Below are 56,466 nucleotides of genomic sequence, written 5' to 3'. Positions count from 1 at the left end.
TGATAATCAGGAAACCGCCGGGAGCAGGGCTATTCAGCGCCTGGGCCGCTCGCGCAGTCTCGCGTGAAATAAATGGTGCCGTAGAGGTATTCACCAGATTATCTAACGACTCAGCGCTTACCGGACGCAGCAGCACGTTCACCCCATCCAGTTTGCCTGCGTTCGCTCGCTTTACCAGCGCGGCCCAGTCTTTGCTGTTACCGAGGTTAACCAGCGCATTCTTTAAGCGTACACATTCATCTTTGGCTGCACACAGATCGGCCGTTTTCAGGACAATCTCACCAAAATCGTCCAGTAACACCATGCCGGACTTTTGGATTGCCGAGCGTAGCGATGCGCTGACGCGAGAGTCATCGTCAGGTTTGGGATGCAGCTGGCGGTTCACGGCCTGCGTGAGCGCAGTGGCCTTATTCACCAGATCGGATTCGGGCAGCGGTAATGCGCGTGCGTCATTCCAGATAATTTGCGAGCAATCGAAAGGCATAAACGGCGTGGTGGGCTGCGCATTCCAGCTCCCTTGGGTATGAATATTACACATACCCGTACCGCTCAGGTGCAGCGTGTCACCCACGCGAACGCCCGCGTTTTCGAGCTGTTTAACGCTGGTGGCTTCGATAGTTTGCGCGCCCTTCATCCAGGAAAGCGTGACCTTTATCGGCATATCCAGCGGGATCCAAAACAGCAGCATCAGCAGTACCAGCAACGAGCCGCCCGCGATGACGGCGTTGCGCAGCCAATGTTGCAACGGGAAATTTTTGACTTCATCGTGCAGAGATAAAAAACGCCCCTGGCGGACAACGTGGCGATCGAGATAAATATCGATATCCGTTTGCTGGCCAAGGTCTTGGGCGATGTAAGGTTGCCAGTGAGGTGGGTAGATCAGATCAATAATACCCAGCGAGATATTATTAATTTGCTCCTGGTCGTTTTCGCCAAACAACCCCCAGCGACGCGGCGTACCGCGCAGACAATGAATTTCCCGCAGGGCGGTTTTGGACGGCGGGGCGAATAATCCCCACAGACCCGCAGCTAACAGCAACACCGCGCCCCCGACTGCCCACGGAACAAACGTATTCGGGATAACCAAACAGAAAAAGAACAGCAGGAATGATGCGGTTATCAGCAACGCCTCGCGCAATCCCGAAGGGCGGCTGAGCGCATATTCTTCATGGGTTTCCTGGCGAATATTCAGCAGTTCAATCTGCTCACTTTCTTCACCACGAATGGATGCCTGGGTAGAAGCGGTGTGCTGCAACGCATAGCCACGCGCTTCCTGCATATATTCCTGCAGCGTATGGCCGTTCAACGAGATAACCAGCGGTATTGTATCGGTATGGATTATCTCAACGCTGTTTTCGTCATTGATGTATTGTTCCCAGAAAGGGGGAAGGTGCACCTCAACGGAATCAAGATAGTAGCGCCATTTGTTAGGATCGTCGGTGGTGATGCCGTAACGTGTAATCGAACGAGTAAGCACGATGACGCTATTACTTTGGGCATTCAACGTTAATGAGACTGGCGCAGAACTGGCTCCAGTTGGACCAGGTACTTGCTGAATTTGACTAAGGCTTTCGAGATAGTTTTCGACGGCACTGCGTTCTTCAGGCGCGAGTTTACGTTTCGAGGCGTCTGAGAAGACGCTGCTCAAGGGTAAATTTTTCTGCCTGGATTTTGATTTGAGTAGCCATCCTGCAAGCAATGAGCAGGCCAGCAAAGCAGCTAAAAAAATCAGAATGGTGCTCATGCTTTCCCCATCTTACTTAGTCTGTCAGGCGTGGTCAGTCGCACCCTGTTCAATATTCGTGATTCTGTGGTTGGCTATCGGCAAGTGTGGAGTCGAACTTGAGCATCTTTAAGTACAGCCCAGTAAAAGCGAATCATAGCAAAATCACTAAAAATGGAATATCAGCAAATTCCTGGAGTTATTTCAACCTATTGACTTTTAATTTGAAATAGGGATTAACTTTTAGTACGTTACATAAATGTAAATAAACGGCAATTCACATTGCCGAAACCGTGCGGTATATCGCACAATAACCCCAGATTTCACAGCAAAGATCCTCACAATGAGCAAATCATTACAGAAACCCACGATTTTGAAAGTGGAAACCGTCGCCCAATCCCGGCTGTTTAAAGTCGAAAGCGTGGACCTTGAGTTCAGCAATGGCGTACGCCGCGTTTATGAACGTATGCGTCCATCCACGCGTGAAGCGGTAATGATTGTGCCGATTGTTGACGACCACATGATCCTCATCCGCGAGTACGCAGTCGGGACCGAATCTTACGAACTGGGTTTTTCCAAGGGATTAATCGATCCTGGCGAAAGCGTTTTTGAGGCGGCGAATCGGGAGCTGAAAGAAGAGGTGGGGTTTGGCGCAAAAGATCTGACGTTTTTAAAGAAACTCAGCATGGCACCATCTTATTTCTCCAGCAAGATGAACATCGTGGTGGCAGAAGATTTATATCCTGAATCGTTGGAGGGTGATGAACCTGAGCCATTACCGCAGGTGCGCTGGCCGCTGGCGCATTTGATGGACCTGCTGGAAGATCCTGATTTTCACGAAGCGCGTAATGTCAGTGCGTTGTTCCTCGTACGCGAATGGCTGAAAGGGCAGGGGCGGCTTTAATTTCTCTGCAGCTAATACACGAACAACAAAAAAGGCGCCTAAGCGCCTTTTTTGATCAGAACAGTTCGTGCGTCTCACCATTATCGATAATGGTCGTCCCCACTTCATGCACCGCCTGTTGCGTCGGCTGAGTACCTTCAATGAAGTACTCTGCGCGGCTATTGCCACCGCTTGCCAGTTGTCCTGTGCTGCGATCGATATTGACCGTCACGATACCCGGTGGCGGCGTCAACGGCTGTTCAGGCACGCCTTCCAGCACGGACTTCATGTAGGCATCCCATGCTGGCTGCGCACTCTTCGCACCGCCTTCGTAGCCGGAGATTTGGTCTTTGATCGCGCCGGAAGCTGTCGTATGACCAAGGTTGCGGCGATGATCATCAAAGCCGATCCATACTGACGTCACCACACCTGGTCCGTAACCGGAGAACCACGCATCTTTAGAGCTGTTGGTGGTTCCGGTTTTCCCGCCGATATCATGACGCTGTAAATCGCGACCTGCGCGCCAACCGGTTCCCATCCAGCCTGGTTCACCAAATATATTGGTGTTCAGCGCGCTTTTAATCAGGAAGGCCAGCGGTGTGTTGATCACGTGCGGAGCGTATTCCTGTGTGCCGCTTTGCGCGACCAGTGCCTGGTTAGCCTGCTCAAGCTGCGGCATAGGCACGGCGGCATTCTGCTGTTCCTGCGAGACGGCGACATCTTCTACGTTACTGTTTTCCAGCACGTTAGATTTCTGGGTATCGCCGTAAATCACTGGAATATCGCATTCCGGGCAGGCAATTTTTGGCTTCGCTTCGAAGATAACGCCGCCCATATCGCTTTCGATCTTACTGATGAAATATGGATCGACCAGGAAGCCGCCGTTAGACATCACTGCGTAACCGCGCGCCACCTGCAACGGTGTGAACGAAGCCGAACCCAGCGCCAGTGACTCGGTATGCACAATGTTCTGTGCCGGGAAACCGAAACGTTGCAGATACTCTGCCGCGTAATCCACGCCCATGGCGCGCATGGCGCGTACCATCACCACGTTTTTCGACTGACCCAGCCCCTGACGTAAGCGGATAGGACCGGCGTACTGCGGCGGGGAGTTCTTCGGCTGCCAGTCGGAACCAGCACCGGCATCCCAGCGGGAGATTGGTACGTCGTTGAGCATGCTCGCCAACGTCAGACCTTTATCCATCGCGGCGGTATACAGGAATGGCTTGATGTTAGAACCCACCTGGCGTAACGCCTGCGTTGCACGGTTAAACTTGCTCTGGTTGAAGTCAAAACCACCAACCAGTGCCAGCACCGCGCCGTTTTGCGGATTGATGGAGACCAGTGCGGAGTTGACGTCTGGCACTTGCGCCAGCCACCAGGCATCGCCCACCTGACGTACCCAGATTTGCTGGCCGGCCTGTACCACGTCGGTCACTTTACGCGGCGTTGGGCCTTGTTGAGTATCCGAGCGGTAAGGACGCGCCCAGCGCATACCATCCATGCGTAATGACACTGACGTACCATCCGCCAGCGCGGCAATGGCTTCCTGAGGATTGGCACTGGTAACAACCGCCGGTAACAGCGGTCCATAAGTCGGCAGCGCTTTCAGCGTATCGGTGATTTTTTTGCTGTCCCAACTGCTTTCGCCCACTTTCCACAGCACGTTCGACGGGCCGCGGTAGCCGTGGCGCATGTCGTAATCCATCACGTTGTTGCGTACTGCCTGCTGAGCTGCCTGCTGTACTTTGCGTGTAATGGTGGTGGTGATGCGATACCCGTCTTCATAGGCTTTTTCACCATAACGGTTATACATCTCCTGGCGCACCATTTCAGACAGATACGGTGCAGAGAAAGCGATTTCCGGCGCGTGGTAGTTGGCGTCAATGGCCTCGCCGCGCGCCTGATCGTACTGGGCCTGCGTGATGTAGTTTTCGCTCAACATACGCGACAGTACAACGTTACGTCGCGCGGTTGCCCGGTCCATCGAATAGAGAGGGTTGAAGGTTGACGGCGCTTTTGGCAGACCGGCAATCACCGCAATTTCACTTAAGCTGAGTTGATCCACCGTTTTACCGAAATAGACCTGCGCGGCAGCACCCACGCCATAGGCGCGATACCCCAGGTAAATCTTGTTCAGATACAGCTCGAGGATCTCATCTTTACTCAGCAGTTGTTCAATGCGGATCGCCAGGAACACTTCTTTGATCTTACGCATCAGCGTACGTTCCGGGCTCAGGAAGAAGTTTCTCGCCAACTGCTGGGTAATGGTACTCGCCCCTTGCGACGCGTGACCAGAGAACAATGCTACGCTGGCCGCACGGAAAATCCCCACCGGGTCTACCCCGTGGTGCTCATAAAAGCGGCTGTCTTCTGTGGCGATAAAGGCTTTAACCATTACCGGCGGCATCTGATCCAGCGTGACCGGGATTCGACGTTTCTCGCCATACTGCGCGATTAGCTCGCCGTCAGCGCTGTAAACCTGCATCGGGATCTGTAAACGCACATCTTTGAGCGTCGCGACGTCAGGTAATTGCGGCTCGATATAGCGATAAAGGCCATAAATCGAGCCTGCTCCCAGCAGGATGCAACATACTGCAAGGATTAATAAATACTTTACGAACTTCACTGGAGATTTCCCATTTAGTGGCATTTGGGCAGTTTATAAACAAACGCGCGGTAGTATAAAGGCAAGCCAGACGCATTGATATACCCGTTAAAGCGACGGGTGATAAGGAGATCATCAGCAATGGCTTTCAATATCTGGAAAATTGGTCTGCATATTCAGCAACATGAAGTGCTGGCTGTCGCTATCGTTCGCGAAGCATCAGGTTGGTATCTGCAACGCTGGTGGCGTATACCGCTGACGCCTCAGGTTATCGTCGATGGCCACATTCGCGAGCCTGAACAACTGGTCGCCGCGCTACTGTCGTGGAGCCGGGAGCTCCCTCGCCGACACCATATTCATCTCTCTTTTCCCGCCAACAGGACGTTACAAAAAAAGTTTCCTCGTCCGACAATGACGTTACGCGAGCCAGAGCAAACCGCATGGTTGTCCGGTTCGATGGCGCGTGAACTGGATATGGCGCCGGATGCACTGCATTTTGATTATAGCGAAGACACGTTGAGCCCGGCGTTTAACGTCACTGCTGCGCAAAGCAAAGAGATTTCAGCGCTTCTGACGCTTATCCAAACCCTTAAGGTGCAGGTTACGGCGATTACCCCAGACGCCAGCGCGTTACAGCGATTTATTCCCTTCCTGCCGGAGCATCACCAGTGTCTGGTATGGCGTGATGATGCCCAGTGGTTATGGGCGACCCGTTCAGCATGGGGACGTAAATCAACGGGCGATATTAGCTGTATCGAGGAGCTTGCCACGACATTATCTCTGCCCACGACAGCCATTGCGAAATGCTCCCCCGGCGGCTTCGATCCTTTAAGCGCCGTGTCTGTACGCCAGCCGCCCATTCCAACGCAAAGCCATCACTTCGCCATTGCGCTGGGACTCGCTATGGGGGGCGTGTACTGATGATAGCGACCATTAATCTTCTGCCCTGGCGTCAGGCTCGGCGTTACGCTTGCCTGCGCTTCTGGGGCATCTTATTTAGCGCTTCACTCTTGCTTAGTATTGGCGTGTTGTTGCGCTATTACAGCGCTTTGAGTGTAGAAAATCGGGCTGAATTGTTGCTGGCAGACGCCGAAAAGACGCGGGCCGAGGCCCTCATGGCGCTGAAGCCGCGTATGCAACAGCGCCAGCAACGATGGCAGCAGGTTCAGGCGCGGAACAAACAGCGTGAGCAGACCCGAAGCTGGCAGCGGGCTTTGCAAGGGCTGGCGGAATTACTGCCGGAGCAGGCGTGGTTAACAAAAATGACCTGGCAGGAGGACACGCTGGAACTGACGGGAAACACACTGAACTTTGCCGCATTGAAGGCATTGGAAGCGCAATTACGCCAGTTGCCGTTGTTTATGTTGAACAGCCCTGGAGAAACGCAGCAGGATGCGCAGGGACGCTGGCAATTCCACTTTCGACTGACACGGAGCGGTGCGCATGATAACGCTCTGTGATGTCTGGTTAGCGCAGTCGCCACGCTTTCGAATCATATGCTGGTGCGGCTGGATGTTGGGGTTACTCATACTGGTGACGCTATGTCTTTACCCCGTAGCGCGGGAGCGGACTATGCAACGCGAGTCGCTGGTCCAGCAACGTGCGGCTATTCAGATGCAATGGCGAGATGTATATCTGCTGGCGTCATCACCAGCAGAGTCTGAAGAGAAACTGACCCTGTTCTCCCCGCTGCTGTTTCAGAATTCACTTACCCGTCTTATCCACTGGCAACCCTCAGCTCAGGGGGGAGAGATGGCGCTGATATCGGCCTGGGATGCTATCCCGCTGACGTTTGTCCAGTTGGCGGCTCAGGGGATGAACGTCAGCCGATTTTCGCTTACCGCAGAAGGCACGGAGTTGCTGCTAACGCTAAAGCTGGAGCGCCTGAATGATGGTTGAGCGCTGGCTGTTGATATGCGTAAGCGTACTGATGCTTACCGGTATGCGTAATCCCTTCCTGCCGCCGGAGGACCGTTGTCAAATTGCTGAGCTGTCGACATGGCGTTTTCAGGGCATGGTGAGTCAGGGCACACGACCCATCGGCATCGTTCAGGATAGCCAGAAAAAATGGCGGCGGGTTAAGCGAAATGACGTCCTGAAAAACGGTTGGACGATTATGCAGATAACGGCCCAGAACATAACCCTCGACACAGAAAAAAACTGCGAACCGCCGCGGTGGCAGTGGCAGCGACAAGGAGCGGTAAATGAAGCGATGGATAGCGTTGATAGTAATGGCACTGGCGGTCGGGATAACGAGCGCGCTGGCGACGAAACCGCAAAACGTGACGCTGGTGGTCGATGATGTGCCGGTTACGCAGGTATTGCAGGCGCTGGCTGAACAGGAACAAAAAAACCTGGTGGTTTCGCCGGATGTCAGCGGTGTGCTGTCGCTGCATTTGACGGATGTCCCCTGGAAGCAGGCATTGCAGACGGTGGTAAAAAGTGCCGGGCTGGTATTACGTCAGGAAGGCAACGTCCTGCATGTGCATTCTGTTCAATGGCAGAGTGAAAATGCGGCTCGTCAGGAAAACGAGCAGGCGCGGATTCAGGCTAGTCTTCCGCTGGAACATCGCAGCATCATTTTGCACTATGCTGATGCCACCGAGCTGGTAAAAGCCGGAGAAAAGCTGCTCAGTGCCAAAGGAAGCATGACGGTGGATAAACGAACCAACCGCTTACTGCTGCGTGACAATCGTGTTGTTCTCGACACCCTGGAAACGTGGGTGGCGCAAATGGATTTGCCGGTTGCCCAGGTTGAACTGGCGGCGCATATCGTCACCATTAATGAAAAAAGTTTGCGTGAGCTGGGGGTGAAGTGGTCACTGGCTGACGCACAACAACCGGGGGCGGTTGGGAATGTCACAACGCTTGCCAGCGATCTCTCTGTAGCCACCGCCACATCCCGTGTGGGATTTAACATTGGCCGTATTAACGGTCGTTTACTGGAACTGGAGTTGTCTGCGCTGGAGCAAAAACAGCAACTGGATATCATTGCCAGTCCACGATTACTGGCATCTCACCTGCAACCTGCCAGTATTAAGCAGGGTAGTGAAATCCCCTATCAGGTCTCCAGCGGTGAAAGCGGCGCGACATCCGTCGAGTTTAAGGAAGCTGTGTTGGGGATGGAGGTAACGCCAACGGTGTTGCAGAAAGGGAGAATCAGGCTGAAACTGCATATCAGCCAGAATGTTCCGGGACAGGTTCTACAGCAGGCAGATGGCGAAGTGTTGGCTATCGACAAGCAAGAGATTGAAACGCAGGTCGAGGTAAGAAGCGGCGAGACGATTGCGCTTGGCGGGATTTTTTCACATAAGAATAAATCCGCAGCCGACAGCGTGCCGCTATTAGGCGACATTCCCTGGCTTGGCTCTCTTTTTCGCCATGATGGTAAAGAAGATGAACGGCGCGAATTAGTGGTCTTTATAACGCCCAGACTGGTTTCAACGGAATAACTTATGCATGAAAAGCCATTGTTTTTGCACTGAACACGTTTCAGGGATTTGACGTGAGGGTGTATTTAGCATACAAGGAGTACCGATTTGAGCGTCGGTACTTTTCTTCACTTATGCGGCAGTGAATACGCTTTGCCTTTCCGGTGGTGTGCCATAGGCTTATTGGGTGTCATTTGGCTGCGCGATACGTCGCCAGGTCTGATGTTTGCAGGGTAGCATGCCTGCCACGACCAGAAATGCGTTAGGTTTGGTGATTTATTCAGTTGCCAAACCCGCTTGAGTATTGAGATAATTTTCAGTCTGACTCTCGCAATATCTTATGAGGTTTCAGTTCATGTCCTGCTGCGCTGGGTGTCTGCGAAGCGGGTTTACCATTAACGAATAGTCTTAGTAGTACCGAAAAAATGGCAGAGAAACGCAATATCTTTCTGGTTGGGCCTATGGGTGCCGGAAAAAGCACTATTGGGCGCCAGTTAGCTCAACAACTCAATATGGAATTTTACGATTCTGATCAAGAGATTGAGAAACGAACCGGAGCTGATGTGGGCTGGGTCTTCGATGTAGAAGGTGAAGACGGCTTCCGTGATCGCGAAGAAAAAGTCATCAACGAGTTGACGGAAAAACAGGGTATTGTGCTGGCAACTGGCGGTGGCTCTGTAAAATCACGTGAAACACGTAACCGTCTTTCCGCGCGTGGCGTCGTGGTCTATCTTGAAACGACAATTGAAAAACAACTTGCGCGTACTCAACGTGACAAGAAACGCCCGTTGCTGCAGGTAGAATCACCGCCTCGTGAAGTTCTGGAAGCGTTGGCTGACGAACGCAATCCTCTGTACGAAGAGATTGCTGACGTGACCATTCGCACCGACGATCAGAGCGCAAAAGTCGTAGCAAACCAGATTATTCATATGTTGGAAAGCAACTAATTCTGGCTGAATACACACTCGTCTGCGGGTACAAGTAACTAAGGTGGATGTCGCGTAATGGAGAGGATCACAGTCACTCTCGGGGAACGTAGTTACCCTATCACCATCGCGGCTGGTTTGTTCAATGAGCCAGCTTCATTCTTACCGCTGAAATCGGGCGATCAGGTTATGTTGGTGACCAACGAAACCCTGGCCCCCCTTTATCTCGATAAGGTTCGCGGCGTACTTGAACAGGCGGGTGTTAACGTTGATAGCGTTATCCTTCCCGATGGCGAGCAGCATAAAAGCCTGACGGTTCTGGATACGGTTTTCACCGCGTTACTGCAAAAACCGCACGGTCGTGATACCACGTTAGTTGCCCTTGGCGGCGGCGTGATTGGCGATCTGACCGGTTTTGCGGCAGCCAGCTATCAACGTGGTGTTCGTTTTATTCAAGTCCCGACAACTCTGTTGTCGCAGGTCGACTCCTCCGTTGGCGGCAAAACCGCCGTAAACCATCCCCTCGGTAAAAACATGATTGGCGCGTTTTACCAACCGGCCTCCGTGGTGGTGGATCTCGATTGTCTGAAAACGCTTCCTGCGCGTGAGCTGGCATCGGGGCTGGCGGAAGTGATCAAATACGGCATCATTCTTGACGGTGAATTTTTCAGCTGGCTGGAAGACAATCTGGATGCGTTGTTGCGTCTGGACGGTCCGGCGATGGCGTACTGTATTCGTCGTTGTTGTGAGCTGAAAGCAGAAGTTGTCGCAGCAGACGAGCGCGAAATGGGCTTACGTGCTTTACTGAATCTGGGGCACACGTTTGGCCATGCGATCGAAGCTGAAATGGGTTATGGCAATTGGTTACATGGTGAAGCAGTTGCAGCAGGTATGGTAATGGCTGCCCGTACGTCTGAACGTTTGGGTCAGTTCACCTCCGCTGATACGCAGCGCATCATTACGCTGTTACAGCGAGCAGGCTTACCGGTGAACGGGCCGCGTGAAATGTCCACTGAGGCTTATCTGCCGCACATGCTGCGAGATAAAAAAGTGTTAGCGGGAGAGATTCGTTTGGTGCTTCCGCGAGCGATAGGGAAGAGTGAAGTGCGCGGCGGAGTGTCGCACGAGGTGGTTCTTAACGCTATTGCTGATTGCCAGCAGGCGTAACAACAAGAAAGGTCAGGCTTACGTTGCGAAACGTAGGTCTTTTAGCTTCAGGTTATGTGCAAAGTCGTAAGCATTAACCTTTGAGTGGGGTGTTAAATGGATGAATTCAAACCAGAAGACGAGCTGAAACCCGATCCCAGCGATCGTCGTACTGGTCGTTCTCGTCAATCGTCTGAACGCGATAATGAGCCGCAAATCAATTTTGATGATGTTGATCTGGATGCTGACGATCGCCGTCCTGCGCGCGCACGCAAAGAGCGTGATGAAGAGCAGAACATTGAAGAAGAGTATGAATCTGATGACGATACCGTGGATGAAGAGCGTGTAGAACGTCGTCCGCGCAAGCGTAAGAAAGTCGCCAGCAAGCCTGCCTCCCGCCAGTATATGATGATGGGCGTGGGTGTTCTGGTACTGCTGCTGCTGATTATCGGCATTGGTTCTGCGCTGAAAGCCCCCTCATCTTCTTCCAATGAGCAGGCCGCATCTGGTGAGAAGAGCATCGATCTCTCTGGCAGCAATGCAACGGATCAGGCGAGTGCAACGACACCTGCAACGGGCGCAGAGCAGACTGCTGGCAATACCCAGCAGGATGTTTCCCTGCCACCGATTTCCTCTACCCCGACTCAAGGTCAGGCACCTGCGGCAACTGAAGGGCAGCAGCGTGTTGAAGTGCAGGGCGATTTGAACAACGCTCTGACACAACCGCAAGGCCAGGAGCAAGTTAACAACGCTGTGGTTAACTCTACGCTGCCGACCGAACCTGCGACCGTTGCGCCGATGCGTAATGGTAATGCTGCGCGCCAGACTGCGAAAACGGAAACGACTGAACGTCCTGCAGCTACGCATCAGGAACGTAAACAGGCCGTAATTGAGCCGAAGAGCAAACCGCAAACTACGGTGAAAGCGACGCCGACAGAGCCGAAACCTGTTGCCCAGGCAAAACCAACCGCAACTGCGCCGACTACCACAACCAAAGCGCCTGTGGTAACCGCTACGCCGAAAGCGGCCGCTGAGCCGAAAGCAACCACGACGGCGCCAGCACAGACCGCAACGCCTGCGCCAACGGCGACAGCAACAACGACAACACCTGTTGCTGGCGGAGCAAAAAGTGCAGGTAACGTTGGAGCGTTAAAATCTGCGCCGTCCAGCCATTACACGCTGCAGCTCAGCAGTTCTTCTAACTACGACAATCTGAACGGTTGGGCGAAGAAAGAAAACCTGAAGAACTATGTGGTGTACCAGACGACGCGTAACGGTCAACCGTGGTATGTTCTGGTGACAGGCGTGTATGCGTCTAAAGAAGATGCGAAACGTGCAGTGTCTACGTTACCCGCTGATATTCAGGCGAAAAACCCGTGGGCAAAACCGCTGCACCAGGTTCAGGCCGATTTGAAGTAAGATAGGATATGTTCTGCAATGGTTTGCTGTTTCGCCCAATTGCGGGACAAAGACTAAAGCGCAGGATGCTGTCGGAGCTTTCTCCACAGCCGGAGAAGGTGTAATTAGTTAGTCAGCATGAAAAAAAATCGCGCTTTTTTGAAATGGGCAGGGGGGAAATACCCCCTGCTTGATGATATCAAACGGCATTTACCTCAGGGTGAGTGCCTGATTGAACCTTTCGTGGGTGCCGGGTCGGTGTTTCTCAACACCGACTTTTCTCGTTATATTCTTGCCGATATCAACAGCGACCTTATCAGTCTCTATAACATCGTGAAGACGCGTACCGATGAGTATGTGCAGGCTTCTCGTGAGCTGTTTATGCCTGAAACCAATCAGGCTGAGGTGTACTATCGGTTCAGAGAAGAATTTAATGCCAGCCAGGATCCGTTCCGCAGAGCAGTGCTGTTCTTGTATCTGAACCGCTTTGGTTACAACGGATTATGCCGTTATAACCTGCGCGGCGAGTTTAACGTCCCGTTTGGGCGTTATAAAAAACCTTACTTCCCGGAAGCCGAGTTGTACCATTTTGCTGAGAAAGCGCAGAATGCGGAGTTCCATTGCCTCTCCTATGAAGAGTGCATGGACCGTGCGGATAGCAACTCTGTGGTCTATTGCGACCCGCCTTATGCACCACTTTCGGCGACGGCAAATTTCACTGCGTATCACACCAACAGCTTTAGCCCGAAAGAACAGGCGCATTTGGCCGAGATGGCAGAAAAGCTGGTCAGTAAGCAGATCCCAGTGTTAATTTCGAACCACGATACGCCCGATACCCGTGAATGGTACCGAGCGGCGAAACATTTTCAGGTCAAAGTGCGGCGCAGCATAAGCAGCAATGGCGGCACGCGTAAAAAGGTGAACGAACTGCTGGCACTGTATAAACCAGGAGTCGTAACGCCTGCGAAGAAATAAATCTCAAGGAGAAGCGGATGAAACCGTATTTGATCGCCCCCTCAATTCTGTCGGCTGATTTTGCCCGCCTGGGTGAGGACACCGCGAGAGCGCTGACTGCCGGTGCCGACGTTGTGCACTTCGACGTCATGGACAATCACTACGTACCGAACTTGACCATCGGACCGATGGTACTGAAATCGCTGCGTAAATATGGCATCACTGCCCCGATTGATGTTCACCTGATGGTGAAACCGGTCGATCGTATTGTCCCGGACTTCGCCGCCGCCGGTGCCAGCATCATTACTTTTCACCCGGAAGCCTCCGAGCATGTCGATCGCACTTTACAGCTGATCAAAGAGCATGGCTGTAAAGCGGGCCTGGTGTTCAACCCGGCAACGCCGCTGAGCTATCTGGACTACGTCATGGATAAGCTCGATGTGATCCTGCTGATGTCCGTTAACCCAGGCTTTGGCGGGCAGTCCTTCATCCCACAAACGCTGGATAAGCTGCGCGAAGTGCGTCGTCGCATTGATGAATCTGGCTACGATATCCGCCTCGAAGTGGACGGCGGTGTCAAAGTGAACAACATTGGCGAAATTGCCGCGGCAGGCGCAGATATGTTTGTCGCAGGCTCCGCGATTTTCGACCAACCAGACTACAAAATAGTCATTGATGAAATGCGCAATGAACTGGCGAAGGTAAGTCATGGATAAGTTTCAGGATATTCGGGGCGCTGCATTTGACCTCGACGGTACGCTGGTCGACAGCGCGCCGGGATTAGCCGCAGCGGTGGATATGGCGCTGTATGCGCTGGAATTGCCGGTTGCCGGAGAAGAACGCGTTATCACCTGGATTGGCAACGGTGCAGACGTACTGATGGAGCGCGCGCTGGCGTGGTCTCGTCAGGAGCGCGCGACATTACGTAAAACGATGGGTAAACCGCCCGTTGATGATGATATTCCCGCTGAGGAACAGGTACGTATTTTGCGTAAGCTGTTCGACAGATACTACGGTGATGTCGCAGAAGAGGGGACATTCCTGTTCCCTGATGTTGCCGACACGCTGGGTGCGCTGCATGCGAAAGGATTGCCGCTGGGTCTGGTGACCAACAAACCGACTCCGTTTGTCGCGCCATTACTCGAAGCATTAGATATCGCCAAATACTTTAGCGTGGTCATCGGTGGTGACGACGTGCAGAATAAAAAACCGCATCCGGATCCACTGCTGCTGGTGGCAAGCGAGCTTGGCATCAAGCCTGAGCAAATGCTCTTCGTAGGGGATTCACGCAATGATATTCAGGCGGCAAAAGCTGCTGGCTGTCCGTCCGTTGGCCTGACCTATGGCTACAACTACGGTGAGTCGATCGCGCTGAGCCAGCCCGACGTTATTTACGACCGTATTAATGAACTACTGCCCGCTCTCGGGCTTCCGCATAGCGAAAATCAGGAATCAAAAAATGACTAAGCCCATCGTTTTTAGTGGCGCACAGCCCTCAGGTGAATTGACCATTGGCAACTATATGGGTGCGCTGCGTCAGTGGGTGAGCATGCAGGATGACTACCATTGCATCTACTGCATCGTTGACCAACATGCCATCACCGTTCGTCAGGATGCGCAGCAGCTGCGTAAAGCAACGCTCGATACGCTGGCGCTGTACCTGGCATGCGGTATCGATCCTGAAAAAAGTACAATTTTCGTGCAGTCTCACGTACCGGAGCATGCACAGTTAGGTTGGGCACTGAACTGCTACACCTACTTCGGCGAGCTGAGCCGTATGACCCAGTTCAAAGATAAATCCGCACGCTATGCGGAGAACATCAACGCCGGCCTGTTTGATTATCCGGTACTGATGGCGGCAGACATTCTGCTGTATCAGACCAACCAGGTACCGGTTGGCGAAGATCAGAAACAGCATCTGGAACTGAGCCGCGATATCGCCCAGCGCTTCAACGCCCTGTATGGCGAGATCTTCAAAGTGCCTGAGCCGTTCATTCCTAAATCCGGTGCGCGCGTGATGTCGCTGCTGGAGCCGACGAAGAAAATGTCCAAGTCGGATGACAACCGCAACAACGTGATCGGTCTGCTGGAAGATCCGAAATCTGTGGTTAAGAAAATCAAACGCGCGATGACCGACTCTGAAGAGCCGCCTGTTGTACGCTACGACGTGCAGAACAAAGCGGGCGTTTCCAACCTGCTGGATATCCTCTCTGCGGTTACCGGCCAGAGCATTCCGGAGCTGGAACAGCACTTCGCAGGCAAAATGTATGGTCATCTGAAAGGTGAAGTCGCAGAGGCCGTTTCCGGTATGCTGACCGAGCTTCAGGAGCGTTATCACCGTTTCCGTAACGATGAAGCTTTCCTGCAGAAAGTGATGAAAGACGGTGCGGAAAAAGCCAGCGCACGTGCGTCTGTTACGCTGAAAGCCGTTTACGAAGCGATTGGTTTTGTCGCCAAGCCGTAATGCGCTCTGTGTTGTTGAAGAAACCGGGTTATGCCCGGTTTTTTTTCGCCTGTTGGTTTGTGAACCTCAAAAAATGTGAAGCGCCTCGCCGTTTGCATATTTCCTCATTGCGTTATATCTTCACTTTAATGAAGATATAAATATTCAATTTACTGAAAATATAAAATGCGTCGGACATTTATCAAGAAAGAGGGGGTTGTGCTGACAACCCTGGCCCGTTACCTGCTCGGTGAGAAGTGCGGTAACAGATTGAAAACTATCGATGAACTGGCTGCCGAGTGTCACTCATCGGTAGGGTTAACCCAGGCTGCGTTGAAAACGCTGGAATCCTCTGGGGCAATCCGTATTGAGCGTCGTGGGCGTAACGGTAGCTATCTGGTGGATATGGATAACCGTACGCTGCTAAAGCATGTGGATATTAATAACGTGGTCTGTGCGATGCCGCTGCCCTACACCCGTTTATATGAAGGACTGGCGAGTGGGCTGAAAGCGCAGTTCGATGGGATCCCGTTTTATTATGCACACATGCGTGGGGCTGATATTCGCGTGGAATGCCTGCTAAACGGCGTCTACGACATGGCGGTGGTTTCTCGTCTGGCGGCGGAAAGTTACCTTGCTCAGGACGGGCTGCGCATCACGTTGGCGCTGGGACCGCATACCTACGTTGGCGAGCATCAGCTAATTTGTCGCAAGGGCGAATCTGCAGTTGTAAAACGTGTCGGGCTCGATAACCGTTCGGCGGATCAGAAAATCATGACCGAGGCCTGTTTTGGCAACCGTAACGTTGAATTGATCGATATGCCTTATCACGAAAGCTTGCAGCGCATCGCGAAAGGGGATGTGGATGCGGTTATCTGGAACGTGGTTGCAGAGGCCGAGCTGGCGGTACTGGGGTTAGAAGCCACGCCGCTCACCAACGACCCGCGATTTCTGCAGGCCACGGAGGCCGTGGTACTTACCCGCGCAGAGGATCATGCGATGCAGCAGCTACTGCGCGCCGTTGTTAACAAAGAGGCGCTGCTTGCCCACCAACAACGTGTGGCGAACGGTGAACAGGAACCCAGTTATTAAGTGAAGGCAAACGACATGGAAAACAGGCTTAACCTGCTGTGTGAAGCAGGCGTTATCGACAAGGATATTTGTAGCGGCATGCTGCAAGTGGTCAGGCGGTTGGATGAAGAGTGGCGTTTGCCGATTCACAGCGAGCAAGGAACCATGGCGATGACCCATATGGCGAGTGCGTTAATGCGCAGCCGCCAGGGCGAAGTGATTGAAGCGCTGGATGGCGAGTTGCTGGAGGAGTTGGCGCAATCTCATCTCTGGCCAACTATTTTGCTGGTACATCAGGCGCTGATGAAAGAGTTTACGGTGGCGCTGCACGCGAATGAAGAAGGCTATATGCTGGCGAACTTGTATGGATTGTGGATGGCGGCGAACGAAGGCGTCTGAAATCAATGGGGAATGAGCTTATTGCATCTTAAATATTCAAAAAAATGAATATTTAACTGAAGGATTAGAAACGAGGCCGAGAAATGTTTATAGACGCATTGAAACGCCAGAACCCCGCGCTAATCTCCGCCGCTATCGCGTTATGGCAGCAGGGAAAGATCGCCCCTGACAGTTGGGTCATTGATGTTGACCAGGTCATTGAGAATGGCAAACGTCTGCTGGATGTCGCGGGGCAACATGGTATCTCGCTGTATCTGATGACCAAACAGGTTGGACGTAACCCGTGGCTGGCGGAGAAACTGTTGCAGCTTGGCTATGAAGGCATCGTGGTTGTCGATTACAAGGAGAGTCGCGTCATGCGCCGTGCCGGGTTGCCAGTTGCGCATCAGGGACATCTGGTGCAGATCCCGTCGCGGCTGGTCAATGAGGCTGTAGCGCAAGGTACTGAAGTCATCACATTGTTCTCACTGGAGAAAGCGCGCGAAGTTTCCGCTGCTGCGGTGAAGGCCGGCTGTGAACAGAACGTGATGCTGAAGGTGTACGACAAAGATGATTTTCTCTACCCGGGGCAGGAAAGCGGATTTCCGCTGATGTATCTGACGGATGTGGTCAATGAAATCCGCAGACTGCCGGGTCTGCGCCTGAGCGGCCTCACCCATTTCCCCTGCCTGTTATGGGATGAAAACTCCGCGCAGACGATGCCGACGCCTAATCTGCACACGCTGGTAAATGCCCGACGTCAGTTGGTTGAGGCCGGGATTGCCATTGAGCAGCTTAATGCGCCGTCAGCCAGTAGCTGTTCGTCACTCCCCCTGCTGGCGGAATATGGCGTCACCCATGCGGAGCCGGGTCATGCGTTGACCGGCACCATTCCTTCCAATCAAAAAGGCGACCAGCCGGAACGCATTGCGATGCTGTGGTTGAGCGAGATATCGCACAATTTTCGCGGAGACAGTTATTGCTACGGCGGGGGCTATTATCGTCGCGGCCATGCGCAAAATGCGCTGGTCTTTACGCCAGAAAATGACGCGCCTATAGCCGCGAAACTAAAACCCGTGGACGACAGCAGCATTGACTACTACCTGCCTGTGGCAGGTGAGTTTCCGGTGAGCAGCGCGGTGATCTTCTGTTTTCGCACCCAGATCTTCGTGACGCGTAGCGACGTGGTACTGGTGTCGGGCATTCAGCGCGGCGTAGCTGAAATCGTCGCGCGATACGACAGTCTCGGCAATATTCTGGAGGACTAATGGCCCGATTCGTGGTGTTAGTAATCGACAGTTTTGGCGTTGGCGCAATGAAAGACGTCACGCGGGTCAGGCCGCAGGATGCCGGAGCGAATACCTGTGGTCATATCCTGGGCGAACTCCCGCAGTTACGGCTGCCAACGCTTGAGAAGTTGGGGCTGATTAACGCTCTGGGCTTTGCGCCGGGCGTGATGAAACCTTCGGAATCGGCAGTCTGGGGCGTTGCGGAGCTGCAGCATGAAGGGGGAGATACCTTTATGGGCCATCAGGAGATTTTAGGCACACGGCCTCAGGCACCGCTGCGGATGCCATTTAGCGACGTTATTGATCGCGTTGAGCAAGCGCTGAAAGTCGCGGGCTGGCAGGTGGAACGTCGCGGCGGCGACCTGGCGTTTCTTTGGATCAACGATGCGGTTGCAGTGGGCGATAACCTAGAGGCGGATTTAGGTCAGGTCTACAACGTCACTGCCAATCTGTCCGCCATTGCGTTTGATGAGGTGCTAAAGATTGGCCGCGTAGTGCGCGAACAGGTTCAGGTCGGGCGCGTCATCACCTTTGGCGGTCAGCTTGCGAACAGCCAGCGCATTCTGGATGCCGCCGAAACGATGGAAGGGCGCTTTGTCGGCATTAATGCCCCACGCTCCGGCGCGTATGAAAGCGGTTTTCAGGTCAGGCATATGGGCTATGGCGTAGATGAGCAGGTACAGGTACCGCAAAAACTGCATGACGCCGGAATCCCTACCGTGCTGGTCGGTAAAGTGGCGGACATCGTTGGCAATCCGCACGGGCGCAGCTGGCAAAACCTGGTGGATAGCCAGCAGATTATGGATATCACGCTTAACGAATTTAACGCGGAATCGACGGTATTTATCTGTACCAACATTCAGGAAACCGATCTCGCCGGACACGCTGAAGACGTCGCACGTTATGCCGAACGGCTGCAGCTTGTTGATCTTAATCTTTCACGCCTTCTGACCGCTATGGAGCCAAATGACTGTCTGGTGGTCATGGCCGATCACGGCAACGATCCGACCATAGGGCACAGCCACCATACCCGGGAAGTTGTGCCGGTATTGGTGTATCAACAGGGGCTGGAGCCTGCGCAATTAGGCATCCGGGCGACGTTATCCGATGTTGGCGCTACGGTGTGTGAATTTTTCGGCGCGGCGGCGCCACAAAACGGCTGTTCTTTTCTCTCGGCATTGCGCCTTACAGGAGACACCTTATGAACTTTGATCCGACGGGCTACACCTGGGTCCACGAACATCTGCATATCGATCTCTCCGGATTTAAGAATAACCTCGACTGCCGGTTAGATCAGTACGATCTCATTTGTCAGGAAATGAAGGATCTCCGGGCGTTAGGCGTCAGCAACATTATTGAGATGACCAACCGCTATATGGGACGTAATCCGCAATTCATGCTCGACCTGATGCGCGATACCGGAATTAACGTCGTGGCCTGCACAGGCTATTACCAGGATGCGTTCTTCCCTGAACATGTTGCGGCCCGAAGCGTGGAACAGCTCGCGCAGGAGATGGTCGATGAGATAGTCATCGGTATTGATGGTACTGAATTGAAGGCCGGAATTATCGCGGAAATCGGCTCTAGTGAAGGCGTGATTACGACGCTTGAAGAGAAGGTGTTTATCGCCGCGGCGCGGGCACACATCGAAACCGGACGCCCCATCTCAACCCATACCTCTTTTAGCACGATGGGAGTGGAACAACTGGTGTTGCTACAGGCGCACGGCGTCGACCTTTCCCGCGTAACCGTGGGTCACTGCGACCTGAAAGATAATCTCGACAATATCTTACGCATGATCGAGCTCGGCGCGTATGTGCAATTCGATACCATCGGAAAAAACAACTATTACCCGGACGAGAAACGCATCGCCATGCTGTACGCGATACGCGATCGCGGACTGCTTAGCCACGTCATGCTCTCTATGGACATTACCCGCCGCTCGCATTTAAAAGCCAATGGCGGCAATGGCTACGACTATCTGTTAACCACCTTTATCCCACAGCTGCGCCAGTCAGGATTCAGTCAGGCCGATGTGGACATGATGTTACGTGATAACCCCTCAAAATTTTTCCAATAAGGACAGAATCATGAAAAAGATTGGCGTTGCTGGCTTACAGCGTGAACAGATTAAAAAAACCATCGAAACCGCAGCACCGGGCTGCTTTGAAGTCTCCATTCATAACGATATGGAAGCGGCGATGAAGGTGAAATCCGGACAACTGGATTACTACATCGGCGCTTGTAACACCGGTGCGGGTGCAGCACTGTCGATTGCCATCGCGGTGATTGGCTACAACAAAAGCTGCACTATCGCCAAGCCGGGTATTAAGGCGAAAGACGAACATATCGCAAAAATGGTTGCGGAAGGGAAAGTGGCGTTTGGTCTCTCCGTCGAACATGTTGAACATGCGATTCCGATGCTGGTTAACCACCTGAAATAAAAGGCATGACTATGGATCTGTATATTCAGATTGTGGTGGTGGCCTGCCTGACCGGCATGACGTCACTTCTGGCACACCGCTCGGCGGCCGTCTTTCATGACGGCATCCGCCCGATCCTGCCGCAGCTGATCGAGGGGTACATGAACCGCCGGGAGGCGGGAAGTATCGCGTTTGGTCTGAGTATCGGCTTTGTCGCGTCAGTGGGGATCTCCTTTACCCTGAAAACCGGCTTGCTCAACGCCTGGCTGCTGTTCCTGCCGACGGATATTCTCGGCGTGCTGGCAATGAACAGCCTGCTCGCGTTCGGTCTGGGCGCTATCTGGGGCATATTGATTCTGACCTGCCTGCTTCCGGTGAACCATTTGCTCACGGCGCTGCCGGTTGATGTACTGGGCAGCCTCGGTGAGCTGAGTTCTCCGGTGGTTTCCGCATTCGCACTCTTCCCGCTGGTGGCGATTTTCTACCAGTTTGGCTGGAAGCACAGCATTATCGCGGCGGTGGTAGTACTGATGACCCGCGTGGTGGTGGTGCGTTACTTCCCGCATCTGAACCCGGAATCAATTGAGATTTTTGTGGGGATGATGATGCTGCTGGCGATAGCCATTACGCATGATATTCGCCATCGCGGTGATGAGGAGATGGATGCCAGCGGGCTATCGGTCTTTGAAGAACGAACCTCACGGATTATTAAAAACCTGCCGTATATTGCCATTGTAGGCGCGTTGATTGCCGCCGTTGCCAGTATGAAAATTTTTGCTGGTAGCGAGGTCTCAATTTTTACGCTGGAAAAAGCCTATTCAGCGGGGATTACGCCTGAGCAATCGCAGACGCTGGTTAACCAGGCGGCGCTGGCGGAATTTATGCGTGGGTTGGGTTTTGTGCCGTTGATTGCCACCACCGCGCTGGCAACCGGTGTATACGCGGTAGCGGGCTTCACCTTTGTTTATTCCGTTGGTTATCTGGCTCCGAACCCGTGGATAGCGGCAATCCTTGGCGCTATCGTGATTTCCGCGGAAGTGCTGCTGCTGCGCTCAATTGGCAAATGGCTGGGGCGTTATCCGTCAGTGCGTAACGCATCGGACAATATTCGTAATGCGATGAATATGCTGATGGAAATGGCGCTGCTGATAGGCTCGATTTTTGCCGCCATCAAGATGGCGGGCTACACCGGCTTCTCGATTGCGGTAGCGATTTACTTCCTTAACGAATCGATAGGGCGTCCGGTGCAGAAGATGGCGGCCCCGGTGGTTGCAGTGATGATTACGGGTATTGTGCTGAATATTCTCTACTGGTTTGGTCTGTTTGTTCCGGCCTGAGGAGGTGTAAAACATGAAGACGTTCCCTCTGCAAAGTCTTACGCTCGCGCAAGCACAACAAAAGCAGTTTGCGCTGGTGGATACGCTCTGCCGTCACTTTCCTGGCGCTGACTTTCTGGCCGGTGGCGATTTGGGGCTGGCCCCGGGGCTGAATCAGCCCCGGGTCACGCAGCGTGTGGAAAAGGTGCTGGCCGAGGCGTTTCATGCTGAAGCCGCCGTGCTGGTTCAGGGTGCTGGCACCGGGGCTATTCGCGCCGGGCTGGCCGCACTGCTCAAACCCGGGCAGCGGCTGCTGGTACACGACGCACCTGTGTATCCTACAACACAGGTGATCATTGAGCAGATGGGCATCACCCTGGTCAGAGCTGATTTCAACAGCGCCTCGGCAATCATGCGGGCTATTACGCAGTATCGCCCTGATGCCGCGTTGGTACAGCATACGCGGCAGCAACCGCAGGACCATTACGTTTTAGCGGATGTGTTGGCTGAATTAACACAATGCGGCGTACCGACATTAACCGATGATAACTACGCGGTGATGAAAGTAGAGGGTATCGGCTGCGAGTGTGGGGCGACGCTGTCCACCTTTTCCTGCTTTAAGCTCTTCGGCCCGGAAGGCGTAGGGGCGGTTGTCGGCAAGGCAGAGGTCATCGCTAAAATTCGTAGCACCCTCTATTCCGGCGGCAGCCAGATCCAGGGTGCGCAGGCGCTCGAGGTACTTCGCGGTCTGGTTTTCGCTCCGGTGATGCATGCGGTGCAGGCTGGCGTTTCTGAGCGTCTGCTGAATCTGCTCGATAGTGGAGCGATACCTGAGGTGAAAAAAGCGGTTATTGCTAATGCCCAGTCGAAGGTGCTGATCGTGGAGTTTCACCAGCCGATTGCCGCCAGTGTGCTGGAAGAGGCGCATAAACGCGGTGCGCTACCGTATCCGGTAGGAGCGGAGTCGAAATATGAAATCCCGCCGCTGTTTTATCGCCTCTCCGGGACCTTCCGTGAAGCGAATCCAGAGCTGAGCGACTATGCGATTCGTATTAATCCCAATCGCAGTGGCGAGGACACGGTGCTGCGGATTTTGCGGGAAAGCGTGAGTGCATGTGAGTGAGCGTAAATCTAAAATGAAAAAACCGGGAAATTCCCGGTTTTTTTGTATCTGCGCAATCGCGTATATTATTGATTTGCAGCCGGGCCGCAGCCACCAATAATTTTAGAAATTGAAATCGCCGGATGGAATAAATAATCGTAGCTACAGTTGTTTTTTGTGTTTTCAATATGACCAGTACATGCGGTCAGCGTAGCCAGTACACCTGCCACGATGGTGATTTTTGCAAATTTAAACATGATAAAATCCTTGTAAGATATCTATTTTTTAAATGGATGAAATCCATTTCTCGGCGGTTAAGATATCAACTAAGGAAGATTTTAAATAGTCCGAATAAGGACGTGATAATGTTAGGGTAAATTATATTTTTAATGAATTAAAATGCTATGAAATGTATCTATTATTAATAAATTGATGAATGATATTTTATTTAGATTAAATATTAACTTTTGTGAATCATAAATAAATGCCCTGAATATCAGGGCATTTATTAACATTCAATTAATGATTCGAGAACCAGTTCAGCTTATCGCGTAGTCCAACCACGCGACCGACGATAATCAGCGCCGGACTTTCAACCTGCTGTGCCAGCTCGCCGAGCTGTGTCAGAACCCCGTTGACGACGCGTTGCTTCACGGAAGTCCCGTTTTCTACCAGCGCGACGGTCATATCAGGCTGCATGCCAAATTCAATCAGTTTTTCCTGGATGGTGGCTGCCTGATTCAGTCCCATGTAGAACACCAGCGTCTGTTTCTCGGCCGCCAGGTTTTCCCAGTCCAGCTCACCGCCGGTTTTCAGGTGTCCGGTAACCAGACGCACGCTCTGAGCGTAATCACGATGGGTCAGTGGAATGCCGGAATAGGCAGAACAACCGGATGCTGCGGTAATACCAGGCACTACAGAGAATGGAATACCGGCATGGCACAGCGTTTCCAGCTCTTCGCCACCACGGCCAAAGATGAACGGGTCGCCACCTTTCAGTCGTACCACGCGCTTGCCCTGTTGTGCTTCACGCAGCAGGATCTGATTGATCTCTTCCTGCGGTACGCAGTGATAGCCCGCACGTTTGCCGACGAACACCCGGTCTGCATCGCGGCGTACAAGGTTCATGATGTCGTCGGAAACCAGGCGGTCATAGACCACGACATCCGCTTGCTGGATCTGCTGTAGCCCTTTCAGCGTCAGCAGGCCGGCATCGCCAGGACCGGCGCCAACCAGCACCACTTCACCACGGTGATCCAGCGGTTCGCTGAGCATTTGCTCGGTGGTTTCCTCGACGGCTTTCAGGTCATTGTTCGCCAGCGACTGCGCCAGGCGGTCATTCACGAACAATTTTTCCCAGAAGCGGCGACGTTCACCCATGCTGGCAAACTGTTTCTTCACCCGGGAGCGCAACTTGCCGGCATATTGTGCGACTTGGCCCAAATGCTGAGGCAGTACGGATTCAAGCCTTTCACGCAGCAGACGGGCAAGCACCGGCGATGTCCCGCCGGAGGAGACCGCCACCATCAGCGGCGAGCGGTCGATAATGGAGGGCATGATAAAACTGGCTGCTTTTGGCGCGTCGACCACGTTGCAGAAGATACGACGTGACTCCGCGGCGGTGCTGACGCTTTGGTTGACGGCATCGTCATCGGTGGCGGCAATAGCCAGCCAGCAGGTGTTGAGCAGGGACTCATCGAACGGTCCCTCAACCAGCGTCAGCATGCCTTCATCTGCCCATACTTTGAACTGCGGAATAAACGCCAGTGCATTAACCGTTAAACGGGCGCCCGCTTCCAGCAGTAACCGCGCTTTGCGTTCTGCGACATCACCACCGCCGACGATCAAGCAGTCGCGGTCACGTAGTTGACAAAATATAGGCAAATGGTCCACGACATTACCCCTTAATTAATTATTAGCAGCCGCCTCTGGCTGGTTGATTTTTGCCGGAGCCGGACGCTCCGATTTTGGCGTAGCATACCAATAACCTAATCCCATGAATACGACACCGGACAAAGTATTACCGAGTGTCACCCACAGCAGGTTATGACCAATTCCTGACAGGGTATAAGCTTCGCTGTGATGACCGAACCAGGAGAGGGCAAACAGCGTCATGTTGGCCACCGAGTGCTCGTAGCCTGAAGCGATAAACGCCAGCAGACACCACCAGATAGCGAGGAATTTTGCCGCGCCTTCGGTACGGATTGCCATCCATATTGCCAGACAAACCAACCAGTTACACAGTGCACCTTTAAAGAACAGCACCGTTGCAGGCGCGGTGGTTTTCGCCAGCGCGACCGAATGGACGATGCTGGTATCGACCGGCAGCAGACTGCCGCCTCCCCAGCTATAAAGCAGGGCGACAAACACGGATCCGACCAGATTTCCCAGCCAGGTTTGCGGCAGGATAGCCCACATTTGGCCGTGGCTGATGGTGTCCGCTTTGACGCCGAGCGTCAGGAACATGGTGTGACCGGTAAACAGTTCTGAACCGGCAATAATAACCAGCGTTAAGGCGATACCAAAGGTTGCACCCATCACCAGCGGACGTACGGACGGGTCGAGCAGGTTACCGAGGGTAAAAATAAGGATGATGCCGAGGCCAACGTAGGCCCCTGCCATTGCCGAACTGACCCAGAACCCGAGCGGGTTATTTGCCGACAGGCGTGCGATGCGCGCAGCGTTAGCCGCACACTTATTGATAGTGTCTGTGAACATGTGTTGATTATCCTTGAAGTACAAAAATAAAAAGAAATCGTAACCGTAGGCCGGATAAGGCATTTATGCCGCCATCCGGCAATGTGCTTTTGCAATTGCCTGATGGCGCTACGCTTATCAGGCCTACCAATAAAAGACCTACAAATACGTCAAAAAAGGGGAGGCGTTGCGCCTCCCAAAAATTTATTAACCGCGCAGTTGCACCGTGCCGTCTTTCACTCGCGCTTCGTAATGTTTCACGGAGAACTGTTCGTCTTCCATGCACAGTCCGTCGCTTAAACGAAAACGCTGTTTTTTCAGCGGGCTGGCAACCCACAATTCGCCCTGATGTTCAGCAATAAGCCCACGAGAAAGCACGCTGGACTCAAAGAACGGGTCGATGTTGCTGATCGCAAACACTTGGTCGCTGTGATACGGGCGGAAAATTGCAACCTGCTCGTTACCTAACAGGGCGCAGACGCCTGTTGCAGGCAGAATGTCATCGATTTTGCAGATGTTTTTCCACTGGCTCATGCGTTTTCCTCCACCAGAGTCACCGGGATACGCTCATAAGGCGTGGCCGGACGATGTTGTTCACGTTCAGGCACAACCTGGACATTCGGATCGCGTTTATCGCTGTTGATAAAGTGTTTGAAGCGAACCTGCGCGGATGGAGTGTTAACGGTTTCTGTCCACTCGCAGACCACCGCTTCACGCAGACGGGCCATCTCTTCTTCAAGATGCTGGTTCAGGCCCAGCTTGTCGTCGATGATGACGGACTTCAGATACTCGATACCGCCTTCCAGATTGTCTAACCACGGTGCGGTACGGGTCAGTTTGTCGGCGGTACGGATGTAGAACATCATGAAACGATCAAGATACTTGAGCAGCGTTTCGCGATCGATATCTGCTGCCAGCAGGTCTGCATGGCGAGGTTTCATCCCGCCGTTACCGCAAACGTACAGGTTCCAGCCTTTCTCAGTGGCGATGATACCTACGTCTTTGCCCTGAGCTTCCGCACATTCGCGGGTACAACCGGAGACGCCGAATTTCATTTTGTGCGGGGTACGAATGCCTTTGTAGCGATTTTCCAGCTCCACGCCGAAGCCTACGCTATCGCCGACGCCATAACGACACCAGGTGCTACCTACGCAGGTTTTCGCCATACGCAGCGCTTTGGCATACGCGTGGCCAGTTTCAAAACCAGCTTCAATCAGCTGACGCCAGATTTCCGGCAGGTCATCTTTCTGCGCGCCGAACAGACCGATACGCTGAGAACCGGTAATTTTGGTGTACAGGTTAAATTCACGCGCGATACGGCCCACGGCCACCAGGCCTTCAGGGGTAATTTCGCCACCCGCAGAGCGCGGGATCACGGAGTAAGTACCGTCTTTCTGGATGTTAGCCAGGAAGTTGTCGTTGGTGTCCTGCAACGGCGTGTGCTGCGGTTTGAGGATGTACTCATTCCAGCAGGAAGCCAGCAGAGAACCCACGGTAGGTTTACACACTTCGCAGCCGTAGCCTTTCCCGTGTTTGGCCAGCAGCTCTTCGAAGGTTTTGATGCCTTCTACACGGATGAGATGGAACAGTTCCTGACGTGAGTACGGGAAGTGTTCGCACAGGTTGTTATTCACTTCGATACCCTGTTTCGCCAGTTCGGCGTTCAGGACCTGCGTTACCAGCGGGATACACCCGCCACAGCCGGTACCGGCTTTGGTTTCCGCTTTCAGCGCCGCAACGGTATGGCAGCCTTTGTTGATAGCGGCAACCAGCATGCCTTTGGTGACGTCAAAGCAGGAGCAAATCTGCGCGCTGTCCGGCAGTTTATCGACACCGATAGATGGCTTACCGCTGCCCGCGTGTGCTGGCAGAATCAGTGAATCTGGATTTTCCGGCAGTTCAATGGCGTTCAGCACCAACTGCAGCAGATTGCCGTAATCGCTGGTGTCGCCAACCAGAACCGCGCCGAGCAGGGTTTTGTTATCTTCGCTAACGATCAGGCGTTTGTAGACTTCTTTGCTTTCGTCGAGATAGACATAGCTACGTGCACCCGGCGTGCGAGCATGCGCGTCACCAATACCGCCGACGTCAACGCCGAGCAGCTTCAGCTTGGCGCTCAGGTCCGCGCCTTCAAAGGCGTTTTCAGTTTCGAGAATATGGTCAACGGCAACCTGCGCCATTTTGTAGCCAGGAGCGACCAGACCATACACGCGGTTGTTCCAGCTTGCGCATTCGCCGATGGCATAGATGTCCGGGTCAGAAGTCTGGCAGGTGTCATTAATGACGATACCGCCGCGTGGCGCGACGTCAAGGCCGCACTGGGTGGCCAGTTTGTCGCGTGGACGAATACCGGTAGAGAAGACGATGAAATCGACTTCCAGTTCGCTACCGTCGGCAAAACGCATGGTTTTGCGCGCTTCGGTGCCTTCCTGAACGATCTCTTTGGTGTTTTTGCTGGTGTGCACACGCACGCCCATGCTTTCAATTTTGCGACGTAACTGCTCGCCACCCATATGATCCAGCTGTTCAGCCATCAGCATTGGGGCGAATTCAATCACGTGGGTTTCAACGCCGAGGCTTTTCAGCGCACCAGCGGCTTCCAGGCCCAGCAGGCCACCGCCGACCACGGCACCGCGTTTGCTACGGCGCGCGCAAGACTCAATCGCGTTGAGGTCTTCGATGGTGCGGTAAACGAAGCAGTCCTGGGTTTCCGAACCTTTAATCGGTGGGATCCACGGGTAAGAGCCCGTCGCCATGATTAGCTTATCGTAGTAAACCGTACGACCTGCGCTGGAGTGGATTACTTTCTCCTGGCGATTAATGGTAATTGCGCGCTCGCCCACTAACACTTTAACGCCGTGCTTCTCGTAGAATCCTTCACGCACCAGAGAAAGCTCTTCGGCGGTGTGGTGGGAGAAGTAGGAAGACAGGTGTACGCGGTCGTATGCTTTGCGGGGTTCTTCACAGAAGACGGTAATATCAAAATTGGCAGCGTCGGATTTATCAAGAAGATCCTCAATAAAGCGATGGCCGACCATACCATTACCGATAATAGCGAGTCTGACTTTGCTCATTTTTGCCTCGATTTCTTTTCTATTACTGCCTACCTTAACGATTCAGCAACCGCACTTATTGATGCAAATCAAATTCGCCCTTATATACCCCTTAAGAGGTATGTAACTGATTTGTCAGCATTTTTATAAGTGACGGAATTATTTGAGTTTTCGTGTTTGTATAAATAGCGTACAAATTAAGGGGTTTTTGTAAGAATTGGCCTACATGAACAGTGAAAGAAGAGAGGAGGCGAAAATATGCCGGATGATGTGGATACCATCCGGCAGTGTGTAGGCCGGGCTAGCGAAGCGCCCCCGGCACTGAGATTAATGCATTGCTGGCGCGTTATGCTGGCGATGACGCGTGACGAAGCCAAGAATAAAGCACATTACGAATACAACCGCATACAAGCCGTTAGCCGTCTGCAATGCCGCCTGCGGGCCGCTATGTGCCACAATAGGGCCGGTTACCACGAAGGTGAGCATAGTACCAATGGTGCCGCAGGTCAGAACGAAGTTAACCAGTTTGGGTGAGGCGACCTTCGTCTGCTGGGAGCCAAGGGTAATGATGGTGGTATAAATCGCGCTGGAGAAGAAGCCCAGCGTCAGAATGAACCACGGCATATGTTCCGGCGTACCCGTGATAAACAGATACATCAGTACGGTGGCCAGACCCGCCAGTACGGTCAGGATGCGTTGCAAATCGAAGAAACGCAGAATGAAGCTAAACGCCCACATGCCAACCATGTAAGACATCCAAAAGTCGCTGACCAGTTTACCTGCGTCGTTCAGGCTCATACCCAGGCTTTTGGCGTATTCCGGAACCCAGGAGATAAAGCCCAATTGACCGAGGATGTAGCACAGCGCGGCGATCGCCAGAAACAGCACGCCAATCCCCCATTTTTCTTTTACTACCGGCGCGTCTGACTGCTGAGCGTGTTTACCCAGTGCCGGAAATTCACAACCGAAGGTCAGCAGGAAAATAGCGACGTATACCAGGCCGATGCAAGCATAGACCCAATACCATTCGATGCTGCGCGCTAACAGGAACGCGGCAACCATCGGGAAAATCATACCGGCCATGCTGAAGAAGGAGTCAGTAAACAGCAGGCGGGAACCGCGCTGGCGACCTTCGTACATTTGAGTTACCAGGAACGTACCAATCGACATGGTTATACCGCTCACAAGACCCAATACAAACATGGCGGCAGAGAACAAGGCCAGGCTATGGCTGAGCATCAGTCCGGCGACTGCCAGTACCATCAGGATAAAGCCGAAGCGCAACTGGGTTTTCAGGGGCACGATTTCCATTAGCCATGCATTCAGAAAGATAGAGATCAGAATGCCGGCATTCAGGAAGGTGAAGGTGTTACTCATACTGGAAACGGGCAAATGGAAGTAATCTGCGATGTTTCCCATCACCATCCCGGTGACAATTACCAACGCACCTGTCAGGGCGTAGGAGAGAAAGCTAATCCATGTGAGCTTGATGCGATTGCTGTTAGTCATGACTGGCCTGTATAGAAGAGTAAGGCGCATTGACTGCGCCGTGAGCGGGCAGATTTTAGGCGCTTTTGTGATGTATTTAAATATTTATTGGTAATGACTTTGTTTATTACATTTTTGTATGTGATCTTAATCACATTGATTCATGCGGCAGTAAGGTTACATTTGTTTCAAGTACGTAAAATTAGGTAAAGGGATGGCCTTGTCCTTGAAGGCTCTTTAGAATCAATTCACTTGCTTCATTTCTGCTCTTGTTAAGGAATTCTCATGCTCAAATCGACTCTGGCGGCTGTTGCAGCTGTTCTCGCTCTTTCTGCTCTCTCTCCCGCAGCACTGGCAGCAAAAGGTGACCCTCATGTTCTGCTGACAACCTCTGCTGGTAACATTGAGCTGGAGCTGAACAGTCAGAAAGCCCCGGTTTCAGTGCAAAACTTTGTCGATTATGTCAACAGCGGTTTCTATAACAACACTACGTTCCACCGTGTCATCCCTGGCTTCATGGTGCAGGGTGGCGGTTTTACCGAGCAGATGCAGCAGAAGAAACCTAACCCGCCAATCAAGAATGAAGCCGATAACGGACTGCGTAACACCCGCGGCACGATTGCTATGGCACGTACAGCGGATAAAGACAGCGCGACCAGCCAGTTCTTTATCAACATTGCAGACAACGCTTTCCTCGATCACGGCCAGCGCGACTTTGGCTATGCTGTCTTCGGAAAAGTTGTGAAAGGTATGGATGTCGCGGATAAGATCTCTCAGGTACAGACCCATGATGTCGGTCCATACCAGAATGTTCCGTCAAAACCGATTGTTATCCTTTCTGCTAAAGTTCTGCCGTAATCGCATCTAGCGCGGGTAGTTCTTGCCCGCGTTCACCCCTCTCTCTGCGTAACCCGAAATTGCTGCTTATACTTGTGGCAAGTGTCGGCTCATTCAGGGAGGTCACGTGAAAAAACTCACCGATAAACAAAAGTCCAGGCTGTGGGAACAGCGGCGAAACGCCAATTTCCAGGCCAGCCGACGGCTGGAAGGCGTAGATATTCTACGGGTTACTCTGAGTGCTGAAGACGCTCTGGCGCGTCTTGAAGAGCTGAGGAGGCACTATGAGCGATAAATTCGGTGATGGTCGCGACCCGTATTTATATCCGGGCCTGAATGTCATGCGTAACCGTCTGGGGATTCATCAGGCGCAGCGTTTGGCGCAGGCGGCTTATGAACTGACGGCGCTGCGTGCGGCGACTATCGAATTGGGGCCGCTTAAACGAGGCTTACCGCACCTGTGCGCCATTCATCGACAGCTGTATCGAGATATTTTTGACTGGGCGGGACACCTGCGCGAAGTCGATATTTACCAGGGCGATACTCGCTTTTGCCATTTCGCCTATATCGAGAAAGAGGGCAATGCACTGATGCAGGACCTGGAAGATGAGTCCTGGCTGGTGGGATTACCGGAAGACAAGTTTGTCGATCGTCTTGCGCACTATTATTGCGAAATCAATGTGCTGCATCCGTTTCGCATTGGTAGCGGTCTGGCGCAGCGTATTTTCTTCGAACAGTTAGCGATTCATGCAGGGTATGTGCTGAGCTGGGATGGCATTCCGGTTGAGGAGTGGAATCAGGCTAATCAGAGCGGGGCGATGGGTGACCTGTCTGCACTGCGGGCGATATTTCGTAAAGTGGTAAGCGAAGCACCGGAAACTGAGTAGAATAGCGCGGTTCTTATGTACCGGAGCCGCCATGATCCTGCTTATCGATAACTATGATTCTTTCACCTGGAACCTGTACCAATACTTCTGCGAACTGGGGGCTGATGTCCTTGTCAGGCGCAACGACGAGCTGACGCTGGCGCAAATTGACGCGCTGAGCCCGCAAAAAATCGTCATTTCCCCGGGACCCTGTACGCCGGATGACGCCGGTATTTCGCTGGAGGTTATTCGCTATTACGCAGGGAAGATCCCTCTGCTGGGCGTTTGTCTGGGGCACCAGGCGATGGCGCAGGCCTTTGGCGCGACCGTGGTTCGGGCGGCGAAAGTGATGCATGGTAAAACGTCGCCGATTACGCATAACGGGCAGGGCGTTTTTCAGGGGCTCGCCAATCCATTAACGGTAACGCGCTACCATTCTCTGGTGGTCGCTCCCGAAACCCTTCCTGACTGCTTTGAGGTGACCGCCTGGAGTGAAACACAGGAGATCATGGGTATTCGCCACCGGGAGTGGGATATGGAAGGGGTGCAGTTTCACCCGGAGAGCATTCTCAGCGAACAGGGGCATCAGCTGCTGGCTAATTTCCTCAACCGGTGATTTGTGGTTGCTATTCAGTGATTTTTTATTCATATTTTGTGATTATAATTTCACTAGCATTTCTGCTTAACAGGGTGGTAATGACATGGCAACTGAACAAACTGCAATTACACGCGCGACATTCGATGAAGTGATTCTGCCGATTTATGCACCGGCTGAGTTTATCCCGGTAAAAGGGAAAGGGAGTCGAGTATGGGATCAACAGGGTAAAGAGTATGTTGATTTCGCGGGCGGCATTGCAGTTACCGCGTTAGGGCATTGTCATCCTGCGCTGGTTGAGGCGTTAAAAACCCAGGGTGAAACCCTGTGGCATACCAGCAACGTTTTCACCAACGAACCGGCGTTACGCTTAGGTCGTAAACTCATTGATGCGACTTTCGCCGAACGCGTACTGTTCATGAACTCCGGTACCGAAGCTAACGAAACCGCCTTTAAGCTGGCGCGCCACTATGCCTGCGTGCGTCATAGCCCGTTCAAAACCAAAATCATTGCCTTCCATAACGCGTTTCATGGTCGCTCGCTGTTTACCGTATCCGTCGGCGGGCAGCCGAAATATTCCGACGGCTTTGGACCAAAGCCGGCAGATATCATCCATGTCCCGTTTAACGATCTGCATGCGGTCAAAGCGGTGATGGACGATCACACCTGCGCGGTGGTGATCGAGCCTATTCAGGGCGAGGGTGGTGTTACTGCGGCAACGCCGGCATTCCTGCATGGCTTGCGTGAACTTTGTGATCAGCACCAGGCGCTGTTGGTATTTGATGAAGTACAGAGCGGGATGGGGCGTACTGGCTCACTGTTTGCCTATATGCACTACGGCGTTACGCCGGATATCCTCACCAGCGCCAAGGCGCTCGGTGGCGGTTTCCCGGTGAGCGCGGTGCTGACCACCCAGGAGATTGCCTCCGCGTTCCACGTGGGTTCACACGGCTCCACATACGGCGGTAACCCGCTGGCCTGCGCGGTTGCGGGAGCTGCGTTTGATATCATCAACACGCCGGAAGTGCTGGAAGGTATTCAGGCCAAACGCCAGGCGTTTGTTCAGCATTTGCAGAAAATTGACCAGCAGTTTGACATTTTCAGCGACATTCGCGGTATGGGACTGCTGATTGGCGCCGAACTGAAGCCGCAGTTTAAAGGCCGGGCGCGTGATTTCTTGTACGCCGCGGCGAATGAAGGCGTGATGGTACTGAACGCCGGACCGGACGTGATGCGTTTCGCGCCGTCGCTGGTGGTGGAGCAGACCGATATCGATGAAGGAATGCAGCGCTTCGCGCAGGCGGTAGCGAAGGTGGTGGGCTGATTGCCGGATGGCGGCGCGAGCGCCTTATCCGGCCTACAGGGTAAGGTGTTATTCGTAGGCCGGATAAGCGTAGCGCATCCGGCAGTCGATCTTAACCTTTCATGTCCCGCAACCGGCGGCTCAGCCAGATCCCATGGTGCGGTCGCTGACGCCATGCTACCGACGAAATGGTATGCATGGTGTTCAGATGCCCCAAAACCCGCTGCAGATGCTGCTCAAGGGTGCTTAAAGGCCCATGGGACAGCATCTCTGGCGCTTCGAGAATATTCACATCGCCGGAGCTTCCGGGACCGTCATATTCTAGCCGCTGCTGACAGCGCTGGATCGCAATTTCACAGGACTCCAGATACCGCTGCGCCAAATCCGGCGTCAGCATCGTATGTTCCCTTGCCAGCGTAGTCATTGCGTTGATGTGTTCGACGATGAACTGGCTATGCGTAACCCACAGTTTCATGTCCGCCAGGTAGTGCGAGTTGAACCCTGGCTCCTGCATCGCCTGGTTCAGCGAGTTGAACAGCGTGTTATGCGCCTGGTTGACCCGCATGCGTTGATACGCCAGCGGTGTGGCCTGGGGATCGTGGCTAAGAATCAGGCGAATGGCCTCCTGATCGGCTTCTAACGCATCGTGGGCGTTTTTACGCAGTAAACCGCTCTGCCACTGCGGCCACAGCCAGAGCATCCCGCCAAAAGCGATCAGGCAGCCAGTGATCGTATCGATAAACCGCGGTACGATAAACTGTTCCCCGTTCAGCGTCAGCAGTTGCAGGGTATATACCGCGGTGACCGTAAAGCCGACGGTAGCCCAGCCGTAGTTTTTGCGGATGGTCAGATAACTCACCAGGGTTATCAGCAGCATGCCTGCCAGCGTGTAACCTTCCTGAATATGAAAGTGCAGCGTGACGCCAGCGATCACCAGGCCGACGAGCGTCCCTACTGAACGGTGTAAAATACGTACCCGGGTTGCCCCGTAGCCATTTTGCGTGACGAACAGGATTGTCATCAAAATCCAATAGGGTTTTGGCAGGTGTAAGGCGCTGCCCATCAGGCTGGCAATGCTCAACATGACGCTGATGCGTCCGGCATTACGCAGCGCAGGAGATTTCAACGACAAATAGCTTTTCAGGGCAGGGATCAGCGGCAGCCGACGCTGCTTGTCAGCCATTAAATCACGGGCATACAGTGGTCGCTGGGTGCGTAGCACACGGGCAATACGGCTGAAGTGCCAGTAGCAAAATTGACCTACCGGATTGTCCGGATGCTGGTTGGCGATTTTCTCCAGCGTGCCAATCTGCTTTTCCATTGAGAAACGGGTCGGTAAGCGGTGATACAAAATATCATCGGCCAGTACGCGAAGGCGTTCGGCAACTGTGCGCGCATTCCAGCGAATCACTTGTTCGGCGTGGCTACGTTCGACCAGCTTTTGCACCTCTTCCGGCTGGTGGAGGCTAACGGAAATATGTTCCTGTAAATCGAGCGCCTCCTGAAAGGCACGTAGCAGGCGCTTATAATCGTTGTTGCGATGCGCCGACAACATATGCATTTGCTGATAGCACTGGGTAATTAAATCCACCGCTTTTTGCTGGCGCACCAGCAGGGGAGGCAGCGCTTTTTCTGGGTCGGCATGCTGGGTCAGCATGCTGTACTTGGCCTCACAGTAATCGGCTAATTCGCGGTACAACAAGCTAAGCGACTCACGCAGCGGCTGCTCGCGCCACATCCAGAACCAGAACCAGTTGAACAGACCGTACCACAATGTGCCCAGCGCGTAGATTAGCAGCGGCTCCCAGACGGGCATGTTACCTGCCAGACTGAGTGTGAAAATTGCCGCAATAAGCGAGGCAGGTAGTAGTCGCGCATGCAGAGGGCCTAATTCTGCGGTTACACCAAGAATCAGCGTCAGGCCGGTGAGGATCAGCGGCAGCGGTATAGTCTGTGCCAGCAGTAATTGCATGATCAGACTGCATCCGGCAAACAAAGACGCGCCAATCACTAAGCGTTTGAAAAAGCGCTTATGCGGGGTATCAAGACCGGCAATATTGCAGCAGGCAGGGACGAGGGAAAAGAGGAGTCCCAGATGAAGCTGACCGATGATCAGACCGACGGCCACAGGTAAACATAGCACCAGCGTTTGTCGTAGTGCGTAGTTGATCTCTGGGTGGTATATCAGTCTTCGCCACATCGGAGCAAACAAAAGTGGCGCATTACGGGGTAACGCGCCACTTCGATGGGGTTAACGTGTGCCGTAGACGACGATGGTCTTACCGTGTGCGGAGATCAGGTTCTGATCTTCCAGCATCTTCAGAATACGACCGACGGTCTCACGGGAGCAGCCAACGATCTGGCCGATTTCCTGACGGGTGATTTTAATCTGCATGCCGTCCGGGTGGGTCATCGCATCAGGCTGTTTCGCCAGATTCAGCAGAGTCTGCGCGATACGACCGGTAACGTCGAGGAAGGCAAGGTTGCCCACTTTTTCAGACGTGACCTGCAGACGGCGAGCCATCTGAGAGGACAGGCGCATCAGAATATCTGGATTGACCTGGATTAATTGGCGAAATTTTTTGTAGGAAATTTCAGCGACTTCACATGCAGTTTTAGCACGGACCCAGGCGCTGCGTTCCTGACCTTCTTCGAAGAGGCCTAATTCACCAATAAAATCGCCCTGATTCAGATAAGAAAGGATCATTTCTTTCCCTTCTTCATCTTTGATCAGCACTGCCACTGAGCCTTTAACGATGTAGTACAACGTTTCCGCTTTTTCACCCTGGTGAATCAGCGTGCTCTTCGATGGGTACTTATGAATATGGCAATGAGACAAGAACCATTCGAGAGTCGGGTCTGTTTGCGGTTTGCCAAGCACCATGCGCGGTTATCCTCTGTTATAAGCTGTCTCCAGAGCCAAAAAACATCCTGTCTCTGGGTTTGCAAAAATGTGCTTCCCGCTACCTGGGAAGGGGGCTGTCAATACGTGCGACGGCCTGTAATGTGATGTCCTCTGCATACATGCAGTACGTCAATGTATTACTGTAGCATCCCGACTGTTTTAGCATAGCTTTCGCCGTGTGTCTCCTGGTGTCTCGCTTCAGCATGACGCAGGTCGCCTTCCGTTGCGAGATTTGTTGTGTGCGCGTAATCTGTCAGGAAAATTGATGCATCGGAGTAATAAAATATGCAAGCACGTGTTAAGTGGGTTGAAGGGCTGACCTTCCTCGGTGAGTCCGCTTCTGGCCACCAGATTTTGATGGACGGTAACTCCGGTGATAAAGCGCCGAGCCCGATGGAAATGGTCTTAATGGCTGCGGGTGGTTGCAGCGCAATTGATGTGGTGTCGATCCTGCAAAAGGGTCGTCAGGATGTGACCAACTGCGAAGTGAAGCTGACCTCCGAGCGTCGTGATGAAGCGCCGCGCCTGTTTACCCATATCAACCTGCATTTCATCGTAACGGGTAACGATCTGAAAGATGCGTCCGTCGCACGTGCGGTCGATCTTTCGGCGGAAAAATACTGCTCCGTGGCGCTGATGCTGGAAAAGGCGGTGAACATTACCCACTCCTATGAAGTGGTTGCCGCGTAATTGCTGATGCCGGATGGCGGCGTTGCCTTATCCGGCCTACAGGGTGATGTTGAATCGTAGGCCCGATAAGCGAAGCGCCATCGGGCGCTTTCCACGTATCACTCTATCTTTTTGCCTTCCATCAGTCGCTGCACCAGCGGCAGCATAATCAATTCCATCGCCAGACCCATTTTTCCGCCCGGTACGACCAACGTATTGATATGAGAAATGAATGAGCCCTGCAGCATGGCCAATAGCCACGGGAAGTCGATCCCTTCCAGATTACGAAAATGAATCACGACAAAGCTTTCATCGAGTGACGGAATGCTCTTGGCGGCAAAGGGATTAGAGGTATCGACGGTTGGTACGCGTTGGAAGTTGATATGCGTACGGGAAAACTGTGGTGTGATGTAATTGATGTAATCGTCCATTGAGCGCACCACCGAGTCCATCACCGCTTCACGCGAGTGTCCACGCTCGCTGGTATCGCGGGTCAGCTTCTGGATCCACTCCAGGTTCACGATCGGCACCACGCCAACCAGCAGATCGACATGCCGGGCCACATTTTGCTGAGGGGTGACAACGCCGCCGTGAAGTCCCTCATAGAACAGGACATCCGTCGGTTCAGGCAGCGGCTGCCAGGGCGTAAATGTCCCCGGAACCTGATTCCACGGTACGGCCTCATCGTAGGTGTGCAGGTATTTACGCGACTGACCTTTGCCCGTCTGGCCGTATTCAATGAAGGTTTGCTCCAGCAGACCGAAGTCGTTAGCTTCGGGGCCGAAATAGCTGATATGCCGCCCGGCATCGCGTGCTTTGCGAATCGCCATGTCCATTTCCGGACGGGTATAGCGGTGAAAACTGTCACCTTCCACCTCGGCGGCGCGCAGGTTTAACTGCGCGAAAATTTTACGAAACGCGAGGCTGGTGGTGGTGGTCCCCGCGCCGCTGGATCCTGTTACCGCAATCACCGGATGTTTGGCAGACATAACAACTCCATGAAATGGTTGTAATTATAGTAAAGTCGGCCGGCGGCTAGGGATTACTCGTGAATCTGCTTCCTCGGCATAATGTTGACCGTTTCATGCAGTTCGGACCACACCAGCACGGCTTCACCTGATTGTAGTTGGCGTTTGACGTCGGCGACTTTTTGTTCGAGCGAGCGTTCATGTTCACCGTAATCGGTGCCTTCACGCAAGACAAAGCTTTCAATCAGATTGTCCAGCGCGTCCGGAGAGATATCTTGCCATGGGATAATCATGATGACGCCTCCAGATACGTTGTCAGCCAGTCCGGGATTCTTGATTCCAGCCACATCTCAGGACGGCGCACTGTGCCACCAATAAATCCGACGTGGCCGCCATGTTCAGTCAGCTGATATTCCACCTGCGAAGGCAGATTTTCCGGTTTCGGGATCACGTGATGATCCATAAACGGATCGTCTTTAGCATGGATAATCAGCGTTGGTTTGGCGATCCGATTGAGCAACGGCATGGCGCTGCACTGGCGGTAATAGTCTATAGCATCGGCGAAACCGTGGATTTTGGCGGTGATCAGATCGTCAAAATCGCGAATGCGGCGCAAAGATTTCAACTGGGCCAGACTTACCGGCAGCGAACCTGGATACGCCTCAAGCTTACGCGAGGCGTTGGCTTTCAATAAATTGAGCAGGTAGCGCTGATAGACACGGGAAAAGCCCTTGTCCATATGGTAGCTACAGGCTTCGAGCACGAAAGGCGCAGAAACGATAACCGCTGCATCTATCGGAATATCGTTGCCTTCTTTTGCCAGCAGACAAGCCAGCATGTTTCCACCGAGTGAATAACCTACCGCGGCGGTCGGTGCGCGACCGAACTCACGATCCAGCCAGTGTAAAAACCAGGTGCCATCTTCTGTTTCACCGGAGTGATAAATACGGTTCAAACGATTGGGCTCACCGCTGCAACCGCGAAAATGCATTACCACGCCCAGCCAGCCGCGCTTTTGTGCTGCTTCAATCAGGCCATGTGCGTAGGGGCTGTTCAGACTACCTTCCAGACCGTGAAAAACCACCAGGCGCGGTTTGTGTTTCGCCTGTTGCGGATCTTCACTCCACGCCAGATCGACGAAATCGCCGTCGGGCAATTCCAGACGCTGCCAGTGGGCGTCGAACTTCACCTTACGGCGAATTAATCGCGGCAGCATCGTCTGCAGATGGCGGTTACTGATACCGCGCATCGGGCGGAATTCTCGCGAATCGTCGGTAGGTGGGGTCATTTCTGTGGACGTGATTTCAACCATAACACCGGAGCAATTAATAATCGGAAAGAATAACTATACCGCGCACAGCGCGTGCGGGTTAGCCAATATGTGATTTTGTCGCTAGTCAGTCAGCAGGTTACGCGAGAAAAAATGAAAATCGACGTTAGGTTTACGTCGCCACAGACGGGCTTTACGCGTCCCTGTCGCCACGCTTTCTCCAGTATCTTCAAACATTCCTGACGCTTCAAAGCGACGAATCAGACTTTTACGCTGGATCGACTGACCGAGGATCACCTCAGTGGCTTCGAGTAGTTGCCCATGGGTAAATGTTTCCGGCAAGCAGTACACTGGCAGGAGCGAGTACATCGTTTTTTGCCGCAAGCGATGCAGCGCCGCTGTAATGATTTTCTCGTGATCAAACGCGAGTGAATAGTTTTTCAACTCATCAACCGGCACCCAACGGGCATTGCTGACGCTGGCGATATGGGGCGCGCAGTCTACCCAGGCGATTAGTGCAAACCAGGTGACCGTCAGGCTCCAGCCGCGCGGGTCACGATCAGGCCCGGAAAAGGTATCCATTTGTTCCAGCCACGAAGGCGAAACACCCGTTTTTTCAGTGAGTTTGCGCAGCGCGGTGGCACGGGTTGAATCATCGTTTTCGATATCAATAAAGCCGCCGGGTAATCCCCAACGTCCTTTTTGCGGCTGCTTTGCCCGCTCGACCAGTAATACGCACAGCGCCTGTTGATGCAGGGTAAATAACGCACTATCTACCGTCACCAGAGGTGAAGGGAAGCGGCTGGCGTCGTACTGATTCAGGTAGTCGGCTTCGGTGGTCATAAGGTACTCACGATGATTTGTAACGCTGATAAGTGTACCAGCCCGGCACCGGGGGGCAAGGTTCGTTTTTTCTCATTATTTATCAGTAGATTAACTAACAGCTTAAAAATAATTCATTTTCTGCTTGCTTAATATGTGTCTTAGAGACATTATTAATTGTGTCGAAGGGACACAATTAAGAGGTGAGCGCGATGAACATAAAATTGACACTAACTTTGGACGACCAGGTCTATGCCGTTGCCAGCGGTGTTTTTCCTGATGGTGCTGTCTGGTTAAAAGTCACCGATGCGTTGCCAACCTTTGCTCGCCTGATGCGCATCCGTGCCACGGCTATGCGCGATATGAACGATTTTATGCTGCTGGCGCAACTGGTTGAGGCGGTCCGTCATCAGACCGATGTACTGGTCAGCCATCTCGACCTTCCCTGGCTGCCGTGGGCGCGTCAGGACAGACATATGGTATCGGGTGACAGCTTTGCGCTGAAAGTCTTCGCCAGTCAGCTCAATACGTTGAAATTTGACAAGGTCAACGTGCTCGACCCGCACAGTGACGCGGCGGCGGCTGCAATCGACAACTTTGTGGCGATCCCCCAGGAGGTTTGCCTGATGCAAAGCGCGTCATTATCGCGGCTGTTTCAGCAAAACGCGCTGATGTTGGTTGCTCCCGATGCAGGATCGCTGAAGAAGATTGATGCCGTAGCCAGAGCGGCCGGTGTGGAGCAGTACGCCATCCTGAGCAAAAAACGTGATGTGGCAAGCGGCAGCCTGACGGGATTTACGTTATTGGCCGGAGACGTCAGGGGGAGGGATCTGCTGATTGTCGACGACCTGTGTGATGCTGGCGGCACCTTCATAGGTTCTGCGCAGGTGCTACGTGATGCCGGTGCCCGCAGCGTTAGCCTGTACGTCACCCACGGGATCTTTTCTAAGGGCGTTGAACACCTCTTTGCTAACGGTATTGACGCCATCTACACCACCACTTCTTTAGCTGCCCCGACGCTGGAACATCCGCAGCTTGAACTTATCGATATTGACGCGATTTACCGCGCCTGAGGGAGACACCTGTTATGAAAATGAATCCAATTTTAGCTATCGACGGCTACAAAGTGTCTCACCGCGTGCAGTATCCGCAGGGCACCCGTCGCGTGTATTCCAACTTTACCCCACGCAGCGATCGCTTTTTCTCCTCGCCGTTGGCGGATGGCAAACTGGTATTTTTCGGCCTGCAGGGGTTTATGCAGTGGTTTTTAGTCGACCTGTTTAATGAGGCGTTCTTTGCCCGCCCGGAAGATGAGGTTGTGAGTGAATACAAACAGGTCATGGATAGCTATCTCGGCAAAGATGCAGTGGCGGTGGACCATATTCGTGCATTGCATCAGTTGGGCTATCTGCCGCTGCACATCAAGGCGCTGGATGAAGGTAGCAAAGTCCCAATGACGGTGCCGGTTTTAACCATTATCAACACTAAACCCGAATTTTTCTGGCTGGTGAATTACCTGGAGACAATCCTGTCGGCGGAATTGTGGAAAGCGTCGACAAACGCCACGATTGCTCACCATTACCGTAAAATCTGCGCACGCTGGGCACAGAAAACCTGTAGCGACCAGACGCATCTTGACTTCCAGTGCCATGACTTTTCATTTCGCGGTATGTCCGGATTACAGGACACCATGCAGGCGGGCAGTGGGCATTTGTTGAGCTTTAAAGGGACCGACAGTATTCCATCTCTGTTGTACGCCCGCGATTACTACACCGACGGCGAGCCCTATTTTATCGGCGCCAGCATTCCAGCTACTGAACACAGCGTGATGTGTATGGGCGAGCGCGAGCATGAGATTGAAACCTTCCGCCGCCTGATTGCCGATCTCTACCCGCAAGGATTTGTATCGATAGTATCTGATACCTGGGACTACTGGCAGGTGCTGACGGAATATACCCGCGAACTGAAGAGCATCATTCTGGCGCGTGAAGGTCGTGTGGTATTCCGTCCGGATAGCGGCAACCCGGTAGAGATTCTGTGCGGTACTGGCGAAGATAACGATACAAGCAGCGATCGTACCGCTCAGGAGAAAGGGTCCGTGGAAGTGCTGTGGGAGATTTTTGGCGGCACGATTAACGCCAAAGGTTACAAGGTGCTCGACCCGCATGTTGGACTGATTTATGGCGACTCCATCACCCTTGAGCGGGCGAATGAGATCCTGCGTCGTCTGGAAGCGAAAGGATTTGCCAGTTCAAACGTCGTGTTTGGCGTCGGTTCCTTTACCTATCAGTACAACACGCGTGACACCTTCGGTTTTGCGATGAAAGCGACGTGGGGAGAAGTCGACGGCAAAGGCCGGACGATTTTCAAAGAGCCGAAAACCGATAATGGCCTGAAGCGTTCAGCCCGTGGTCTGCTTCGCGTCACACGTGATGAGCAAGGGGAACTGCGTCTGCATGATGAACAGACTTGGGAGCAAGAGCAGGAAGGGGAGCTGAAAACCCGTTTTCTCAACGGCAAGCTGTTTAACTGCGAGCATTTCGAAGAAATCCGCCAGCGTCTGGCGATGCAAGGCTAAGCTGGGCTTTTGCCGGATGGCGGCTTTGCCTTATCCGGCCTACGGGCAGCAGGCCGCACGCTTTATGTAGGCCGGATCAGACGCGCCAGCGTCGCCATCCGGCAAAACCTTACTCACCCAACATCTGCTCAAGTTGTTCCTGAGCGTCCAGCCAGGCCATTTCACACTCTTCCAGCCCGGATTTCGCACTGGCCTGCTGCTGCAGACAAGCGGTGAGTTCGGCTTTGCGGCTTTGGTCGTACAGTTCGCTGTCGCCGAGTTTCTCTTCCGCCTGAGCTAACTGCGCGTGCAGTTTCTCCATCTCTTTTTCCAGACGGGTGATCTCTTTGCGCAGCGGTTGCGTCAGAGTGCGCAGTTCCGCTTCACGACGCTTCTGGTCTTTACGTGCCTGGGCGCTGTTAACGCTCTCTTTCGCCGGTTCGTCGCTCTGATTTTCCTGTTTCTGGACATCGCTCAGCCACTGCTGATAATCCTCCAGATCGCCATCAAACGGCTCGACTTTCTTGTCGTGTACCAGATAGAGGTCGTCGGTGGTGGAGCGGATCAGGTGACGGTCGTGCGAGACGACAACCAGCGCGCCTTCAAAATCGATCAGCGCTTCGGTCAGCGCCTGACGCATATCTAAGTCCAGGTGGTTGGTCGGTTCATCGAGCAGCAGCAGGTTCGGGCGCTGCCAGACGATCAATGCCAGCACCAGACGCGCCTTTTCACCACCGGAGAAGCGGCGAGTCTCTTCGCTGACTTTATCGCCCTGGAAGCCGAATCCACCCAGGTAGTCTCGTAGTTTCTGCTCCAGCTCCTGCGGCGCCATGCGTGCCAGATGCTGAATTGGTGATTCATCGGCGCGTAAAAACTCCAGCTGGTGCTGCGCGAAGTAGCCCAGCTTGATGCCTTTCGCCAGGCCAATCTCGCCGCTGATGGGGGCCAGTTCGCCGGCCAGCAGCTTAATCAGCGTCGATTTACCCGCGCCGTTGCGACCGAGCAGACCGATGCGGGAACCTGGCACCAGATTCAGTTTGATCGAATCGAGAATGACGCGATCGCCGTAGCCAGCGCTGACCTTTTCCATCTTCAGCAGCGGGTTTGGCAGGCTTTCCGGTTCACGGAAGCTGAAGTGGAACGGGTTGTCCACGTGCGCTGGGGCAATCAGCTCCATGCGTTCCAGCATTTTGATACGACTCTGCGCCTGTTTTGCTTTCGTTGCTTTAGCGCGGAAACGATCGATATAGCTTTGCAGATGTGCCACGCGCTCCTGCTGGCTTTCGTACATGGCCTGTTGCTGCGCGAGGCGGGTCGCACGCTGGATTTCAAACGCGCTGTAGTTGCCTGTGTACTCGAACATGGTTTGCTGTTCGATATGAATAATTTTATCCACCACCGGATCGAGGAAGTCGCGGTCGTGGGAGATCAAGATCAGCGTGCCCTGATAGCTTTTCAGCCATCTTTCCAGCCAGATCACCGCGTCGAGATCGAGGTGGTTGGTAGGTTCATCGAGCAGTAGCAGGTCTGAACGGCAAATCAGCGCCTGGGCCAGGTTGAGGCGCATACGCCAGCCACCGGAGAAGTCGCTGACCGGCCGTTCAAGCTGTTCGTTGGAGAAACCGAGGCCATGCAGCAGGCTGGCGGCGCGTGAACGCACGGTCCAGGCGTCGATGGCATCCAGCTTGCCATGGACAGTGGCAATGGCATGTCCATCGTTACGTTCGTTGGCGTCGTTCAACTGCGCTTCCAGTTGACGATATTCGCGGTCACCGTCAATGACGTACTCCAGCGCGGGCTGTGGCAACGCAGGCGTTTCCTGATTCACCCACGCGAGCTGCCAGTTTCCCGGATAGGTAAATCCTCCAGCGTCGGCGCTGAGTTCATTTTTCAGCAATGCCAGCAGGGTAGATTTACCGCAGCCATTTTTACCCACCAGGCCAACCTTCTGCCCTGGATTAATGGTGGCCGTGGCATTGTCCAGCAAGACGCGCACGCCGCGACGAATTTGTAACGATGAGAAAACAATCATAAGGCGCCGTATGTTCAGACTATGTTAATTTATCATTATGATAATGTAATGTGCGGGCCGTTTGCCGCACCGAGGCGCAATGGTAGCCCAAAACGTCGAAAATAGACAAAAGACAAAACCGGGAGGGGGATGATGTTCCAGCCAGCGAAAGTCTTGCTGCTGTATGCCCATCCGGAATCTCAGGACTCGGTCGCGAACCGTGTTCTGCTTAAACCGGCCATGCAGCTCAGCAATGTTACCGTGCACGACCTTTACGCGCACTATCCTGATTTTTTTATCGATATTCCGCATGAACAGGCGCTGCTGCGTGAGCATGATGTGATCGTTTTTCAGCATCCGCTTTACACCTATAGCTGTCCGGCGCTGTTAAAGGAGTGGCTTGACCGCGTACTGAGCCGCGGATTTGCCAGCGGTCCCGGAGGGAATCAACTGGCGGGAAAGTACTGGCGTAGCGTTATCACTACCGGAGAACCGGAAAGTGCCTACCGCTATGACGCGCTAAACCGTTATCCAATGAGCGATGTGCTGCGCCCTTTCGAGCTGACGGCCGGTATGTGCCGCATGCACTGGATGAGCCCTATTATCGTTTACTGGGCCAGAAGGCAAACGAAGCAGGAGCTGGACAGCCATGCGAAAGCGTATGGTGACTGGCTGGCGAATCCGATCCCTGTGGGAGGCCGCTGATGGAAGGTTCAGATTTGTTGACAGCCGGAGTGTTGTTTCTCTTCGCGGCGGTGGCGGCGGTACCGTTGGCGTCCAGGTTGGGTATCGGTCCGGTGTTGGGTTACTTGCTGGCGGGTATTGCCATCGGCCCGTGGGGATTAGGGTTCATCAGTGATGTGGATGAAATCCTGCACTTTTCCGAGCTGGGCGTAGTTTTTCTGATGTTCATCATTGGGTTGGAACTTAACCCGGCCAAGCTGTGGCAACTGCGGCGTTCAATTTTTGGCGTCGGCGCCGCGCAGGTGATGCTGAGCGCGGTGGTGTTGGCCGGATTATTGATGCTCACTGCGTTCTCCTGGCAGGCGGCAGTGGTTGGCGGCATTGGTCTGGCGATGTCATCGACCGCGATGGCGCTACAGTTGATGCGTGAGAAAGGCATGAACCGCAGTGAATCCGGGCAGTTGGGTTTTTCGGTGCTGCTGTTTCAGGATCTGGCGGTGATCCCTGCGCTGGCGCTGGTTCCGCTGCTGGCGGGGTCTGCTGACGAACATTTTGACTGGATTAAAGTGGGAATGAAGGTGCTGGCCTTTGCCGGCATGCTGATTGGCGGGCGCTATTTGCTGCGTCCGGTTTTCCGCTTTATTGCGGATTCTGGCGTGCGGGAAGTGTTCACCGCTGCCACGCTGCTGTTGGTGCTGGGTTCTGCTTTATTTATGGATGCGCTGGGGCTGTCAATGGCGCTGGGAACGTTTATCGCGGGTGTGCTGCTGGCGGAAAGTGAATACCGACATGAGCTGGAAACGGCAATCGATCCTTTTAAAGGACTGTTGCTCGGGCTGTTTTTTATCTCCGTTGGCATGTCGCTCAATCTCGGCGTGCTCTACACCCATATTCTGTGGGTGGCAGCGAGCGTGATCGTGCTGGTGGTCGTTAAAATGCTGGTGCTGTATGTACTGGCGCGTCTTAACGGCATGAGAAGCTCTGAACGGATGCAATTTGCCGGGGTTTTAAGTCAGGGCGGTGAATTCGCTTTCGTGCTGTTTTCAACGGCATCCTCGCAACGGCTGTTTCAGGGCGACCAAATGGCGTTGCTGCTGGTGACCGTCACACTGTCGATGATGACCACGCCGCTGGTGATGAAGTTGATTGATAAATGGCTCTCCCGCCAGTTTAACGGCACGGATGAGGAAGACGAAAAACCCTGGGTGGAAGATGATAAACCGCAGGTGATTGTGGTGGGGTTTGGGCGTTTTGGTCAGGTTATTGGTCGCCTGTTGATGGCCAATAAAATGCGTATTACCGTCCTGGAGCGAGATATCAGCGCGGTGAATCTGATGCGCAAATATGGCTATAAGGTCTACTACGGTGACGCCACTCAGGTGGAACTGTTGCGCTCCGCAGGGGCAGAGGCGGCACAGTCTATTGTTATTACCTGTAATGAGCCTGAAGACACAATGAAACTGGTGGAACTGTGCCAACAGTATTTTCCGCATTTGCATATTCTTGCGCGAGCGCGCGGACGTGTAGAGGCGCATGAGTTATTACAGGCCGGTGTGACGCAGTTTTCCCGCGAAACGTTCTCCAGTGCGCTGGAGTTGGGGCGTAAAACGCTGGTTACACTGGGGATGCATCCGCACCAGGCCCAGCGTGCCCAGCTGCATTTTCGTCGGCTGGATATGCGCATGCTGCGGGAACTGATCCCCATGCATACAGATACGGTACAAATCTCTCGAGCCAGGGAAGCACGGCGCGAGCTGGAGGAAATTTTCCAACGAGAGATGCAGCAAGAGCGACGTCAGCTGGATGGCTGGGATGAATTTGAGTAGAGGATAATCATGGCAATTCGTAAACGTTTTATCGCAGGTGCAAAATGTCCGTCCTGCCAGTCGCAGGATACTCTGGCGATGTGGCGTGAAAATAATATCGATATTGTTGAGTGTGTTAAGTGCGGTCATCAGATGCGGGAAGCCGATAAAGAGGCGCGCGAGCACGTTCGCAAAGAAGAGCAAGTGATCGGGATTTTTCATCCGGACTAGCGATATGGCGCAGCTTTTTTTAAGCTAGAGGGTACACGGGTGCAGAATTCCGCTACAATCTGCGCCACTATTCTTTCCATGCTCAGGAGATATCATGAAAGTAGCAAAGGACCTGGTGGTCAGCCTGGCCTATCAGGTACGTACAGAAGACGGTGTGTTGGTTGATGAGTCTCCGGTGAGTGCACCGCTGGACTACCTGCATGGTCACGGTTCTCTGATTTCTGGCCTGGAAACAGCGCTGGACGGTCATGAAGTTGGCGACAAATTCGATGTTGCTGTTGGCGCAAACGACGCATACGGTCAGTACGACGAAAACCTGGTGCAGCGCGTTCCTAAAGACGTCTTTATGGGCGTTGACGAACTGCAGGTTGGCATGCGTTTCCTGGCTGAAACTGACCAGGGTCCAGTACCGGTAGAAATTACCGAAGTGGAAGACGACCACGTTGTGGTTGACGGTAACCACATGCTGGCTGGCCAGAATCTGAAATTCAACGTAGAAGTTGTTGCTATCCGCGAAGCGACCGAAGAAGAACTGGCTCACGGCCACGTTCACGGTGCGCACGGTCACGACCACGATCATGACCACGGTCATGACGGTTGCTGCGGTGGACACGGCCACGACCATGGTCACGAGCACGGCGGCGAAGGCTGCTGCGGCGGTGGCGGTAAAGGTAACGGCGGCGGCTGCGGTTGCCACTAATACCCTTCGTCTTTCAACCCACAGCGGTGTTGGCTGCGCTTTCGAATCCTGGTCACATAGTTATCTATGCTCCCAGGACTTCCTCAAGCTTGCCGCCTTGCTGTGATTTGAAATCCTTTGGGTATATGTGAGTAGATCCGATAAGCGTTAGCGCTTTCGGACACAAAAAAAGCGGGGATATCCCCGCTTTTTTTACGTCTCAATAATGTGGCGGAGGGGTCTCTTCAGACTGCGACGCGATGTGGGACGGTTGCGTTGCTTTGAGCTTTTCCGTCAGCAGACGCAGATGGTCGCGCAGTTTGGCCATTTCCAGTTCATGCGCGGTCACCGTCACGTTGAGCTCTTCAATGGTTATCTCCTGAAATGCCAGGCGACTTTCCAGTTCAGCCAGGCGAGTTTCCATTGTTGTATCCTGCATGATTCACCTCTTTCTTTTTTCTCCGGCAGATCGCGGACTGCGGCGAATTCTACTTAACTTTGCCTGTTTGCACAGCACTCAATCTTCGGTAACGAAACTAATTTAAACAAAAAGAGTCTGAAAAGTGGTGATAATAGGGCGTGCCTGTATGTTGATTTGTTCTGCAACGCTTTATAGTACATTTTTATGTTAGTTAACCCTGGGGTGAGATGCCCCGGCCCTGGAGATATGGATGAAATCACTGTTTAAAGTAACGCTGCTGGCGACCACAATGGCTGTTGCTCTGCATGCCCCGATCACCTTCGCTGCTGATGCTGCGAAACCAGCCGCTACTGCTGACAGCAAAGCAGCATTCAAGAATGACGACCAAAAAGCCGCTTACGCGCTGGGCGCGTCCCTGGGTCGTTATATGGAAAACTCTCTGAAAGAGCAGGAAAAGCTGGGCATCAAACTGGATAAAGATCAGCTGATCGCTGGTGTTCAGGATGCGTTTGCAGACAAGAGCAAACTGTCTGACCAGGAAATCGAACAAACTCTGCAGGCGTTTGAAGCGCGCGTGAAGAGCTCCGCTCAGGCAAAAATGGAAAAAGACGCGGCTGACAACGAAGCCAAAGGTAAAGTTTACCGCGAGAAATTTGCTAAAGAGAAAGGCGTTAAAACCTCGGCTACTGGCCTGGTCTACAAAGTAGAGAAAGAAGGTACCGGCGCTGCACCGAAAGACAGCGATACCGTGGTTGTTAACTACAAAGGTACGCTGATCGATGGTAAAGAGTTTGATAACTCTTATACCCGTGGTGAGCCGCTCTCTTTCCGTCTTGACGGCGTGATCCCGGGCTGGACTGAAGGCCTGAAAAACATCAAGAAAGGCGGCAAAATCCAGCTGGTTATCCCACCGGATCTGGCTTACGGCAAAACGGGCGTTCCGGGCATTCCGGCTAACTCTACGCTGGTCTTTGATGTTGAACTGTTAGACATCAAACCGGCACCGAAAGTTGACGCGCAGCCAGATGCTGCACCGGCAGATAAAGCTGCAGACAGCAGCAAAAAATAAGCTAACAGAAACCGCCGCCCACAGGGCGGCGGTTTTTTATTATCGACAGGATATAATTAATACTGGAAAGCGCCTTGTGCGCTGTATTACTTTAGATGCCCCTATAATAGTGATGAGCCTGCCCTGACAACATAACGACAGGCTCCTGAAAAGGAGTGCTTTTTTTCATGTCCAGGTCGCTTTTAACCAACGAAACCAGTGAGCTAGATTTGCTGGATCAACGTCCTTTCGATCAAACCGACTTCGATATCCTCAAATCCTACGAAGCGGTAGTGGACGGGTTGGCGATGCTCATTGGTTCCCATTGTGAAATCGTATTGCACTCTTTGCAGGATTTGAAATGCTCGGCCATCCGCATTGCTAACGGTGAACACACGGGCCGTAAAATTGGCTCACCGATTACCGACCTTGCGTTGCGTATGCTGCATGATATGACGGGTGCGGATAGCAGCGTGTCGAAGTGTTACTTCACACGTGCGAAAAGCGGTGTCTTGATGAAGTCGGTGACGATTGCCATTCGCAACCGTGAGCATCGCGTGATTGGTCTGCTGTGCATCAACATGAACCTTGATGTCCCTTTCTCGCAGATAATGAATACCTTTATCCCACCGGAAACCCCGGAAGTGGGCTCTGCCGTCAACTTCGCTTCTTCGGTGGAAGATCTGGTTACCCAGACGCTGGAATTCACAATCGAAGAAGTGAATGCCGATCGCAATGTTTCCAACAACGCGAAGAACCGCCAGATCGTCCTGAATTTGTATGAGAAAGGCATCTTCGATATTAAAGATGCCATCAACCAGGTCGCCGATCGGCTGAACATCTCCAAACATACGGTCTACCTCTATATTCGTCAGTTCAAAAGTGGCGATTTCCAGGGGCAAGATAAGTAATGCGTTTTGCCATCATGGTGACGGGGCCAGCGTACGGCACGCAGCAGGCGAGCAGCGCGTTGCAATTTGCTCATGCGCTACTCAAAGAAGGGCATGAGCTAAGCAGCGTTTTTTTCTATCGTGAAGGTGTGTATAACGCCAACCTACTCACTTCGCCTGCCAGTGATGAATACGATCTGGTACGGGCCTGGCAACAGCTGAACCAACAGCATGGTGTAACACTGAATATTTGCGTGGCTGCGGCGTTGCGGCGTGGCGTGGTTGATGAGACTGAGGCAAAGCGGCTGGGGCTGGCAGGAGCTAATTTACAATCAGGTTTTAACCTCAGCGGGCTTGGATCGTTGGCTGAGGCATCCCTGACCTGCGATCGCGTGGTGCAATTCTGATGAAACGTGTTGCTTTTGTCTTTTCTACCGTGCCGCATGGCAGCGCATCTGGCCGTGAAGGGTTAGATGCATTGCTGGCGACCTCTGCATTAACGGAAGACCTCGGCGTGTTTTTTATCGGTGATGGCGTCTTTCAAATCCTTCAGGGACAGCAACCGGATGCCGTGCTGGCGCGAGACTATATCGCGACCTTCAAGCTGTTAGGGTTGTACGATATCGATCAATGTTGGCTCTGCGCTGCCTCATTACGCGAGCGGGGCCTTCAGCAGGGGAGTAATTTTGTGATCGATGCGACAGCGCTTGAACCGGAAGATTTACGCCGTGAGTTAGGCAACTATGACGTCATTTTAAGGTTTTGAGACTCTCATGCTGCACACACTACATCGCTCCGCGTGGCTTACCGATTTCTCCTCTCTTCTTCGTCTGATTGATAAAGACGATGAACTTTTATTGCTCCAGGATGGCGTGACGGCAGCAATCGAAGGAAGCCGTTTCCTTGAAAGTCTGCAAAATGCCTCCATTAAGGTCTATGTACTGGAAGAAGACATTAAGGCTCGCGGGTTGAGTGGTCAAATTTCAGACAGTGTCGTCAGGGTTAGCTATACTGACTTCGTCAGACTTACGGTGAAGCATCCCAGCCAGATGTCCTGGTAATTGTGGGATCGTTGTATATTTCTTGACACCTTTTCGACACCGACCTAAAATTCTGCGTCCTCATATTGTATGAGGTCGTTTTATTACGTGTTTACGAAGCAAAAGCTAAAACCAGGAGCTATTTAATGGCAACAGTTAACCAGCTGGTACGCAAACCACGTGCACGCAAAGTTGCAAAAAGCAACGTGCCTGCGCTGGAAGCATGCCCGCAGAAACGTGGCGTATGTACTCGTGTATATACTACCACTCCTAAAAAACCGAACTCCGCACTGCGTAAAGTTTGCCGTGTTCGTCTGACTAACGGTTTTGAAGTGACTTCCTACATCGGTGGTGAAGGTCACAACCTGCAGGAGCACTCCGTGATCCTGATCCGTGGCGGTCGTGTAAAAGACCTCCCGGGTGTTCGTTACCACACCGTTCGTGGTGCGCTTGACTGCTCCGGCGTTAAAGACCGTAAGCAATCACGCTCCAAGTATGGCGTGAAACGTCCTAAGGCTTAATGGTTCTCCGTTAAGTAAGGCCAAACGTTTTATATTAATGTCAAACTAAACTCTTAGAGTTTTGGACAATCCTGAATTAACAACGGAGTATTTCCATGCCACGTCGTCGCGTCATTGGTCAGCGTAAAATTCTGCCGGATCCGAAGTTCGGATCAGAACTGCTGGCTAAATTTGTAAATATCCTGATGGTAGATGGTAAAAAATCTACTGCCGAAACTATCGTATACAGCGCGCTGGAGACCCTGGCTCAGCGTTCTGGTAAAAACGAACTGGAAGCTTTCGAAGTAGCTCTCGAAAACGTGCGCCCGACTGTCGAAGTTAAGTCTCGCCGCGTTGGTGGTTCTACTTATCAGGTACCAGTTGAAGTCCGTCCGGTCCGTCGTAATGCTCTGGCAATGCGTTGGATCGTTGAAGCTGCTCGTAAACGCGGTGATAAATCCATGGCTCTGCGCCTGGCGAACGAACTTTCTGATGCTGCAGAAAACAAAGGTACTGCAGTTAAGAAACGTGAAGACGTTCACCGTATGGCAGAAGCCAACAAGGCGTTCGCACACTACCGTTGGTAATCCCTTCGGAGTTTTAGTCACCAGGCGGGCGCTTCTAGTAAGCAGCCCGCTTTGGGCTACTTAAATTGAACGCCTAAAAGATAAACGAGGAATCAAATGGCTCGTACAACACCCATCGCGCGCTACCGTAACATCGGTATCAGTGCGCACATCGACGCCGGTAAAACCACTACTACCGAACGTATTCTGTTCTACACCGGTGTAAACCATAAAATCGGTGAAGTTCATGACGGCGCAGCCACCATGGACTGGATGGAGCAGGAGCAGGAACGTGGTATTACTATCACCTCCGCAGCGACTACTGCATTCTGGTCTGGTATGGCTAAGCAGTATGAACCGCATCGCGTAAACATCATCGACACCCCGGGGCACGTTGACTTCACTATCGAAGTAGAACGTTCCATGCGTGTGCTTGATGGTGCAGTAATGGTTTACTGCGCAGTTGGTGGTGTTCAGCCTCAGTCTGAAACCGTATGGCGTCAGGCAAACAAATATAAAGTTCCGCGCATTGCGTTCGTTAACAAAATGGACCGTATGGGTGCGAACTTCCTGAAAGTTGTTGGTCAGATCAAAACCCGTCTGGGCGCGAACCCTGTTCCGCTGCAGCTGGCAATTGGCGCTGAAGAAGCGTTCACCGGTGTTGTTGACCTGGTGAAAATGAAAGCCATCAACTGGAACGAAGAAGATGCAGGCGTAACCTTCACTTATGAAGATATCCCGGCTGACATGCAGGAACTGGCTGAAGAATGGCACCAGAACCTGATCGAGTCCGCTGCAGAAGCTTCAGAAGAGCTGATGGAGAAATACCTGGGTGGTGAAGAACTGACTGAAGAAGAGATCAAAAAAGCTCTGCGTCAGCGTGTTCTGAACAACGAAATCATCCTGGTAACCTGTGGTTCTGCGTTCAAGAACAAAGGTGTTCAGGCGATGCTGGATGCGGTAATTGATTACCTGCCATCCCCAGTAGACGTACCTGCGATCAACGGTATTCTGGACGACGGTAAAGATACTCCTGCTGAGCGTCATGCTAGCGATGACGAGCCGTTTGCTGCTCTGGCATTCAAAATCGCTACCGACCCGTTCGTGGGTAACCTGACCTTCTTCCGCGTGTACTCTGGTGTGGTTAACTCCGGTGACACCATCCTGAACTCCGTGAAAACTGCACGTGAACGTTTCGGCCGTATCGTACAGATGCACGCTAACAAACGTGAAGAGATCAAAGAAGTTCGCGCGGGCGATATCGCTGCTGCTATCGGTCTGAAAGACGTGACCACTGGTGACACTCTGTGTGACCCGGATCACCCGATCATTCTGGAACGTATGGAATTCCCTGAGCCGGTAATTTCCATCGCGGTAGAACCGAAAACCAAAGCTGACCAGGAAAAAATGGGTCTGGCTCTGGGCCGTCTGGCTAAAGAAGACCCGTCATTCCGCGTATGGACTGACGAAGAATCTAACCAGACCATTATCGCTGGTATGGGTGAGCTGCACCTCGACATCATCGTTGACCGTATGAAGCGTGAATTCAACGTTGAAGCGAACGTCGGTAAACCTCAGGTTGCTTACCGTGAAGCGATTCGCGCGAAAGTTACCGATATCGAAGGTAAACACGCTAAGCAGTCTGGTGGTCGCGGTCAGTACGGTCATGTTGTTATCGACATGTACCCGCTGGAGCCGGGTTCAAACCCGAAAGGCTACGAGTTCATCAACGACATCAAAGGTGGTGTAATTCCTGGCGAATACATCCCGGCCGTTGATAAAGGCATCCAGGAACAGCTGAAATCTGGCCCGCTGGCTGGTTACCCGGTTGTTGATCTGGGCGTGCGTCTGCACTTCGGTTCTTACCATGACGTTGACTCCTCTGAGCTGGCGTTTAAACTGGCCGCTTCTATCGCCTTCAAAGATGGCTTTAAGAAAGCGAAACCAGTTCTGCTTGAGCCTATCATGAAGGTTGAAGTAGAGACTCCGGAAGAGAACACCGGTGACGTAATCGGTGACTTGAGCCGCCGTCGTGGTATGCTTCGTGGTCAGGAATCCAACGTCACTGGCGTTGTTATCCATGCTGAAGTTCCGCTGTCTGAAATGTTCGGATATGCAACCCAGCTGCGTTCTCTGACCAAAGGCCGTGCTTCTTACTCCATGGAGTTCCTGAAGTACGACGATGCGCCGAACAACGTTGCTCAGGCCGTTATTGAAGCCCGTGGTAAATAATCCACAGGATTAAAACCTAAGTCCCGTGCTCTCTCCAAAGGGGAGAGCACTATAGTAAGGAATATAGCCGTGTCTAAAGAAAAATTTGAACGTACAAAACCGCACGTTAACGTCGGCACCATCGGCCACGTTGACCACGGTAAAACTACCCTGACCGCTGCAATCACTACCGTACTGGCTAAAACCTACGGCGGTGCTGCTCGTGCATTCGACCAGATCGATAACGCGCCGGAAGAAAAAGCTCGTGGTATCACCATCAACACTTCTCACGTTGAATATGACACCCCGACTCGCCACTACGCACACGTAGACTGCCCGGGCCACGCCGACTATGTTAAAAACATGATCACCGGTGCTGCGCAGATGGACGGCGCGATCCTGGTTGTTGCTGCGACTGACGGCCCGATGCCGCAGACTCGTGAGCACATCCTGCTGGGTCGTCAGGTAGGCGTTCCGTACATCATCGTGTTCCTGAACAAATGCGACATGGTTGATGACGAAGAGCTGCTGGAACTGGTAGAAATGGAAGTTCGTGAACTTCTGTCTCAGTACGATTTCCCGGGCGACGACACTCCGATCGTTCGTGGTTCTGCTCTGAAAGCGCTGGAAGGCGAAGCAGAGTGGGAAGCGAAAATCATCGAACTGGCTGGCTTCCTGGATTCTTACATCCCAGAACCAGAGCGTGCGATTGACAAGCCGTTCCTGCTGCCTATCGAAGACGTATTCTCCATCTCCGGTCGTGGTACCGTTGTTACCGGTCGTGTAGAGCGCGGTATCATCAAAGTTGGTGAAGAAGTTGAAATCGTTGGTATCAAAGAGACTGCTAAGTCTACCTGTACTGGCGTTGAAATGTTCCGCAAACTGCTGGACGAAGGCCGTGCTGGTGAGAACGTTGGTGTTCTGCTGCGTGGTATCAAACGTGAAGAAATCGAACGTGGTCAGGTACTGGCTAAGCCGGGCTCTATCAAGCCGCACACCAAGTTCGAATCTGAAGTGTACATTCTGTCCAAAGACGAAGGCGGCCGTCATACTCCGTTCTTCAAAGGCTACCGTCCGCAGTTCTACTTCCGTACTACTGACGTGACTGGTACCATTGAACTGCCGGAAGGCGTAGAGATGGTAATGCCGGGCGACAACATCAAAATGGTTGTTACTCTGATCCACCCGATCGCGATGGACGACGGTCTGCGTTTCGCAATCCGTGAAGGCGGCCGTACTGTTGGTGCGGGCGTTGTTGC

57 protein-coding genes and 1 pseudogene (1 of these 58 only partly in view) are annotated in these 56,466 nt (G+C 53.0%); 42 read left to right on the top strand and 16 right to left on the bottom strand.

Annotation, left to right across the window (positions count from 1 at the left end):
- A protein-coding gene (igaA, locus tag OGV98_RS12735; protein ID WP_057101800.1) for an intracellular growth attenuator protein IgaA crosses the window boundary here: on the bottom strand, nt 1-1,744 show its 5' portion. It extends 392 nt beyond the left edge of the window; only the first 1,744 of its 2,136 coding nucleotides appear in the window; its start codon is at nt 1,742-1,744; the stop codon falls past the left edge of the window.
- A 322-nt stretch (nt 1,745-2,066) separates the two neighbouring features.
- Here igaA and nudE point away from each other — a divergent pair, with 322 nt between their 5' ends.
- Nucleotides 2,067-2,627, top strand: a complete 561-nt coding sequence (gene nudE, locus OGV98_RS12730; RefSeq protein ID WP_003837903.1) for an ADP compounds hydrolase NudE — start codon at nt 2,067-2,069, stop codon at nt 2,625-2,627.
- 55 nt (nt 2,628-2,682) lie between these two features.
- On the opposite strand, the gene mrcA is transcribed toward nudE, so the two are convergent.
- Complete coding sequence (gene mrcA, locus OGV98_RS12725; protein ID WP_003837905.1) at nt 2,683-5,235, bottom strand: peptidoglycan glycosyltransferase/peptidoglycan DD-transpeptidase MrcA; 2,553 nt, start codon at nt 5,233-5,235, stop codon at nt 2,683-2,685.
- 120 nt (nt 5,236-5,355) lie between these two features.
- Here mrcA and OGV98_RS12720 point away from each other — a divergent pair, with 120 nt between their 5' ends.
- The 20 genes from OGV98_RS12720 (at nt 5,356) to OGV98_RS12625 (ending at nt 23,112) form a co-directional block, all read left to right on the top strand.
- Nucleotides 5,356-6,135, top strand: a complete 780-nt coding sequence (locus OGV98_RS12720) for a type IV pilus biogenesis protein PilM (RefSeq protein ID WP_044701416.1) — start codon at nt 5,356-5,358, stop codon at nt 6,133-6,135.
- Entirely contained in the window at nt 6,135-6,674 is a 540-nt protein-coding gene (locus tag OGV98_RS12715; RefSeq protein ID WP_003847989.1) for a PilN domain-containing protein, read from the top strand. Before OGV98_RS12720 ends, OGV98_RS12715 begins: the two co-directional genes overlap by 1 nt.
- The gene (locus tag OGV98_RS12710; RefSeq protein WP_247608214.1) at nt 6,658-7,113 is read left to right on the top strand and encodes a HofO family protein; all 456 of its coding nucleotides are present in this window, start codon (nt 6,658-6,660) and stop codon (nt 7,111-7,113) included. The genes OGV98_RS12715 and OGV98_RS12710 overlap by 17 nt, the downstream gene beginning before the upstream one ends.
- Nucleotides 7,103-7,516 (top strand): HofP DNA utilization family protein, encoded by a 414-nt coding sequence (locus tag OGV98_RS12705; protein WP_086529787.1) that lies wholly within the window; start codon nt 7,103-7,105, stop codon nt 7,514-7,516. Before OGV98_RS12710 ends, OGV98_RS12705 begins: the two co-directional genes overlap by 11 nt.
- Complete coding sequence (hofQ, locus tag OGV98_RS12700; RefSeq protein WP_008321545.1) at nt 7,419-8,666, top strand: DNA uptake porin HofQ; 1,248 nt, start codon at nt 7,419-7,421, stop codon at nt 8,664-8,666. Before OGV98_RS12705 ends, hofQ begins: the two co-directional genes overlap by 98 nt.
- A 404-nt stretch (nt 8,667-9,070) precedes the next feature.
- Entirely contained in the window at nt 9,071-9,592 is a 522-nt protein-coding gene (gene aroK / locus OGV98_RS12695) for a shikimate kinase AroK (protein ID WP_003023552.1), read from the top strand.
- 57 nt (nt 9,593-9,649) lie between these two features.
- Nucleotides 9,650-10,738, top strand: a complete 1,089-nt coding sequence (aroB, locus tag OGV98_RS12690; RefSeq protein WP_003837915.1) for a 3-dehydroquinate synthase — start codon at nt 9,650-9,652, stop codon at nt 10,736-10,738.
- A gap of 96 nt (nt 10,739-10,834) precedes the next feature.
- Nucleotides 10,835-12,136, top strand: coding sequence for a cell division protein DamX (damX, locus tag OGV98_RS12685; RefSeq protein ID WP_202580953.1), 1,302 nt, complete (start codon nt 10,835-10,837; stop codon nt 12,134-12,136).
- 117 nt (nt 12,137-12,253) lie between these two features.
- Entirely contained in the window at nt 12,254-13,090 is an 837-nt protein-coding gene (dam, locus tag OGV98_RS12680) for an adenine-specific DNA-methyltransferase (protein ID WP_003023558.1), read from the top strand.
- Between the two features lie 17 nt (nt 13,091-13,107).
- Complete coding sequence (gene rpe, locus OGV98_RS12675; protein ID WP_202580954.1) at nt 13,108-13,785, top strand: ribulose-phosphate 3-epimerase; 678 nt, start codon at nt 13,108-13,110, stop codon at nt 13,783-13,785.
- Nucleotides 13,778-14,536, top strand: a complete 759-nt coding sequence (gph, locus tag OGV98_RS12670; RefSeq protein ID WP_202580955.1) for a phosphoglycolate phosphatase — start codon at nt 13,778-13,780, stop codon at nt 14,534-14,536. Before rpe ends, gph begins: the two co-directional genes overlap by 8 nt.
- On the top strand, nt 14,529-15,533 hold the full coding sequence (gene trpS, locus OGV98_RS12665; protein WP_202580956.1) for a tryptophan--tRNA ligase: 1,005 nt from the start codon (nt 14,529-14,531) through the stop codon (nt 15,531-15,533). Before gph ends, trpS begins: the two co-directional genes overlap by 8 nt.
- Nucleotides 15,534-15,698: 165 nt before the next feature.
- Nucleotides 15,699-16,604 (top strand): GntR family transcriptional regulator YhfZ, encoded by a 906-nt coding sequence (yhfZ, locus tag OGV98_RS12660; RefSeq protein ID WP_202580957.1) that lies wholly within the window; start codon nt 15,699-15,701, stop codon nt 16,602-16,604.
- 15 nt (nt 16,605-16,619) lie between these two features.
- Complete coding sequence (locus tag OGV98_RS12655) at nt 16,620-16,982, top strand: hypothetical protein (protein WP_003023568.1); 363 nt, start codon at nt 16,620-16,622, stop codon at nt 16,980-16,982.
- 83 nt (nt 16,983-17,065) lie between these two features.
- Entirely contained in the window at nt 17,066-18,229 is a 1,164-nt protein-coding gene (locus OGV98_RS12650) for a YhfX family PLP-dependent enzyme (RefSeq protein ID WP_003023571.1), read from the top strand.
- On the top strand, nt 18,229-19,455 hold the full coding sequence (locus OGV98_RS12645; protein WP_057101798.1) for a phosphopentomutase: 1,227 nt from the start codon (nt 18,229-18,231) through the stop codon (nt 19,453-19,455). Before OGV98_RS12650 ends, OGV98_RS12645 begins: the two co-directional genes overlap by 1 nt.
- On the top strand, nt 19,452-20,330 hold the full coding sequence (locus tag OGV98_RS12640; protein WP_121572067.1) for a phosphotriesterase-related protein: 879 nt from the start codon (nt 19,452-19,454) through the stop codon (nt 20,328-20,330). The genes OGV98_RS12645 and OGV98_RS12640 overlap by 4 nt, the downstream gene beginning before the upstream one ends.
- Before the next feature lie 10 nt (nt 20,331-20,340).
- Nucleotides 20,341-20,694, top strand: a complete 354-nt coding sequence (locus tag OGV98_RS12635) for a DUF2620 domain-containing protein (protein ID WP_003023576.1) — start codon at nt 20,341-20,343, stop codon at nt 20,692-20,694.
- A gap of 11 nt (nt 20,695-20,705) precedes the next feature.
- The gene (locus tag OGV98_RS12630) at nt 20,706-22,010 is read left to right on the top strand and encodes a YhfT family protein (protein ID WP_003847963.1); all 1,305 of its coding nucleotides are present in this window, start codon (nt 20,706-20,708) and stop codon (nt 22,008-22,010) included.
- A gap of 13 nt (nt 22,011-22,023) precedes the next feature.
- Nucleotides 22,024-23,112 carry an aminotransferase class I/II-fold pyridoxal phosphate-dependent enzyme gene (locus OGV98_RS12625; protein ID WP_061549618.1) on the top strand — a complete coding sequence of 363 codons (1,089 nt, stop codon included), beginning with the start codon at nt 22,024-22,026 and terminating at the stop codon, nt 23,110-23,112.
- A gap of 65 nt (nt 23,113-23,177) precedes the next feature.
- On the opposite strand, the gene OGV98_RS12620 is transcribed toward OGV98_RS12625, so the two are convergent.
- The 6 genes from OGV98_RS12620 to tsgA form a co-directional block, all read right to left on the bottom strand.
- Nucleotides 23,178-23,348, bottom strand: coding sequence for a YhfL family protein (locus OGV98_RS12620; RefSeq protein WP_003837939.1), 171 nt, complete (start codon nt 23,346-23,348; stop codon nt 23,178-23,180).
- A 262-nt stretch (nt 23,349-23,610) separates the two neighbouring features.
- Nucleotides 23,611-24,984 carry a siroheme synthase CysG gene (gene cysG, locus OGV98_RS12615; RefSeq protein WP_016151091.1) on the bottom strand — a complete coding sequence of 458 codons (1,374 nt, stop codon included), beginning with the start codon at nt 24,982-24,984 and terminating at the stop codon, nt 23,611-23,613.
- A 15-nt stretch (nt 24,985-24,999) separates the two neighbouring features.
- A complete protein-coding gene (gene nirC, locus OGV98_RS12610; RefSeq protein WP_286551585.1) occupies nt 25,000-25,809 on the bottom strand; it encodes a nitrite transporter NirC in 810 nt (269 codons plus the stop codon).
- Nucleotides 25,810-25,995: 186 nt separating this feature from the next.
- Complete coding sequence (gene nirD / locus OGV98_RS12605; protein WP_003023590.1) at nt 25,996-26,322, bottom strand: nitrite reductase small subunit NirD; 327 nt, start codon at nt 26,320-26,322, stop codon at nt 25,996-25,998.
- Nucleotides 26,319-28,862: an NADPH-nitrite reductase large subunit gene (gene nirB / locus OGV98_RS12600; RefSeq protein ID WP_003023592.1), complete on the bottom strand. Its 2,544-nt coding sequence runs from the start codon at nt 28,860-28,862 to the stop codon at nt 26,319-26,321. Before nirB ends, nirD begins: the two co-directional genes overlap by 4 nt.
- A 306-nt stretch (nt 28,863-29,168) precedes the next feature.
- On the bottom strand, nt 29,169-30,350 hold the full coding sequence (gene tsgA / locus OGV98_RS12595; protein WP_003847955.1) for an MFS transporter TsgA: 1,182 nt from the start codon (nt 30,348-30,350) through the stop codon (nt 29,169-29,171).
- 264 nt (nt 30,351-30,614) lie between these two features.
- Between tsgA and ppiA the strand changes: the two genes are divergently transcribed.
- The 5 genes from ppiA (at nt 30,615) to argD (ending at nt 33,951) form a co-directional block, all read left to right on the top strand.
- A complete protein-coding gene (ppiA, locus tag OGV98_RS12590; protein WP_003023595.1) occupies nt 30,615-31,187 on the top strand; it encodes a peptidylprolyl isomerase A in 573 nt (190 codons plus the stop codon).
- A 106-nt stretch (nt 31,188-31,293) separates the two neighbouring features.
- Nucleotides 31,294-31,461 (top strand): FicA/YhfG family antitoxin, encoded by a 168-nt coding sequence (ficA, locus tag OGV98_RS12585; protein ID WP_003023597.1) that lies wholly within the window; start codon nt 31,294-31,296, stop codon nt 31,459-31,461.
- Entirely contained in the window at nt 31,451-32,053 is a 603-nt protein-coding gene (locus OGV98_RS12580; protein WP_003023599.1) for a putative adenosine monophosphate-protein transferase Fic, read from the top strand. Before ficA ends, OGV98_RS12580 begins: the two co-directional genes overlap by 11 nt.
- Nucleotides 32,054-32,084: 31 nt before the next feature.
- Entirely contained in the window at nt 32,085-32,648 is a 564-nt protein-coding gene (pabA, locus tag OGV98_RS12575; RefSeq protein WP_003847954.1) for an aminodeoxychorismate synthase component 2, read from the top strand.
- 85 nt (nt 32,649-32,733) lie between these two features.
- Nucleotides 32,734-33,951: a bifunctional acetylornithine/succinyldiaminopimelate transaminase gene (gene argD, locus OGV98_RS12570; RefSeq protein ID WP_115489366.1), complete on the top strand. Its 1,218-nt coding sequence runs from the start codon at nt 32,734-32,736 to the stop codon at nt 33,949-33,951.
- Nucleotides 33,952-34,042: 91 nt separating this feature from the next.
- Here argD and OGV98_RS12565 read toward each other — a convergent pair whose 3' ends face one another.
- Nucleotides 34,043-36,130, bottom strand: coding sequence for a YccS/YhfK family putative transporter (locus OGV98_RS12565; protein WP_016151089.1), 2,088 nt, complete (start codon nt 36,128-36,130; stop codon nt 34,043-34,045).
- Nucleotides 36,131-36,181: 51 nt separating this feature from the next.
- Nucleotides 36,182-36,814, bottom strand: a complete 633-nt coding sequence (crp, locus tag OGV98_RS12560) for a cAMP-activated global transcriptional regulator CRP (protein ID WP_000242758.1) — start codon at nt 36,812-36,814, stop codon at nt 36,182-36,184.
- Nucleotides 36,815-37,120: 306 nt separating this feature from the next.
- Here crp and OGV98_RS12555 point away from each other — a divergent pair, with 306 nt between their 5' ends.
- On the top strand, nt 37,121-37,525 hold the full coding sequence (locus OGV98_RS12555; protein WP_003023611.1) for an OsmC family protein: 405 nt from the start codon (nt 37,121-37,123) through the stop codon (nt 37,523-37,525).
- Nucleotides 37,526-37,623: 98 nt separating this feature from the next.
- Here OGV98_RS12555 and OGV98_RS12550 read toward each other — a convergent pair whose 3' ends face one another.
- The 4 genes and pseudogenes from OGV98_RS12550 to OGV98_RS12535 all read right to left on the bottom strand — a co-directional run bounded on the left by OGV98_RS12550 (nt 37,624) and on the right by OGV98_RS12535 (nt 40,585).
- Nucleotides 37,624-38,493, bottom strand: coding sequence for a phosphoribulokinase (locus tag OGV98_RS12550; RefSeq protein ID WP_003827751.1), 870 nt, complete (start codon nt 38,491-38,493; stop codon nt 37,624-37,626).
- Between the two features lie 53 nt (nt 38,494-38,546).
- Nucleotides 38,547-38,765 carry a YheU family protein gene (locus tag OGV98_RS12545; RefSeq protein WP_003023615.1) on the bottom strand — a complete coding sequence of 73 codons (219 nt, stop codon included), beginning with the start codon at nt 38,763-38,765 and terminating at the stop codon, nt 38,547-38,549.
- Nucleotides 38,762-39,830: pseudogene (locus OGV98_RS12540) on the bottom strand (hydrolase). The gene OGV98_RS12545 and the pseudogene OGV98_RS12540 overlap by 4 nt, the downstream one beginning before the upstream one ends.
- 35 nt (nt 39,831-39,865) lie before the next feature.
- A complete protein-coding gene (locus tag OGV98_RS12535; protein ID WP_003837957.1) occupies nt 39,866-40,585 on the bottom strand; it encodes an NUDIX hydrolase in 720 nt (239 codons plus the stop codon).
- Between the two features lie 191 nt (nt 40,586-40,776).
- Between OGV98_RS12535 and prs the strand changes: the two genes are divergently transcribed.
- A complete protein-coding gene (gene prs / locus OGV98_RS12530) occupies nt 40,777-41,637 on the top strand; it encodes a ribose-phosphate diphosphokinase (protein ID WP_032937275.1) in 861 nt (286 codons plus the stop codon).
- A gap of 14 nt (nt 41,638-41,651) precedes the next feature.
- Nucleotides 41,652-43,142 (top strand): nicotinate phosphoribosyltransferase, encoded by a 1,491-nt coding sequence (locus OGV98_RS12525; RefSeq protein ID WP_185229256.1) that lies wholly within the window; start codon nt 41,652-41,654, stop codon nt 43,140-43,142.
- Nucleotides 43,143-43,251: 109 nt separating this feature from the next.
- Here OGV98_RS12525 and OGV98_RS12520 read toward each other — a convergent pair whose 3' ends face one another.
- Complete coding sequence (locus tag OGV98_RS12520; RefSeq protein ID WP_003847948.1) at nt 43,252-45,153, bottom strand: ABC transporter ATP-binding protein; 1,902 nt, start codon at nt 45,151-45,153, stop codon at nt 43,252-43,254.
- Between the two features lie 132 nt (nt 45,154-45,285).
- Here OGV98_RS12520 and kefG point away from each other — a divergent pair, with 132 nt between their 5' ends.
- The 4 genes from kefG to slyD all read left to right on the top strand — a co-directional run bounded on the left by kefG (nt 45,286) and on the right by slyD (nt 48,552).
- On the top strand, nt 45,286-45,837 hold the full coding sequence (kefG, locus tag OGV98_RS12515) for a glutathione-regulated potassium-efflux system ancillary protein KefG (protein ID WP_003023629.1): 552 nt from the start codon (nt 45,286-45,288) through the stop codon (nt 45,835-45,837).
- Nucleotides 45,837-47,642: a glutathione-regulated potassium-efflux system protein KefB gene (gene kefB, locus OGV98_RS12510; RefSeq protein ID WP_003023630.1), complete on the top strand. Its 1,806-nt coding sequence runs from the start codon at nt 45,837-45,839 to the stop codon at nt 47,640-47,642. The genes kefG and kefB overlap by 1 nt, the downstream gene beginning before the upstream one ends.
- A 9-nt stretch (nt 47,643-47,651) precedes the next feature.
- Nucleotides 47,652-47,852, top strand: coding sequence for a YheV family putative zinc ribbon protein (locus OGV98_RS12505; protein ID WP_003023632.1), 201 nt, complete (start codon nt 47,652-47,654; stop codon nt 47,850-47,852).
- A gap of 94 nt (nt 47,853-47,946) precedes the next feature.
- On the top strand, nt 47,947-48,552 hold the full coding sequence (slyD, locus tag OGV98_RS12500) for a peptidylprolyl isomerase (RefSeq protein WP_003023634.1): 606 nt from the start codon (nt 47,947-47,949) through the stop codon (nt 48,550-48,552).
- 199 nt (nt 48,553-48,751) lie between these two features.
- Here slyD and OGV98_RS12495 read toward each other — a convergent pair whose 3' ends face one another.
- A complete protein-coding gene (locus OGV98_RS12495) occupies nt 48,752-48,970 on the bottom strand; it encodes a protein SlyX (RefSeq protein ID WP_003023639.1) in 219 nt (72 codons plus the stop codon).
- 232 nt (nt 48,971-49,202) lie between these two features.
- On the opposite strand from OGV98_RS12495, the gene fkpA reads away from it, so the two are divergent.
- The 9 genes from fkpA to tuf form a co-directional block, all read left to right on the top strand.
- Nucleotides 49,203-50,021 (top strand): FKBP-type peptidyl-prolyl cis-trans isomerase, encoded by an 819-nt coding sequence (gene fkpA, locus OGV98_RS12490; protein WP_202580959.1) that lies wholly within the window; start codon nt 49,203-49,205, stop codon nt 50,019-50,021.
- Between the two features lie 167 nt (nt 50,022-50,188).
- Nucleotides 50,189-50,911, top strand: a complete 723-nt coding sequence (locus tag OGV98_RS12485; protein ID WP_003023643.1) for a helix-turn-helix transcriptional regulator — start codon at nt 50,189-50,191, stop codon at nt 50,909-50,911.
- Nucleotides 50,911-51,297, top strand: a complete 387-nt coding sequence (tusD, locus tag OGV98_RS12480; protein ID WP_003023646.1) for a sulfurtransferase complex subunit TusD — start codon at nt 50,911-50,913, stop codon at nt 51,295-51,297. The genes OGV98_RS12485 and tusD overlap by 1 nt, the downstream gene beginning before the upstream one ends.
- Nucleotides 51,297-51,656, top strand: a complete 360-nt coding sequence (tusC, locus tag OGV98_RS12475; protein WP_003837966.1) for a sulfurtransferase complex subunit TusC — start codon at nt 51,297-51,299, stop codon at nt 51,654-51,656. The genes tusD and tusC overlap by 1 nt, the downstream gene beginning before the upstream one ends.
- Before the next feature lie 7 nt (nt 51,657-51,663).
- Nucleotides 51,664-51,951: a sulfurtransferase complex subunit TusB gene (gene tusB, locus OGV98_RS12470; RefSeq protein ID WP_003023651.1), complete on the top strand. Its 288-nt coding sequence runs from the start codon at nt 51,664-51,666 to the stop codon at nt 51,949-51,951.
- Nucleotides 51,952-52,076: 125 nt separating this feature from the next.
- On the top strand, nt 52,077-52,451 hold the full coding sequence (gene rpsL / locus OGV98_RS12465; RefSeq protein ID WP_003023654.1) for a 30S ribosomal protein S12: 375 nt from the start codon (nt 52,077-52,079) through the stop codon (nt 52,449-52,451).
- Nucleotides 52,452-52,546: 95 nt separating this feature from the next.
- Nucleotides 52,547-53,017: a 30S ribosomal protein S7 gene (gene rpsG / locus OGV98_RS12460; protein ID WP_003023657.1), complete on the top strand. Its 471-nt coding sequence runs from the start codon at nt 52,547-52,549 to the stop codon at nt 53,015-53,017.
- Between the two features lie 96 nt (nt 53,018-53,113).
- Nucleotides 53,114-55,228, top strand: coding sequence for an elongation factor G (fusA, locus tag OGV98_RS12455; protein ID WP_003023659.1), 2,115 nt, complete (start codon nt 53,114-53,116; stop codon nt 55,226-55,228).
- Nucleotides 55,229-55,297: 69 nt separating this feature from the next.
- On the top strand, nt 55,298-56,466 hold a 1,169-nt coding region (gene tuf / locus OGV98_RS12450; protein ID WP_049014834.1), incomplete at its 3' end, for an elongation factor Tu.

It is taken from the genome of Citrobacter sp. Cf136 (assembly GCF_030333815.1).
Lineage (GTDB): Bacteria > Pseudomonadota > Gammaproteobacteria > Enterobacterales > Enterobacteriaceae > Citrobacter > Citrobacter freundii.
Note: the sequence above shows the minus strand (reverse complement) of the source record. Positions and strands in the feature narration are given on the sequence as shown.

Bases quoted from the DNA above. Each gene is read 5' to 3' on its own strand.
- nudE (WP_003837903.1), top strand. From the start codon at position 2,067: ATGAGCAAATCATTACAGAAACCCACGATTTTGAAAGTGGAAACCGTC.
- OGV98_RS12720 (WP_044701416.1), top strand. From the start codon at position 5,356: ATGGCTTTCAATATCTGGAAAATTGGTCTGCATATTCAGCAACATGAA.
- OGV98_RS12715 (WP_003847989.1), top strand. From the start codon at position 6,135: ATGATAGCGACCATTAATCTTCTGCCCTGGCGTCAGGCTCGGCGTTAC.
- OGV98_RS12710 (WP_247608214.1), top strand. From the start codon at position 6,658: ATGATAACGCTCTGTGATGTCTGGTTAGCGCAGTCGCCACGCTTTCGA.
- OGV98_RS12705 (WP_086529787.1), top strand. From the start codon at position 7,103: ATGATGGTTGAGCGCTGGCTGTTGATATGCGTAAGCGTACTGATGCTT.
- hofQ (WP_008321545.1), top strand. From the start codon at position 7,419: ATGAAGCGATGGATAGCGTTGATAGTAATGGCACTGGCGGTCGGGATA.
- aroK (WP_003023552.1), top strand. From the start codon at position 9,071: ATGGCAGAGAAACGCAATATCTTTCTGGTTGGGCCTATGGGTGCCGGA.
- aroB (WP_003837915.1), top strand. From the start codon at position 9,650: ATGGAGAGGATCACAGTCACTCTCGGGGAACGTAGTTACCCTATCACC.
- damX (WP_202580953.1), top strand. From the start codon at position 10,835: ATGGATGAATTCAAACCAGAAGACGAGCTGAAACCCGATCCCAGCGAT.
- dam (WP_003023558.1), top strand. From the start codon at position 12,254: ATGAAAAAAAATCGCGCTTTTTTGAAATGGGCAGGGGGGAAATACCCC.
- rpe (WP_202580954.1), top strand. From the start codon at position 13,108: ATGAAACCGTATTTGATCGCCCCCTCAATTCTGTCGGCTGATTTTGCC.
- gph (WP_202580955.1), top strand. From the start codon at position 13,778: ATGGATAAGTTTCAGGATATTCGGGGCGCTGCATTTGACCTCGACGGT.
- trpS (WP_202580956.1), top strand. From the start codon at position 14,529: ATGACTAAGCCCATCGTTTTTAGTGGCGCACAGCCCTCAGGTGAATTG.
- yhfZ (WP_202580957.1), top strand. From the start codon at position 15,699: ATGCGTCGGACATTTATCAAGAAAGAGGGGGTTGTGCTGACAACCCTG.
- OGV98_RS12655 (WP_003023568.1), top strand. From the start codon at position 16,620: ATGGAAAACAGGCTTAACCTGCTGTGTGAAGCAGGCGTTATCGACAAG.
- OGV98_RS12650 (WP_003023571.1), top strand. From the start codon at position 17,066: ATGTTTATAGACGCATTGAAACGCCAGAACCCCGCGCTAATCTCCGCC.
- OGV98_RS12645 (WP_057101798.1), top strand. From the start codon at position 18,229: ATGGCCCGATTCGTGGTGTTAGTAATCGACAGTTTTGGCGTTGGCGCA.
- OGV98_RS12640 (WP_121572067.1), top strand. From the start codon at position 19,452: ATGAACTTTGATCCGACGGGCTACACCTGGGTCCACGAACATCTGCAT.
- OGV98_RS12635 (WP_003023576.1), top strand. From the start codon at position 20,341: ATGAAAAAGATTGGCGTTGCTGGCTTACAGCGTGAACAGATTAAAAAA.
- OGV98_RS12630 (WP_003847963.1), top strand. From the start codon at position 20,706: ATGGATCTGTATATTCAGATTGTGGTGGTGGCCTGCCTGACCGGCATG.
- OGV98_RS12625 (WP_061549618.1), top strand. From the start codon at position 22,024: ATGAAGACGTTCCCTCTGCAAAGTCTTACGCTCGCGCAAGCACAACAA.
- OGV98_RS12620 (WP_003837939.1), bottom strand. From the start codon at position 23,348: ATGTTTAAATTTGCAAAAATCACCATCGTGGCAGGTGTACTGGCTACG.
- nirC (WP_286551585.1), bottom strand. From the start codon at position 25,809: ATGTTCACAGACACTATCAATAAGTGTGCGGCTAACGCTGCGCGCATC.
- nirD (WP_003023590.1), bottom strand. From the start codon at position 26,322: ATGAGCCAGTGGAAAAACATCTGCAAAATCGATGACATTCTGCCTGCA.
- nirB (WP_003023592.1), bottom strand. From the start codon at position 28,862: ATGAGCAAAGTCAGACTCGCTATTATCGGTAATGGTATGGTCGGCCAT.
- tsgA (WP_003847955.1), bottom strand. From the start codon at position 30,350: ATGACTAACAGCAATCGCATCAAGCTCACATGGATTAGCTTTCTCTCC.
- ppiA (WP_003023595.1), top strand. From the start codon at position 30,615: ATGCTCAAATCGACTCTGGCGGCTGTTGCAGCTGTTCTCGCTCTTTCT.
- OGV98_RS12580 (WP_003023599.1), top strand. From the start codon at position 31,451: ATGAGCGATAAATTCGGTGATGGTCGCGACCCGTATTTATATCCGGGC.
- pabA (WP_003847954.1), top strand. From the start codon at position 32,085: ATGATCCTGCTTATCGATAACTATGATTCTTTCACCTGGAACCTGTAC.
- argD (WP_115489366.1), top strand. From the start codon at position 32,734: ATGGCAACTGAACAAACTGCAATTACACGCGCGACATTCGATGAAGTG.
- OGV98_RS12565 (WP_016151089.1), bottom strand. From the start codon at position 36,130: ATGTGGCGAAGACTGATATACCACCCAGAGATCAACTACGCACTACGA.
- crp (WP_000242758.1), bottom strand. From the start codon at position 36,814: ATGGTGCTTGGCAAACCGCAAACAGACCCGACTCTCGAATGGTTCTTG.
- OGV98_RS12555 (WP_003023611.1), top strand. From the start codon at position 37,121: ATGCAAGCACGTGTTAAGTGGGTTGAAGGGCTGACCTTCCTCGGTGAG.
- OGV98_RS12550 (WP_003827751.1), bottom strand. From the start codon at position 38,493: ATGTCTGCCAAACATCCGGTGATTGCGGTAACAGGATCCAGCGGCGCG.
- OGV98_RS12545 (WP_003023615.1), bottom strand. From the start codon at position 38,765: ATGATTATCCCATGGCAAGATATCTCTCCGGACGCGCTGGACAATCTG.
- OGV98_RS12535 (WP_003837957.1), bottom strand. From the start codon at position 40,585: ATGACCACCGAAGCCGACTACCTGAATCAGTACGACGCCAGCCGCTTC.
- prs (WP_032937275.1), top strand. From the start codon at position 40,777: ATGAACATAAAATTGACACTAACTTTGGACGACCAGGTCTATGCCGTT.
- OGV98_RS12525 (WP_185229256.1), top strand. From the start codon at position 41,652: ATGAAAATGAATCCAATTTTAGCTATCGACGGCTACAAAGTGTCTCAC.
- OGV98_RS12520 (WP_003847948.1), bottom strand. From the start codon at position 45,153: ATGATTGTTTTCTCATCGTTACAAATTCGTCGCGGCGTGCGCGTCTTG.
- kefG (WP_003023629.1), top strand. From the start codon at position 45,286: ATGTTCCAGCCAGCGAAAGTCTTGCTGCTGTATGCCCATCCGGAATCT.
- kefB (WP_003023630.1), top strand. From the start codon at position 45,837: ATGGAAGGTTCAGATTTGTTGACAGCCGGAGTGTTGTTTCTCTTCGCG.
- OGV98_RS12505 (WP_003023632.1), top strand. From the start codon at position 47,652: ATGGCAATTCGTAAACGTTTTATCGCAGGTGCAAAATGTCCGTCCTGC.
- slyD (WP_003023634.1), top strand. From the start codon at position 47,947: ATGAAAGTAGCAAAGGACCTGGTGGTCAGCCTGGCCTATCAGGTACGT.
- OGV98_RS12495 (WP_003023639.1), bottom strand. From the start codon at position 48,970: ATGCAGGATACAACAATGGAAACTCGCCTGGCTGAACTGGAAAGTCGC.
- fkpA (WP_202580959.1), top strand. From the start codon at position 49,203: ATGAAATCACTGTTTAAAGTAACGCTGCTGGCGACCACAATGGCTGTT.
- OGV98_RS12485 (WP_003023643.1), top strand. From the start codon at position 50,189: ATGTCCAGGTCGCTTTTAACCAACGAAACCAGTGAGCTAGATTTGCTG.
- tusD (WP_003023646.1), top strand. From the start codon at position 50,911: ATGCGTTTTGCCATCATGGTGACGGGGCCAGCGTACGGCACGCAGCAG.
- tusC (WP_003837966.1), top strand. From the start codon at position 51,297: ATGAAACGTGTTGCTTTTGTCTTTTCTACCGTGCCGCATGGCAGCGCA.
- tusB (WP_003023651.1), top strand. From the start codon at position 51,664: ATGCTGCACACACTACATCGCTCCGCGTGGCTTACCGATTTCTCCTCT.
- rpsL (WP_003023654.1), top strand. From the start codon at position 52,077: ATGGCAACAGTTAACCAGCTGGTACGCAAACCACGTGCACGCAAAGTT.
- rpsG (WP_003023657.1), top strand. From the start codon at position 52,547: ATGCCACGTCGTCGCGTCATTGGTCAGCGTAAAATTCTGCCGGATCCG.
- fusA (WP_003023659.1), top strand. From the start codon at position 53,114: ATGGCTCGTACAACACCCATCGCGCGCTACCGTAACATCGGTATCAGT.